Origin of the sequence: Pleomorphomonas sp. NRK KF1 (genome assembly GCF_023721755.1) — a bacterium.
GTDB lineage: Bacteria > Pseudomonadota > Alphaproteobacteria > Rhizobiales > Pleomorphomonadaceae > Pleomorphomonas.
In genome coordinates, this window is sequence record NZ_JAMDLH010000002.1 from 227,851 (window position 1) to 284,684 (window position 56,834).

The following is a 56,834-nucleotide window of genomic DNA, read 5'->3' on the forward strand; positions in this document are numbered from 1 at the left end:
GGGATCGGCCTTCGTGGCGCCCGACACGCCGCTGCGCGATGCGCTGACGCGCGCCGCCGTCGCCCGTGCCGTCGCAATTGCCGGCACAGGGGAGAACAGCATACCCATTGGCCGGATGCTCGACGCCCGCAGCTTCGTCAACGGTATCGTCGGCCTCTGCGCCACCGGCGGTTCGACCAATCTGACCATTCACCTGATCGCCATGGCGCGCGCTGCCGGCCTCGTCGTCGACTGGGATGATTTCGCGGCGCTGTCAGCGGCGACGCCGCTGCTGGTGCGCGCCTATCCCAATGGCAAGGCCGACGTCAACGGCTTCCGCGATGCCGGCGGCGTGCCCTTCCTGGTGCGCGAGCTCAGGCGCGATGGCCTCTTGCACGACGATGCCCAGACCATTCTCGGTACCGGTCTCGCGCCCTACGAGCGCACGCCCCAGCTCGATGTCACCGGAGAACTGGTCTTTGCCGAAACGGCCGCCGCCAGCGCCGACGAGTCCGTGGTGCGCTCGATCGATGCGCCGTTCCAGCCGACCGGCGGCATCAATCTCCTGACTGGCAACCTCGGACGGGCGGTGATCAAGTCGTCGGCCGTCGCCGTCGAGCACCAGACGGTCGAGGCGCCGGCACGCGTCTTCGCCTCGCAGGAGGCATTCTTGGCGGCCTTCAAGGCCGGGCTCGACGAGGACTTCGTCGCCATCGTCCGCTTCCAGGGACCGCAGGCCAATGGCATGCCGGAACTCCACAAGCTGACGCCGGCTCTCGGCCTGCTGCAGGACCGAGGGCGCAAGGTGGCACTGGTCACCGACGGCCGCATGTCCGGCGCCTCCGGCAAGGTGCCCGCCGCCATCCATGTGACGCCGGAGGCATCACGCGGCGGGCCGATCGGCCGGGTTCGCGATGGCGATCTGGTCAGGCTCGACGTGGAGAGCGGCCGCCTGGACGTACTTGTTTCCCAGGAGGACTGGGAGACCCGCCGGCAGGCTGTAGAAGACCTGGGCGTCGAAAGCAGTGACAGGCGCCTGTTCGGCGTGCTGCGGCGAGCCGTCGGCACGGCCGAAGAGGGAGCGACGGCTCTCGGCTGATTTTGTTCGGCCAACTCTGGCTGTCCGAACGACCCTTGTCACGGCGCGCACTAGTTGTAAGGTGGTTTTACTGATAAACACGAACAGAGATGAGGCCACCATGTCTTCCACGCCCCGGATTGCCCTTATCATCGGATCCACGCGCCCGACCCGCTTCGCCGACAAGCCGGCGCAATGGATGCTCAAGCAAGCCCAAGCCCGGGATGACATGGAGGTCGAGCTTGTCGACCTGCGTGACTACGCGCTGCCGTTCTTTGCCGAGAAGGCATCGAACCTGTGGATGCCGAGCGAGGATCCGGCCGCGATCCGCTGGCAGCAGACCATCGCCCGTTTCGATGGCTATATTTTCGTCGTCGCGGAGTACAATCGCTCGATTACGGGCGCTCTCAAGAACGCCCTCGATCAGGCTTATGTCGAGTGGAATCGAAAGCCGTTCGCCGCGATCGGGTATGGCGGCGTTGGAGCCGCACGCGCCATCGAGCACCTGCGTCTGATCGGCATCGAGCTGCAGATGGTTCCGACCCGCAGTGCCGTTCATATCGGCGGAGGCGACTTCATGGCCGTGTCACCGATGGGCGCGAACAAGCCGATCGAGGATATCGAGGCCAACCTTTTGCCGTCCGCAAAGGCGGCCCTTGACGATCTGGTCTGGTGGGCCAAGGCAACAAAGGCAGCGAAAGCCGGCTGACTGTCGACGGGAATGGTTCCGCTTTAGACGAACTTCGGAGGCCACCGGTCGCTCGCCCGCAGCCGGTGGTTTCGTACTCATATCTCGCCGATCAATAGCCGAGGTCGTGCGAGACGCTGGCGCCGGTGACCTTCAGCTGTTCGATGAACGACTTGAACTCGTCCATCGACACGTTCTCGACGACCGTTGAAATGGAAATGGCGGCCACCAGCTTGCGGTCGTGGCCCCAGACGGGGACGGCGGCGCAGCGGCAGCCTCGGACGTTTTCCTGCTCGTCGACGGCGAAGCCGTCCGATCTCACCTTGGCGAGTGCTGCTTCATACATATCGCGCTGGGTGATTGTGTTCTCGGTAGAACTTGCGAAATCATAGCCGTCAAGCGTCTTGCCGATGATGGAGGGCGACTGGAAGGCCAGCAGAACCTTGCCGATGGCCGTCGTGTGGATCGGCATGCGCCGCCCGATCCGAGAGTAAACGATGATCGAGCGCGTGCCTTCGACCTTGTCGACGTAGACTCCCGATTTTCCGTCGAGCACGCCGAGATGGATCGTCTGCCCGGTTCGCTCCGAGAGGCTTTCCAGGTAGGGGCGCGCAACGGCGATGAAGTCGCGCGATCGCTGCACCAGATAACCGCGTTCGAGCAGCTTCACACCGAGCCGGTACGGAGCGTTGGCTTCCGTCTGCTCGATATAGCCTTGGGACTGCAAGGTCTTCAGAAGCGAATGCAGGGTGCTTTTGTGCATTCCCGTCATCTGGCTGATCTCGGCCAGATTGAGCTCGACCTTCTGCTCGCTGAACAGATCGAGAATGTTAAGGGCGCGCTCCACGGCCTGAATCAACGGCATCTCACGGCAACTCCAGCGGCAGGACCAGACCCTGCGAGTCTCGATTTCAGTTCGATTAGTGCCCTGACAGCGGCAATCCAAGAGCGGAATGACGACATCGGCATCATCCGGACGGGCCTGCCGAGCGCTTCCGCCTCAGGGGGCGGCTGATTCCCCTTTTCCGACAACAATCTAGCCATTCGCGTCCCCGAAAACTCCTGATCATGCGGGTCTTTGCCTACACAGCATCCCGGATTTACCGGCCCATGAGCCGTCGCTAACGTACGACATTATAAAACATCGTTCTATAATGTAGAACGCCTAGACGTAAGGTTCAGGAGTTTCCAATGGCAGCAACGCGTTTCGAAGGCATCATTCCGCCGGTGTCGACCATCTTCACCGAGGCAGGCGCCTTCGACCCGAAGGGTCAGGCGCTGGTGATCGAGAAGCTGATCGCCGCCGGTGTGGATGGCCTGTTCATGTGCGGCACCGGCGGAGAGTTCTCCCAGATGTCGACCGCCGAACGGAAGACGGTCGCGGAGTTCGCCGTGAAGCAGGCCGCCGGCCGGGCCAAAGTGCTCGTTGGCGTCGGCTCCAACAACCAGCGCGAGGCTGTCGAGCTTGCCATCCACGCCGAATCCATCGGCGCCGATGGTATCGTCGCGGTCAATCCGTCCTACTGGAAGGTCACCGAGCCCCGCCTTCTCAACTACTTCACCGATATCGCCGGCGCCACCAAGCTGCCGGTTCTGCTCTACAACATCCCCTTCCTGACCGGCCAGGACCTGTCGCCGGCCTTCGTGAAGTCGGTGGTCGAGGCCGCACCCAATGTCGTCGGCATCAAGGAGACCATCGACTCCATCGGCCATATCCGCGAGATGATCAACGTCGTCGGCGCCGTCCAGCCCGGCTTCCAGGTTCTCGCCGGCTACGACGACCACCTGCTGACCACGCTGATGCTGGGTGGCGCGGGCGTCATCTCGGCCAGCGGCAACTTCGCGCCGGAGCTTTCCATCGGCATCTACAAGGCCTTCCGGGCTGGCGATTTCGCCAAGGCCGTCGAACTGCACAGCCGCCTGATCCGCCTTCCGTCGATGTACGCTCTCGACACGCCCTTCGTGAACGTGGTCAAGGAGGCGATGCGCCTCACCGGCCTCGACATCTCTACCTACTGCCTGCCGCCCGCCGGTCCGCTGGCCGCCGACAAGCTGGCCCGCCTCGCCGATCTGCTGAAGCAGGCCGGCCTCGTCAAATAACCAACCAACCGTCGGAGGAAGGCCCAATGTCCATCAAGGAAATCTACGACGAGAGCAACGAGGCCGTCTATGTCGCGGCGACCAATGCTCCCGGCCCCGCCGGAAAGTTGCCGCTGACCCCGGACATGCTGATCAACCGCCCGAGCGGCGACATCTTCGGCATGACCCTCAACGCCGGCATGGGCTGGGAGCCGGAAAAACTCAACGGCAAGGAAGTGCTGATCATCGGCATCACCGGCGGCATCCGCGGTGCCGATGGCAAGCCGGTCGCCCTCGGCCTGCACACCGGCCACTACGAGACGCCGCTTCAGTTCGAGGCGGCGGCGCGCGAGGTGGCCAAGGCAGGTGGAGTTCCCTACGCCGCCTATGTGAGCGACCCCTGTGACGGTCGCACGCAGGGCACCACGGGCATGTTCGATTCCCTGCCCTACCGCAACGACGCAGCCATCGTCTTCCGTCGGCTGATCCGCTCGACGCCGGTGCGCAAGGCGGTCATCGGCCTCGCGGCCTGTGACAAGGGCCTGCCGGCGCTGATGATGGCGCTGGCCGCCCAGCGCGACCTGCCGACCATCCTCGTTCCCGGCGGCGCCACGCTGATGCCGACCAAGGGCGAGGACGCGGGCAAGGTGCAGACCATCGGCGCCCGGTTCGCCAACGGCGAACTGACGCTGGACGAAGCCAGCGAGCTCGGCTGCCGCGCCTGCGCATCGGCCGGCGGCGGTTGCCAGTTCCTCGGCACGGCCGGCACTTCGCAGGTCATCTCCGAGGGGCTCGGCCTCGCCCTGCCGCACTCGGCGCTGTCGCCGTCCGGCCAGCCGGTCTGGCTGGAAATGGCCCGTCAGTCGGCACGGGCGGTGCTGCAGCTTGAGGAGCGCGGCATCACGACCAAGGACATCGTGACGTCCAAGGCGATCGAGAACGCCATGGTTGTGCATGCCGCTTTCGGTGGCTCGACCAATCTGCTGCTGCACCTGCCAGCCATCGCTCATGCCGCCGGGCTCGCCATGCCGACGGTCGACGACTGGACGGCAGTGAACCGACGCGTGCCGCGTTTGGTCAGCGTCATCCCCAACGGGCCGGTCTATCACCCCACCGTTCGCGCCTTCATGGCCGGCGGCGTGCCGGAAGTGATGCTGCATCTCCGGGAGCTCGGCCTGCTCAACCTCGACGTTCTCACCGTGACCGGCGAGACGCTCGGCGCCAACCTCGATTGGTGGGAAACCTCCGAACGCCGCCGCCGCTTCCGCGAGATGCTCGAGAAGCAGGATGGCGTCAGCCCCGACGACGTGATCATGCCGCCGGCCAAGGCAGCGGCGCGTGGCCTCACCTCCACGATCACCTTCCCGATCGGCAACATCGCGCCGGAAGGCTCCGTCATCAAGTCGACGGCCATCGATCCGTCGGTGATCGGCGAGGACGGCGTCTACCGGCACAAGGCCAAGGCCAAGGTGTTCGTGTCCGAGGTCGATGCCATTCACGCCATCAAGTCCGGCAAGATCGTCGCCGGCGATCTGATGGTGCTGATCGGCGCCGGGCCGTCCGGTACCGGCATGGAAGAGACCTATCAGGTCACCTCCGCGCTGAAGCATCTCTCCTACGGCAAGCACGTTGCGCTCATCACCGACGCCCGCTTCTCCGGCGTGTCCACCGGCGCCTGCGTCGGCCATGTCGGGCCGGAAGCGCTGGCCGGCGGCCCGATCGGCAAGCTGCGCGACGGCGACGTCGTGGAGATGGTGGTCGACTGCCGCAAGCTGACGGGCTCGCTGAACTTCCTCGGCAGCGAGGAAAAACCGGTCAGTGCCGACGAAGGCGCCGCCATTCTGGCCGCGCGTCAACCGCATCCGGATCTGGCGCCGCAGGCCGAACTGCCCGACGACACCCGCCTCTGGGCGGCGCTGCAGGCGGCGAGCGGCGGCACCTGGCAGGGCTGCGTCTACGACGCCGACCGGATCATCGAAGTGCTGGAAGCCGGTCGCGCGGCGCTGGCCGCCAAGAAGAACTAACGAAAACCGGAGAAGAGGCAGCAATGCCTCTTCTCCAAAAAACTGCTGGCACTCATAGCCGGCATGTGGAGGGCACGGCGGCCGAGGGGGCTGGTCGTCCATCCGAACAACGTAGCAGGCCACAGCTACCGGAACGGCGCCCAGCCGATCCGGCGGGGCGGTCTGTTGTCTTCGCCGGCAGGGCCGGTACCGCTAGTCAAACCAAGGGAAGAGAAATGCCTTTAGTCATCGTCGTGGCCGGCATCGTGCTGCTGCTGCTCCTGATCATGAAGCTGAAACTGAATACGTTCGTTTCGCTGATCATCGTCTCCTTCTGCGTCGCGCTCGCCCTTGGCCTGCCGCTCGACAAGGTGGTGAAGTCCATCGAAAGCGGCCTCGGCGGCACGCTCGGCCACATCGCCTTGATCTTCGGCCTCGGCGCCATGCTGGGTCGCCTGATCTCCGATGCCGGCGGCGCCCAGCGCATCGCCGTCACGCTGATCGAGAAGTTCGGCGAGAAGAACGTCCAGTGGGCGGTGGTCGTCGCCTCGTTCATCATCGGCATCGCGCTGTTCTTCGAAGTCGGTCTCGTGCTGCTGGTGCCGATCGTTCTGACCATGGCAAAGCAGATGAAGCTGTCGCCGCTGCACCTCGGCGTGCCGATGTGCGCCGCGCTCTTGGCCACCCATGCCTTCCTGCCGCCGCACCCCGGCCCGACGGTCATCGCCGGCGAGTATGGCGCCGACATCGGTCAGGTTCTGGTCTACGGCATTCTCATCGCCATCCCGGCGGTGATCATCGGCGGTCCGATCTACAACGCCATCGCCAAGCGGATCGTGCCGTCGGGCTTTGCCAAGAAGGCCGACCTCGACGCCATCGGTTCCTTCAAGACCTTCGACCTCGACAAGACGCCCGCCTTCGGCATCTCCGTGCTCACCGCCATGCTGCCGGTGATCATGATGTCGGTCGCGGCCATCATTGCCGTGATCCGCAGCGAAGCCGGCCTTGCCGACAGCTCCGCCTTCGCGATCATCCGTCTTGTGGGCGACGCCTCCGTGGCCATGGTCGTGTCGCTGCTGTTCGCCATTTGGACCATGGGCGTCAAGCGCAACATCCCGGTCAAGGACATCATGGCGTCCTGCACCTCGGCTGCGAGCCACATCGGCATGATGCTGCTGATCATCGGTGGCGGCGGCGCCTTCAAGCAGGTGTTGATCGACGGCGGCGTCGGCAAGTATGTCGCCGACCTGTTCGCCGACACCAACGCTTCGCCGCTGATCTTCGCCTGGGGTGTCGCAGCTCTCCTGCGCATCTCGCTCGGCTCGGCGACGGTTGCCGCCATCTCGACGGCCGGTCTGGTCATCCCGATGCTGGCGACGCACAACGTCAACCTTGCCCTGGTAACCCTTGCCACTGGCGCCGGCTCGGCCATCTGCAGCCACGTCAACGACGCCGGCTTCTGGATGTTCAAGGAGTATTTCGGGCTGTCGATGAAGGAGACCTTCGGCACGTGGACGGTCCTTTCGACGATCGTCTCGGTGCTCGGCCTGATCGGCGTTCTCCTCCTCGAAGGCTTCGTCGCCTGACGGCGAACGACGCCATCCGAACATAAGAGCGGCCGCGACAAGCCAGTGTCGCGGCCGCTTTTTTCAATGTCCTCGCTTAGCCGGTGACGTTCGCCTCGCCGGGATAGACCACCCCGATCTGCCGTCTGATGTCGTCGAGAGTTTCCATGATCGCCACGCTCTGTTCGAGCGGCAGGATGGGACTGCTTCGCTCACCGGCGGCGACCATCCGCTCCAGCTCCACGGCCTGGAAGTGCATGCCACGCCCCTTCATTTCGGCCGGCTTGAACTCCTCGATAAGCTTTTTCTGGCTGTCGAAGATCCGGAAGCTGGTCGGCGTGTACCAGACTTCGGCAATCTCGACATGGCCTTCCGTACCGTTGATCTCGGCGCGGTTGCTGCCGGGTGCGTCGCTGGCGGACACGGTCACGGCGCTGGCACCATTGGCATAGCGGAACAGGGTGGACACCTCGGCATCGGCGCCGGTTGCCTTCAGGCGACCCGACGCCAAAACCTCAGTCGGCTGCCCCAGAATGTCGAACGCGAAGGAGATGGGGTAGATGCCGAGATCCAGCAGCGCCCCGCCACCGAGTTCCAGCGCGTTGAGGCGATGGTTCGGATCGTCCGGAAGATCCTGCGTGTGCGTTGCTATGAGGGTCCGGATTTCGCCGATCATGCCGCTGGCCAAAGCCTGGCGCAGCCGGACCATATGCGGCAGGAAGCGCGTCCACATGGCTTCAAGAACAACCACGTCGTGCTTGCGGGACAGCTCCAGCAGGCGCCGGGCCTCGGCGCCGGTCAACGTGAAGGACTTCTCGACGAGAACATGCTTGCCTTCGGCAATGCAGAGTTCGGCCGCGCTGGCATGGAAGGGGTGCGGCGTCGCGATATAGACGACGTCGACCTCAGGGTCGGCGGCGAGCGCCTGATAGCTGCCGTGCGAGCGCGGAATGCCGTGCTTGTTGGCAAAAGCAACCGCCTTCTCGATGGACCGAGAGCCGACCGCCGTCACCTCCATGTCGTTGTCGAGCAGATCCTGCACAAAGAGATCGGCGATCCACCCCGTCGCCAGAATGCCCCAACGTAACTTGGCCATGAACCCTCTCTCCCTTCGCCCATCGGAATGCCTCCGTGGGGCAAGAGCCTCGCATTAATCTGACAAAAGGTCGAGGCTCGCGAGAGCGGAGTTATTCGCCGATGTCGATCTCGACCGAAACCGCCGAGCGGGGGGCAGCCCCCTGGAAGACGGCCTCGATATTGTTGCCGTCCGGGTCGAACAGAAAGGCCGCGTAGTAGCCGGGGTGATACGACCTTATCCCCGGACCACCATTGTCGCGGCCGCCGGCGGCGAGTCCCGCCTGGTAGAACCGCCTGATCACCTCCTGGTCACTGGCCTGGAATGCCAGATGCACATGAGACGCCTCGCTCTCGTCCTCTCCCAACGCATCAATCCAGAGTTCGTCGCAGGCAATATGCCAGTCGTCGTCCGCCAGAAGGGGAACGTTGAGCGCGCCCAGTACCGCCCGATAGAATCTGGCGGTGGCTGGAAAACTCCTGGCCCTAAGCTGAATGTGATCGATCAGGCGGCCTCGATGCAGGATCATGCTTGGTTCCTCGGTTGGCGCCGCCCTCCGTTCACGAGCGAGGCGCTCTCTCCTCAGCCACAAGACACTACCGCATCATCCTGACGGCATCCGTCACCAGTTGCGCATTGTCTCGCGCCACCTCACCCGTGGCGCGGCGACAACCGTCCTCCAGGCCGACCCGGGTGGACCAGCGGCGCTGCCGCGCCAGTTCGACGAAATGCCAGACCGTGGCGTCGAAGCCATGCAGAAGAATCGGACGAGCCAGGCCCGCTTCACCAAGAACCGCGGCGATCCCATCGACGACGGCCTCACCCGCCGAGATATCCTGCTCCTCGATTTCGATCAGGATGCGAAGAACGCGTCGGCAGTCCGGCAGAGTAACGAGCCGCTTCGCATCGTCCACGTTCGCCAACCCAGCCTCGACTCCGACGCCCATGCCGTGCAACAGGTCGATGACCGCCGGTGCATCTGCCTCCGAGAGGTTGACCGAAGCGTAATCCGGAAGAACGCGCCACCCGGCGATCAAGTCGCGCGTCCTGCGTCGATCCCCTTCGATCCAGGCACCGGTCGACACGCCGACAAACGTACCCGGACAGGCGCGCCGAACAAGCCGGACCGTCTCGCCTACGGCGGCAAGGCTCTCGCGACCGTCAGCGGCACGGGCATGTAGATGAATTTCCGCAGCGCCCGCCGCGACACAAGCGGCGCTGTCGCGCGCCATTGCCTCGACCGTCAGCGGCAAGGCGGGATGATAGTCGAAGGGGCGCGCGCCGTTGATGCAAGCCTGAACGATCATCGGGGGTCTCCACTCTCTCGATATGGCAGCCTCGCCATTTCAAGCAGAAAATGCGACCTCAAATCGTCAGAAATACTAGAAAGCCGCCGCTGCCCCGGCTCAAGCCGGTATCAAGCATGATGACGGCGCCCTTCGCCGGAATGATCGGCAGACCGGCTTCCTGAGCCATCCAAACAAAAAGGGGGCGGGAAGACGGTCCCGCCCCAGTCGGTCGATCAATCCATCAATTACTTGATGGCGCCCGACTTCTTGTGGATCTCGATGAACTCGGCAACGTTGTCCTTGGTCACCAGCGGGCAGTCGATGTCGGTGTCGATCTGCTCGATCTTGCCGGTCAGCAGGTCGTGAGCGACGCTGATGTTCTTGGCAGCGAGGTCATAGGCGTTCTGCAGCGCCGTGGACGTCATGCGGCCTTCCTGGATCAGCAGCATGGCCTCTGCAGTGCCGTCGACGCCGTAGGCGAGCATCTTGTCGAACTTCGGATCGTCCTTGACGACTTCCAGAGCACCGGCGGCCATGTTGTCGTTCATGGAAACGACGGCATCGATCTTGTCGTTGGCCTGGACCCAGTCCTCCATGAAGCGCATGGCTTCTTCTTTGTTCCAGTGCGCGATCTGCTCGCCGACGATCTTCACGTCCGAACGCTTGTCGAAGAACTCCTTCTGCCAGGCGTCGCGGCGCATGTCGGCGTGCATGTTGCCCGACGGGCCGTTCAGCACGACGACATTGGCGCCCTGCGGGATCTGCTCGAGCGCCAGACGGGCGTTCACGGCAGCCTGCTCATACGGATCGGCGTCGACCGACGACGAGCCGGGGATATCCTTGATGCGGGCATTCGTCGTGATGACCTTGACGCCATCCTTGACGGCCTGCTCGACATAGGGACGCTGGGCTTCGCCGTTGTTCGGCTGGACGATGATCAGGTCGTACTTGTTGGCGACGGCGTTCTCGATGAACGCGTTTTCCTTGGCGTCGTCAGCCTGCGCGTCCATGACGTCAACGGTCATGTCCGGGTACTTCTTGACTTCGTCCATGATGCCGTTGGCCAGCCAGGCGGCAAAGGAGTCCGCCTGGGCGCGGGCGATGAAGGCAATCTTGTAGTTCTCAGCCTGAGCAACCGTCGTCGCGGCCAGACACAGGGCGGCCACAGCCGTGACGGTGCGGATCGATTTCATGAACTTCATTTGGTATCTCCTCCAAGATATCTGCTTGATGGGGGCATCTATCGATCGACATGAGCCCCGCGTTTCCTCCAAAGCGAACGCACTAAGCTTTTGCCTCCTTTCGCTCATTCGGTAGCTTGGCTGCACCCAGGGTCTTCCGGGTACGATTGACCTTGGCCCACATGTCGTAGCCGACAGCCAGGGCAATGATGCCGCCCTTGATGACTTGCTGCAGGTACGAGTCGACGCCGGTCAAATTCATGATGTTGTTGAGGAAGCCGACGATGAATGCGCCGGCGAGGGTGCCACCGGCCGTTCCAAGACCGCCGGAGAAGCTGGTTCCGCCGATGATCGCAGCGGTCAACGCCTCGAACTCGTAGCCCTGGCCGGCGTTGGGAGCGCCAACGTTGGTGCGGGCCATCAAGAGAATGCCGGCGAGACCGACGAAGGCGCCATTGATCAGGTAGGCGCCGATCTTGATCCGGCCGACGTTGATGCCGGATGCCCGGGCCGCCTCTTCATTGCCGCCGACCGCATAGAGCGAGCGGCCGAAGCTGGTGTGGCCGAGGATATACCACGTCACGATGCCGACGATGATCATGAAGAAGACCGGCAGCGGGACGAAGCCGATCTTGCCCTGACCGAACCAGACATAGTCGCCGATCTGGTAGATGTTCTGGCCCTTGGTGAAGAGAAGCGCGATGCCGCGCGCCACCGTCATCATCGCCAGGGTGGCGATGAACGCCGGAATGTTGAAACGTCGGACGAGGATGCCGTTGACGAAGTTGCAGAGTACGCCGACGATCAGACCGACGGCGAAGGCAAGGGACAGCGAGCCCGTTTCCTTGAAGACATAGACCGACAGGACGCCGGCCAGCGCCAGCACCGAGCCGCAGGACAGGTCCAGAAGGCCACCGATGATGAGGATCGTTTCGCCGAAGGCCAGGATCGTCGTCACGGAGATCTGAGCCGAGATATTCGAGAGGTTTCGCGGCGAGAGGAAGTTCTCGTTCAGAAGATTGCAGACGATGATCATCACGATAAGGACCAAGTAAATGGAGTATCGCGACTTGATGGTCTGCCACTTCTCCCTCGTCATCAGGTTGTTCATTTTCCGCCCCTTTTGCATCTCGCCAGTCAGATAGCGATCAGACCGCTTTCCTGGTCATGTTCATCGCGTAGCGCATGATTGCTTCTTGAGAGAACTCGGCTCTGTCGAGCTCTCCCGTTATCCGCCCCTCGGCCATCACGTACATGCGGTCACACATGCCGATCAGTTCCGGGAGTTCGGAGGAAACCATGATGATCGACTTCCCCTCTTTGACGAGGTTGGTCATCAGCTTGTAGATCTCAAATTTCGCGCCCACGTCGATGCCGCGCGTAGGTTCGTCAAGAATGAGGATGTCCGGGTCCTGAAGCATCCACTTCGACAGGACGACCTTTTGCTGGTTGCCACCGCTCAGCGTGCTGACCTGTACATCGATGGACGCCATCTTCACGTTGATCTTCTTGCAGATCTCCTCGACCCGGCTTCTTTCCTTGCTGGCGTTCAAGCGCCCCTTCTGGAAGAACTGGTCCATCGAGGCGAGCGTCACGTTCTCCTTGACGTCGCGGATCGGAACGATGCCGTAGCGCCGCCGGTCCTCCGACAGCATCACCACGCCATTCCTGATGCTGTCCTGGACGTTGCGAACCCTGACGGGAGCACCGTGAACCTTGACCGTTCCGCCGAACCGATCGTCGAGCCCGAACAATGCCCGCATCACCTCGGTCCGCCCGGCTCCGACCAGACCGGCGAAGCCGACGATCTCGCCCTTCCTGACATTGAAGGAGACGTTGCTGAAACCTGCCGGTCCGCTGAACCCGTCGACTTCCAGCACAACGTCGCCGACCGGAACCTCCTCCTTGGGATAGCCCTGCCCGAGCGCGCGGCCGACCATCAGGGAGATGACCGAGTCGATATCGAACTGATCCTTTGGCCGCGTCTCGATGACCTTGCCGTCGCGCAGGATCGAGATCTCATCGGCGATGCGGAAGATTTCGTCCATCTTGTGCGAGATGTAGACGATGCCCTTCCCGCGCGCGCGAAGGTCGGCGATCTTCTCGAAGAGGATTTCGATTTCCTTGTTGGTGATGGACGACGTCGGCTCGTCCATGATGATGATATCGGCATCTCGCGAGATTGCCTTGAGGATTTCCAGCATCTGAAGGTTGGAGATCGACAGGTCCTTCAGCTTGGTTTCCGGATCGTAGGAGAGGTTTTCCTGCTTGAGCAGTTGAAGCGTCTTCTGCCGGATGGTCTTCCAATCGACCCGCCCGAAGCTCTTCTTCGGCCAGCGCCCCGCGAACAGGCTTTCCTCGATCGTCATCTCGGGCGTGTAGTTCAGCTCCTGAAAGATCATCGAAACGCCGAGCTCACCCGCCTTGATCGGCGAGGTGATCTCGACCTTCTGGCCCTTGATCAGGGTCTCGCCACCATCGGGCTGGTAGATGCCGTTGATGATCTTCATCAAGGTCGACTTGCCGGCGCCGTTCTCGCCGCACAGCACGTGAACCGACCCTTCCTTCACAGAAAAGCAGACATCCTCGAGCGCTTTCACGCCCGGAAACGACTTGCTTATGTTTCTGACCTCGAGAAGAGTTTTCTGCATCGATTAGGTCCTTGATCGGCCGGATGGCGGAATACGGGATCGGCTTGGCGTTCGTCAGTTGACGCCATGCACGTCGGCGAGCCTGGCCCGATAGAGCCCGAAAGCCTCGTCATAGGCGGCCTTGCGGCTCGCAACCGGCGCCGTCGTCTTGTCGGCATCGAGGCTGACGCAGCGGTCGGCGATGGCGGCGATATCCTCGCCCGCCCCGGCGGACCGACCATAGGCCCAGATCGCCTGGATTGCCGCTCCGAGACATCCCGCCTCATCGCCCGTGGGAACGACAATCTCGGCGCCTGTCATGTCTGCGACCATCTGCCGCCAGGGTTTGCTGCGCGCGCCGCCGCCAATCATGAACACGCGCTCGGCGGCCTTGTCGCCGCGAATGCGGTGAAGTCCGGCGAGCACGCCGAAGGTGACGCCCTCGACCATGGCCCGCATCAGGTTTTCCGGCGTCATGTTGACGGCGGACAGGCCGAGGATGGTGCCGCGCGCCGTGGGGAGGTCGGGAGTACGCTCGCCGTTGAGGAACGGCAGCATGGTGATGCCACCGGCGCCCGGCTCGGTCGCCTCCAGCGCTTCCGATACGAAGCCGACGTCGCGGCCGAGCAGGTGGGCACCGCCGGACGTGACGTTGGTGGCGTTCATGGTGCACACGAGAGGCAGCCAGCCGCCGCTCGACGAGCAGAAGGGGGCAACGGCGCCGCTCGGATCGAGAACCGGCGTGTCGGAATAGGAGAAGACCGTTGCCGACGTCCCGAGGCTGATGGTGACCACGCCCTCGCGCACGTTGCCGGTGCCGATGGCGCCCATCATGTTGTCGCCACCGCCGGCCGCCACCATGCATTCGGTGGTGAGGCCGAGCGCTTCGGCCGCGGCCTGAGTGAGCTTTCCAACTATGGCGTCGGGCGCAACGAGGTCCGGCAACGCAGCGGCGAGACGGCCGCTGCCGCGATCGATCAGTGACAACGCCTCGGGCGCCCAGGCACGCTTGCGAACATCGAAGAAGCCGGTGCCGGAGGCGTCGCCGTATTCGGCCACGAAGCAGCCGGTCAGCCAATGGTTCAGGTAATCGTGCGGCAGCAGGATATGGGCAATGCGGGCAAAGTTGTCGGGCTCGCGGTCGGCGAGGAAGGCCAGCTTGGAGATGGTATAGCCGGTGAGCGGGATGATGCCGACCTTGTCGAACCAGGTCGCCGGTCCACCGAGGGCGGCAACGATCCGCTCGTTGTCGGGCGCCGTCTCGGTATCGCACCAGAGCTTGGCCGGCCGGATGACCGCCCCCTTGTCGTCGAGCACGGCGAGACCGTGCTGCTGACCGGACACACCGAGACAGCGGATCGCATCGGCGGGCAAGGCCGCTTCCTTGAGCGCCATGCGCACGGCTGCGATCATCGCATCGACCCAAATCGACGGATGCTGTTCGCGGGCGCCGCTGTCGCGCTCGATCAGGCTGTGGGCAGCATGACCGCGCCCGCGCACCAGCCCGTTCTCGTCTATGACGAGCGCCTTGGTCCCCTGCGTACCGCAGTCCACTCCAATGAACATCGCTTTCCCTCCCTACCCCCGCGGGCAGCCGATCGACAGGCCACGCAACCAGCGGGCCTCCTCTGCCCGACATTCCGATCGCGGTCTTCCATCGTCCTCCACGACCGGCAGCGAACTGCCGGCGGGTTACCTATTCACAGCGTCTCAACTCGCCTGATCGTTCGACTGGACCCGAATGGCCGATCTTCCCTTCGCCCATCGGGAGCGCCTCACGGCGCGGCAGATTCGAACGATTAAGGTTCCGCCCCATCAGACGGGCGAGACCATCTTGTCGACCGAGGCGCGGGCCGCGCCGGGAGCACCTGGAACAGAGGCTGCATTCATCATGCATACCTTCTTCAGTCATTCCCGGGGGCACCCCGCGCCGGTCTTGCTCAGAAGGTGATCTGGACCTTGACGTCAGACGGGTTCTGCTGGGCGGCGCGTTCGAAGGCCTCGATCGACTTGTCGAAGGGATAGCTCGCCGAGATCAGCGGCTTCAGGTCGATCTTGCCCGAGCCGAGCAGCGCCAGCGTGCGATCCCAGACGTTGGCGTAGCGGAAGATGCCCGTCAGGCTGATCTCCTTGACCTCCAGCGCCACCACGTCGAGCGGAACCCGGTCCTGCGGCATGCCGACCAGAACCACCCGGCCGCCCTGCGTCACCACGTCCAGCATGTCGTCGAAGGCCTTCGGAGCGCCGCTCGCCTCGAAGAACAGGTCGGCGCCCTTGCCGGCCGTCCGCTTGGCGACCACGTCGGCCAGCTTCTCTTTGGTCAGGTCGACGGCGACGACGCCGGGCACCTTGGCGATGATGTCGAGCTTGGCTTTGGCGACGTCGCTGACGATCACCTCCGAGCAGCCCGACGCCAGCGCGGCGAAGGCCACCATCATGCCGATGGTGCCGGCACCGGCCACCACGGCGATGTCGCCCGGACGGATGGCGCCCTTGGCGGCGGCATAGACGCCGATCGCCAGCGGCTCGACCATGGCGCCTTCGGCGAAGGACACGCTGTCGGGCAGCTTGTAGGTCAGCGCCGCCGGATGGACGACTTCGGGCGTAAGACAGCCGTGGATTGGCGGCGTCGCCCAGAAGCGCACGGCCGGATCGAGGTTGTAGTGGCCTTCCAGCGTCTGGCGCGAACCGAAGTCGGGAATGCCGGGCTCCATGCAGACGCGATCGCCAACCTTGAGATGGGAGACCTTGGCGCCGACCGCCGTCACCACGCCCGAAGCTTCATGGCCGAGCACCATCGGCTCGTTGACGATGAAGTCGCCGATGCGCCCGTGCTTCAGATAGTGAACGTCGCTGCCGCAGATGCCCACCGCCTTGATGGCGACCCGAACCTCATCGGCCGCCGGTTCAAGAGATCCGGGAAGGTCGATGTCGCGAAGACGAACGTCTCCAATACCCTCGAGAACGACGGCTTTTACCTTCATGGCTTTTCCTCCCGAGCCGCTGACCTGCATTCTCAGACGGGCTTGCGCGGCTCTTGATGGAGGAGAGTATGAGCGCCGGAAGCTATTCCCGCTAAGCCAATTCAACAAATCTGTGTGCATTATTTTACATTTTGAAACCTAGACGAGTTCCAAACCGGCATGCCGACCGAGGATTTCCAGGTTCTCGGTAAAAAGGGCGCCTCGGCATCCAGACGTCGGCTGTCTCAATGAGGCGCCCGGCACGGAGAAGCGCGGCGATGCGAGGGAACCAATCTTGTCGCGGTCGGTTTCACGAACCACCGAGTCTGTTTTTCAAATCCACCCGCCGGGCCTCGTTTGATGGCGTCTCAAGTTGAAAGTCGATCCTTCCACGGCGGTCGCCGATGCAGACCGCATCACCACATGACCATCCCGCGTTTCGAGCTATCATGGGTTCGGCCGGAGCTCCCATCCCGGTCGGCCAATCTTCCCGCATATTGGCAATGGCAAGTCGTCCCGGAGAACACGTGAATGCGTAAGGTGCTGTCTGGCTCGGCTTTTCCCCTGGGCGTGACGGTCGATGACAAAGGCGCCAACTTCGCGCTGTTTTCCGACAACGCGAGCGGCGTCACGCTTTGCCTGTTCGATCGCTTCGGTATCACCGAAACGGAGCGTATCGCTCTGCGCGAGTGCACCAACGGCGTCTGGCACTGTTACCTGCCCGGCGTCGGACGCGGGCAAGTCTATGGCTGGCGCGTCCATGGCCCATGGGCACCCGAAGCCGGCCATCGCTTCAACCCCAACAAGCTGCTGCTCGATCCCTATGCGCGCCAGTTCGTCGGAGACATCCGATGGAACGACACGCTCTATGGCTACCAGATCGGAGCCGGCGAAGACGCCGATCTCATGATGGACGAACGCGACAGCGCCGCCTTCATGCCCAAGGCGCGCGTGGTGGCGGGCACACCGATGGTCACCACCCAGCATCCGCATGTATCCTGGGCGAAAACGGTCATCTACGAAGGTCACGTGCGCGGCCTGACCATGCTGCACCCGGTGGTTCCGAAGACGATCCGCGGCACGTTCACCGCGCTGGGGCAGCCGGAGTTCGTCGATTATCTGGTCGGGCTGGGCGTCACTTCGCTGGAGCTTCTGCCGATCCACGCCTTTCTGCAGGACAGGCATCTCGTCGAGAGTGGCCTTTCCAACTACTGGGGCTACAACACGCTCGGCTTTTTCGCCCCCGAGCCACGTTACCTTGGCGACACCGGTCTCGAATCCATAGGAGAGGCCGTCGATCTGCTCCATCAGGCCGGCATCGAGATCATCCTCGATGTGGTCTACAATCACACCTGCGAAGGCAACCATCTGGGGCCGATGCTGTCCTTCAAGGGCATCGACAACGCGTCCTATTACCGCCTCCTGCCGGACAACGGTCGCTACTACGACAACCTGACCGGCTGCGGAAACGCGCTCAACACCGATCATCCTCGCGTATTGCAGATGATTCTCGACAGTCTGCGCATGTGGGCCACGGTCTACGGCGTCGACGGCTTCCGCTTCGACCTTGCCACGACGCTGGGACGTCGCCCCAGCGGCTTCGATCCGGGCCACGCCTTTTTCAATGCCATCCTGCAGGATCCCCTGCTCGGAGGGCTGAAGCTGATTGCCGAGCCCTGGGACATCGGTCCAGGCGGCTATCAGCTCGGATCGTTTCCGCCCGGCTTTTCCGAATGGAATGGCGACTACCGCGACAAGGTGCGCGGCTTCTGGAGCGGCGAGGAAGGACTGCTGCCGAGCTTTGCCACCCGCGTCGCCGCCTCGCAGGACATTTTCGCCGAAGGGCGCCGTCGGCCATGGTCGAGCGTCAACTTCATCACCGCCCATGATGGTTTCACCCTCAATGACCTCGTCTCCTACAACCACAAGCACAACGAGGCCAATGGAGAGGACAACCGCGACGGCCACGACGATAACAAGAGCTGGAACTGCGGCGCCGAGGGCGAGACCGATGACGAGGCCATCAACGCCCTGCGCCACAGGCAGAAGCGAAACCTGCTCGCCACGCTGTTCCTCAGTCAGGGCGTGCCGATGGTGCTTGCCGGCGACGAGTGCTCCAACACGCAAGGTGGCAACAACAACGCCTACTGCCAGGATAACGAAATCGGCTGGGTCAACTGGTCGAACGACGACCCGGAGCTACCGAAGTTCGTGGCGCGGCTTGCCGACCTCAGAAAGAACCATTCTGCCCTCTCTCGGCCGGAGTTCCTGACCGGCGCCCGCAACGAGATGGGACAGCCGGACGTCGCCTGGTTCAACAATCACGGCGACCGGATGACCGAGGCCGACTGGGAAAATCCGCATTCCAAGTGCCTGACGCTGCGCCTTGCGCCGGTCCTGGAAAGCGAGACTCCGCTCCTGATCATGCTGAATGCCTCACATGTTCCGGTCGAGTTCCAGATCCCCCCGGGGCACCCAGGGGACTGGGAAGTGATCCTAGCCACGGACGGCGATCTCGAGGATGCCCGGCTCGGCGGCGATGCCACTTTCACCATGCCCGCCCGAACGCTCGTTCTCGCCGAGTGGCGGGAACAAAGCCCGACCGATTCCGTTCCAGAGGCAACCAAGCCGACGAACGGAACGGACGACGATTGACGGGTAGCACGCCCGCCCGTCGATGAACGTTGTGCCGACTGCCGTACGATGCGGCTCGTCTCGCTGCTTTTGGAGGAGACTCGCCATGCCACCTCGCACCATTCGCCGCGAACAGGAGATGAAATTCGGCACGCAAATGACGCCGGACGGCGTTCGGTTCCGTCTTTGGGCGCCGCTTGTCCCGTCGGTCGAGCTGGAGGTCGATGGCTGGTCGCTGCCCATGCAGAAGGATGTGCGCGGGTGGTACGAAGTTGAGGTGCCCGGCGTGAGCCATGGCAGCCGGTACATGTTCTGCCTGCCCGATGGCAAGAAGGTGCCGGACCCCGCATCGCGTTATCAGCCGGAGGACGTCGACGGCCCGAGCGAGGTCGTCGATCCGCTCGTCTTCGAATGGACAGATCTCGGCTGGCGCGGGCGCCCCTGGGAAGAGTGCGTCTTCTACGAGCTGCACATCGGCACCTTCACGCCTGAGGGCACGTTCCGGGCAGCGGCGGACAAGCTTGAGTATCTCGCCGAACTAGGAATCACCGCCTTGCAGATCATGCCTCTCGCCGATTTCGCTGGGCGATGGAACTGGGGATACGACGGCGTCTACATGTTTGCCCCGGACGCCTCCTACGGCCGCCCCGAAGACCTGAAGGCACTGATCAATCGCGCCCACCAACTCGGCATGATGGTCATGCTCGACGTCGTCTACAACCACTTCGGTCCGAAGGGAAACTACATTCCCCTTTACGCGCCCATTCTCAACGACAAGGAGACGCCGTGGGGGCCGGGCCTGAACGTCGACGGCGAAAATGCCACCGTGGTGCGGGACCTCGTGCTCGCCAACGCAAGATTCTGGATCAACGAGTATCGCTTCGACGGCCTGCGCTTCGACGCGCTGCATGCCATTGAGGACAGCGGTCCCAAGCACCTGATCCAGGATCTCGCCGAACAAACCCGGGCAGCGAGCGACGGTCGGCAGATCCATCTTGTCGCCGAGAACTCACATAATGAGGCGAGCTGGCTGAGACGGCGCGATGATGGAACGCCATGGCTCTACACCGCCCAGTGGAACGACGACCTGCATCATTGCCTGCATGCGCTCATCACCGGGGAGAGCCAGGCCTATTACCAGCCCTACGCGGAGCGTATCGATCTTCTCGCGCGCGCATTGGCCGAGGGATTTGCCTGGCAGGGCGAGTACCTGGCGCGCGAGAACCGACCCCATGGCGAGCCGAGCGCCTTTCTGCCGCCGACGTCCTTCGTATCCTTCATCCAGAACCACGACCACACCGGAAACCGCCCGGCGGGCGAGCGCATCGGTCAACTGGTCCCGCGCGAAGCGGCCCGAATGCTGGCTGCGCTCTATCTGCTATCGCCGCAGATTCCGATGCTGTTCATGGGCGAAGAGTGGGGCGCCAAGACTCCCTTCTGCTTCTTTTCCGACATCAGGGAGTTGGGCGACGCCATCCGCAGCAGTCGGGAGGAGGAGCTCAGGGAGTTCCGTCTGGCCGGCACAGGCGAGCACATCGACCCGATGAACGAGAGCGCCTTCCTGGGATGCAAGCTCGACTGGAACGAGCGGGCGCCACCGGAGAGTACCGAGATGCTGGAGCTCTACAAGGACCTGCTGCATGCGAGATCCACCGTCCTGATACCTCTCCTCGTCGGGGTCGAGGGCAACAGCGGTTCGGCGGAAGTAATAGGGCCTCGAGCCTTTCAGGTTTGCTGGACACTCTCCGGCGGCACCCGCCTCAACCTTGCCGCCAATCTCGGCGCCACGCCGCAGACAGGCAAGTGGCACGACGTCTTTCCTCTCTGGTGCGAAGGCACGTTCTCGGCGGACACTCTCGGTCCCTACACAGCGTTGTTCTGGTTGTCCTGACCGCCTTCCGGGCGCTCTGTTCGCCGACGAGGCCAACGTACTGGCGCTACAGCCCAAAGCAATCGCGGCCCCCTTTTGGGAGGCCGCGAGAGACATGGTGGGCACCTGGAGCACCCGCCGATCCGGTTGAATCAACCTGATCGAAAAGCGGCTGCTCCAACAGACAAAGCTAGTGCTGCCCCCCCTTGCGTCCGGCTTCTGCCGCCCGCTCGGGATCGTTCTTGAAGTTGCCGCCGGACTCCTGACCGCCCCTGCGGCCGGCTTCGGCGGCACGCTCCGGATCGTTCTTGAAGTTGCCGCCGGATTCCTGACCACCCTTCCGGCCAGCCTCAGCCGCCCGTTCGGGGTCATTCTTGAAGTTGCCGCCGGATTCCTGGCCGCCCTTGCGACCGGCTTCGGAGGCGCGCTCCGGATCGTTCTTGAAGTTGCCGCCGGACTCGCGGCCACCCTGCGCGGCGATTTCCCGCTGCTTGTCGTCATCCATGGAAGCAAATCCACGACGGGAGGTGTCGCCAGTGCTGCTCTGTTGGTTAGGCATTGCTTTTCTCCTTGAGGGATCGTGCTGCCTTGTTGGTAGCGACATATAAACCCTCACCCCAACCAATTGTTCCGTGCCAACGCCTGATTTTGACTCTCATTATTAAGCAATCTCAGGCAAGCGAGACGCACAATACCAGTTTGTGGGCAGATAAATATTAAACTAATACAAATCAGAAAATGTCAATATTATGTCTAATCGATCGATCCGCTTCGCTACCTGCAACACATGGTTGGCTTTTTCTATCACAGCGTATGTTGTTTCTCCTGTTCCAAGCTGATCTCAACATTTATCGCGCCCCTTGGGCCAAATGGAACCGCGTGGATATCGAGACCGTTCTGGCATGGTGGATCATGCACGCCCATGAGAGGCAGATCTGCTAACAGCGAAGGAGGCCGTGATGACGATCAGAGTGAAGGAAATAAAGCCGCTCGAAGATGGCCGCTGCAGTGTGGAGTTCTGCCTGGTCGACAATACGGTCGTTACGATCGCATTGCCGCCGGCGGAGAAAGACGCACCGAACGCGGACCCGACCGATCGCGCCGAAGCGGCCATCAAAGCCGTTTGCGCGGCCGTTTCCTCCGGACTGCGGGATGCCATCCCCACCACGAACGATGCCCGAGACAACCAGGATCGCGACACATTGGAGGAACAGCTTGAGGAAGGCCTCGAGGACAGCTTCCCGGCCAGCGACCCGGTATCGATCAGCGTGCCGTCCACGCTGCCCAAGACCGCAGGAAAGAGCTAGACATGGTCGCTCGGTGCCGGCGACGCTGCACCCCTGCCATCGGTATTAACGCCTGCGGCGTTGTAGATGGACAGGGGCTTTGCCAGCGGAAAAAGTCGAAGGGCGCCTCGAGTTGCCACGGGTTAGCCGTTTGTCCGCCAAACAAAGAAACATTCAGCTTGCCGCCTGAGCTATCTGGCGGGCTTGCCTGAGATCCGAAACGAACGCGTCGAAGGACGCCTGTTTGGCCGTCGCATCCGGAAGGCGCAGCAGGTAGGATGGATGGACGGTCAAAACCCCCCGCCTGTTGCCGAAGGCCATCGGCCCGCGCTCGCGCATCACAGCCACGGAGCGCCCGGCGAGGGCCAACCCCGCCGTGGCGCCGAGTGCGACGATGACCCTCGGACGCACCAGATCGATCTCTCGCCACAGCCACCAGCGTTGATGGACGATCTCTCCTGTTCTTGGTTTGCGGTGAATCCGTCGCTTGCCGCGCTCGGTGAAGTGAAACTGCTTCACGGCATTGGTCATGTAGGCCTCACCGCGATCGATTTCCGCCTCGGCGAGGGCGTGATCGAGCAGGCGTCCGGCCGGACCGACGAAGGGCCGGCCCTCTCGATCCTCGGCGTCCCCCGGCTGCTCGCCGACGAAGGCTATAGGCACCAGAATTGAGCCCTCACCCCCCACGACACCGCCAACTCCGGCCACAGACGGGAACTCCCGCCGCATGGCGTCGTTGAGCTCCTCAAGCGAGGCAAAGTCCCGGTCGGTCATGTCGGACCTCGAAACGGCCGGCCTCACCCAAACGTGTGCCGGCTTTGCGGCAACGCGCCGGGTCCCAGGCGGTTCCCGTCACATCAGCCGGCGACTGTCGGTCGGTCGCCATTCCAAACCCAGCTCCCGCATGACCGCGAGGGCGTCGTCGGGGGCGCGGAAGCCGTCGGTATTGTCGAAGAACAGGAAGACGTCGCGCGGACTGTTCGGTGCTTTGACATCGCTCGCGAAGTCACCGTCGTCCATTGGCTCGCCTTGCGCCCACGCTGAAATGCGCCGCGCCCAGCGCTGACGTTCGGTACTATCATAGCCGGACCGGTAGAGATCGCGCGAACCATGCAGGCGGCAGTAGACGAAGTCCGAGGTGACATCCATCAGGCGGGGCCATTCAACGGTATCGGCACAGACCAGGGCGATGTCCTGTTCGCGCAGAAGCTCGATGAAGGACGGATGGCGAAAGCTGTTGTGACGGACCTCAAGCGCATGGCGTAGGGGCTGTTTGGCTGGCCGCGTCAGGTCCGGATTGTCGATGTGATCGTCGTGGCGACCAGCCAGGTCGGCGGCCGCGTCGGTGTTTCTCGGCAACAGAGACAGAAAGGCGCGCATCCGTTCGAGGTCCAGAACAAAACTTGGCGGAAACTGCCAGAGTATGGGGCCGAGCTTTGCGCCGAGCCGCAACGGTCCGGAGGCAAAGAAGTTGGCAAGCGGTGCCTCGACATCCTTCAGGCGCCTGACGTGGGTGATGAAGCGCGGTCCCTTGACGGCGAAAACGAAGTCGTCCGGCGTCTCCGATGCCCATCGATCGAAAACGCGCGGCTTCTGCAGGCCGTAAAAGGTCCCGTTGATTTCCAGAGACGGAAAGCGCGAAGCGGCATAAGCGAGCTCTTCGCTTTGCCGCAGCCCTTCCGGGTAGAAGCGGCCACGCCACGGTGCGTAGGTCCAGCCAGATATGCCGATGCGAATGAAACCGACCTTGGAAGTCATGCTGCCTCCGGAAGTGTATCCGGAGGGAACGTCGCTTTCGCGTAGCGGGTTCCTCGCCCGCCGTGCATCACGGCTGGCCAAGGGAGTGGTTGCCCCCTTGGCTTTCAGCAGCCGGATCGTCAGCCGACGAGCGCGTGATCGTCGCGCCGGATCGCCACGATGGTCGAGCGCGGCAGCTTGCCTTCGCCATCGGGGAAAGGTGCGCCGGGATGCTGGATGCCGACGAACAGCGTCCGCTTGTCCGCCGACCAGGTCATGCCCGTGACTTCGCCGCCCTTCGGACCGGTCAGGAAGCGCTCGATGCGGCCGGTCGCCGGATCGCCGGCGAGCATCTGGTTGTTACCCTGGCCGAGGAAGTCGCCTTCGTTGCTGTCCTCACCGTCCGTCTGGATCCACAGAAGGCCGGTCGAGTCGAACATCATGCCATCAGGCGAGTTGAACATGTTGCCGGAGTTGATGTTGGACGAGCCGGCATAGGCGTCGTTGTGGACGTCCGGATTGCCGGCCATGACGAACAGGTCCCACTTGAACTTGCCGTCGGCATGATCGTCGTTTTCCGGATACCAGCGGACGATCTGGCCATACTCGTTCTTCTCGCGCGGGTTGACGGCGTTGAGCGCCATTTCGTCGCCGCCGGCATTGGCGCGCAGCTTGCCGTCCTTCATCTCGCCACGCCGGCTGTTGTTGGTCAGCGCGCAATAGGCCTCGATGGCGATCGGGTTCACGGCAACCCACTCGGGCCGGTCCATCGTCGTGGCGCCGACCTTGGAGGCCGCCTGACGGGTGAAGACGGAAATCTCGTCCGGCGTCATGCCGGTCGTCTCCGGCGTCAGCGCCAGCCACTCGCCATTGCCGTCGTCGGAGAACTTGGCGACATAGAGCGTGCCCTCGTCGAGCAGCCTGGAGGTGTCGCCGCCCGGCACATAGATGCCATTCGAAACATACTTGTAGAGAAACTCGCCCCGCTCGTCGTCGCCCATATAGACGACCACGCGACCGTCGCGTGCGACCGCGACGGCGGCATTCTCGTGCTTGATACGGCCGAGGGCAGAGCGCTTGATCGGCGTCGAGGAGGCGTCCGACGGATCGATCTCCACGATATAGCCGGCGCGGCGCGGCTCGTTGGGATTCTTGGAGACGTCGAAGCGAGAATCGAAAGCCTCGTAGCCATAGCGCGTTTCGGCGGCGATGCCGTAGCGCTTGTAGTCATCGGGCATGGCGAAGTTCGGATCGGTGGAGCCGAAGTAGCCGTTGAAGTTTTCCTCGCAGGTCAGGTAGGTGCCCCAGGGCGTCTTGCCGGCGCCGCAGTTGTTGAAGGTGCCGAGGCTGTCTGTGCCGTTGGGATCGGCTGCGGTCTTGATGAGATCCGAACCAGCAGCGGGGCCGGAAATCTTCATCGGCGTCAGATGGGTGATGCGGCGGTTGAACGGGCTGTCCAGCACGATCTCCCAGCCGTCCTTGCCTTCGGCAACTTCCATGACGGTGACGCCCTGCAGATTTTGCAGGATTTTCACATCGTCGGCGCTCTTCGGCATGCCCTTTTCGTTGTGCGGAAGGTTGGTCTCGTTGTTCACGTACTCATGGTTGACGGCGATGACCTGACGGCCGCCGATCACGAACAGTTCCATGCCGTCGGTGTTCTCGCCGAAGACCTTGTCTGAGTTCTCGAGGCTGACGCCGTTGACCGGATCGATATCCGGAACACCCGAGAACAGCGGTTGTCCCCACTTGGCGAGCGGCTTCCAGGCATAGCCCTCGGGAACGTGCACGGTGCTGTCGGTAAAGATCGGGATCGGCTTGAAGGCGAAGCGGCCGGACATGCCTTGGGCATGAGCGGCGGTGGAACTCATCAGGTTGCCGAGCGTTCCCATGGCTGCGGCGGCCGAGCCGAAAGCCAGGACGCCGCCGAGAAAGCCGCGACGCGAGACGGCCCGTTCGACCACGCGATCGAAATCGGTCACTGCCGGGGGCGGGTTCTGCAGCTCATCCCACTCGTCCCAGGACAGTTTGTTGGTGTCGATATTCGCCATGACGGTATCCCCTTCCACTTGGAATCGTTCCAAGCAAAGGGATTTACATCTGTAAAAATACATACAGATGACAGGCCGAGAATTTCGATCTTGGGATCAGCCGGAAAGCCCCAAATCGCTGAGGTCGGGGCCGCGCGGCACGATACGCTGCGGATTGAGCGCCTTCATCGAGTAGTAGCCATGCTTGATGTGGTCGATGCTGACCGTGTCCCGGATGCCCGGAAATTCGAGAACGCGCTTCAAGTAACCGCTGAGTCCCGGGTAGTCGGAAATGCGCCGCAGATTGCATTTGAAAAGACCGTGATAGGCGGCATCGAAGCGGATCAGCGTCACGAACAGGCGGACGTCCGTTTCGGTGAACCGGTCGCCATGAAGGAAAGGCCGACCGTCGGCGAGCCGGGCTTCCAGCTCATCGAGCATGTCGAACACGTCGTCGAAAGCCTCGTCATAGGCTACCTGTCTGGTGGCGAACCCTGCCCGATAGACGCCATTGTTGAGGCGTGGATAGATGCGGTCGTTGAGCGCATCGATCTCGGACGCAAGATCGGCCGGGTATAGATCGAGATCCGACGTGGCGAGATCGCCGAAGCCGGAGTTGAGCATCCTCAGGATGTCGGCCGACTCGTTGTTGACGATGGTGCCGCGCTTCTTGTCCCACAACACCGGCACGGTGGCGCGGCCGGTGAAGTGGGGATCGGCCTTGGTATAGACCTGATGCAGATAGGTGGCGCCATTGACCGAGTCTTCGGTCGAACCGGGATAGTCACCAAAGCGCCAGCCCTCCTCGGTGATCATCGGCTCGACAATCGATAGGGAGATGACACTTTCCAGCCCCTTCAGCTTGCGGCCGATCAGCGTTCGCGAGGCCCAGGGGCAGATCAGCGCGATGTAAAGGTGATAGCGGCCCGGCTCGGCACCAAAGCCTGCCTCGCCCGTCGGCCCGGCCACACCGTCGGGTGTCACCCAATTGCGAAAGCTGGAGGTCTGGCGGACGAAGCCACCCTTTTCGTCCGTCTTTTCAACCGGTTTCCACTCCGCGGTCCATTTACCGTCGACGAGCATGGAGGTCTCCTGTCTGGTTGGGGCCTTGGGCCTTGGCGCGACTCTCAATCCGATACGATAGTCATAACGGTTTGCAGCAGCCAGAGTTCCTCCGTAAAGCCTCAGCCCCGAGGCGGGCGACTTGACGCCCCGGTTCTCGAAAAACGTTTCGGCCGAAACAAGCGGTACTCCACAGCCCTCATCTGCCCCCTCAGCCTCTGTCATTGGCCTGTAATGATCGGCGTCTATCGAAAGAAGCCAAGACAGAAACAACTGAGGGGACGCTTGCACAGCTGTGCAAAGCGCAAGATGAATGAGCGACGACGCCTACCTCAACCTTCGCGGCATCGACGCCGGCTACGGCCAGACGCGGGTGCTCGAAGGTATCGACCTCTCGATCGGCAAGGGGGAGTTCGTCGCCCTGCTCGGCGCCTCGGGCTGCGGCAAGACGACGCTTCTCCGCGCCATCGCCGGCTTCGCCTTCCCGAGCGCCGGCAGCATCCATGTCGGGGATCACGACGTCACCCGCCTGCCGCCCGACAAGCGCGGCATGGCCATGGTGTTCCAGTCCTATGCTCTCTGGCCTCACATGACGGCCGCGCGCAACATCGGCTACGGCCTTCGCCTCAAGGGCTGGCGGCGCGAGGCGATCGCCGCCCGTGTCGCCGAGATGGAGGCCCTCCTCGGTCTCGAAGGGCTCGGCGCTCGCAAACCGTCGGAACTGTCCGGCGGCCAGCGCCAGCGTGTCGCGCTCGGCCGAGCTCTGGCGGTCGATCCGGACATCCTGCTGCTCGACGAGCCGCTGTCGAACCTCGACGCACGCATTCGCCTGACGGTGCGTCACGAAATCCGCGCCCTGCAGCAGCGGCTCGGCATCACCACCATTCACGTCACCCACGACCGCGAGGAGGCCATGGTGATGGCCGACCGCATCGTCATCCTCGACAAGGGGCGCATTGCCCAGCTCGGCACGCCTCAGGCGATCTACACCCGGCCGGCGTCGGCCTTCGTCGCCGCCTTCATGGGCGCCGAGAACGTCGTCCATCTCGATGCCACCTGCTCGGGTCATCGGGTCGACATCGCCGCCGGGCCGCTCAACAGGGCGGCCAGCCTGTCGCTGGACTGGCCGGCGCCCCCCAGCGGCAGGCTTGAGGCGCGGTTCCGCTCCGAGCGGCTGCACCTCCGGCGCCTCGACGAGGCGTCCCAGGAAGACGGCAATGCCGTGGAGCTGATCGGCCGCGTCGAGGCCGTCGTCTACCCCGGCGGCGAGTGGCGCCACACCGTCCGCATCGGCGACGGCTCGGTGCTCGTCGACGGCACCGAAGCCCTGCCTCCCGGTACCGACGTGGTCGTCCGGGTCCCGACCAACGGCCTCTTTCTGTTTGCCTCGCCGGTCGATGCGCCGACCGGCACCCCGCCATCCGCAACCGACGAGCCTTCGCCGGTTCGGGAACGACTGACCGCCTGACAACCAGAATCCAACGATCGAAATCGGAGTCGCGTCATGAACAAGCTGTTGCTCAACTCCACGGTGGCGCTCGCCATCCTCGCCTCGCCGGCCGCCGCCGCCGAGCTGACCGTGATCACCGCCGGCGACCAGAACATGGTCGACTACATCAACGATTACTTGGCCCCGCTGTTCGAGCAGCAGAATCCGGGCAACACTGTCCGCGCCGTCGGCACCGGTCCGGGCGACGCCGGCTCGCAGAAGATCCTTGAGCGTTTCGACGCCCAGGCCAAGGCCGACGCCGCCACCTGGGACACCGACGTCGCCATCGTCCACGAGAAGTTCGCCGGCCCGATGGTCCAGGCCGGTTATCTCGAGGCCTATCGCGACAAGATCGCCACCGGCAAGCTGGTGACGCGCGCCAACGCCGACAATGCCCTGGGCACGGACGTCAAGGGCTACGTCATGCCGATGTTCAACAGCCAGACGGCCGTCGCCTACAACCCGGCGCTGGTTCCGAACCCGCCCAAGAGCTATGCCGAGATCGCCGAGTGGGCGAAGGCCCATCCCGGCCAGTTCGGCTACAACGGCATCAAGGGCGGCGCCTCGGGCGTCAGCTTCGTGATGGGCTGGGTCTACGCCTTCTCGGGCAGCGATGCCCAGAAGCTGATGTACGGCCCGTTCGACAAGGCCGAGGAAGCCAAGTGGGACGACGCCTTCGCCGGCCTCAAGGAGTTCACCAAATCGGCCACGCTGACGCCGGGCAACGCCGGCACGCTGGACCTTCTGTCGCGCGGCGAGATCGCCCTCGGCCCGGTGTGGGTCGACATGTTCTACTCCTGGCAGGCCGACGGCCGCCTTCCGCCCGAGCTGAAGCTGGTGCTTCCCGCCCCTGGCATGCCCGGCCAGCCGATGCACTACGTCATCCCGGCCAAGGCCCCGAACAAAGACCTTGCCGAGAAGTTCGTCGAACTGGCCACCTCGCCGAAGGTGCAGGCCGAGGGCATCGTCAAGAAGTTCAACTGGTACCCGGGCATCGACGCCGACGAGGTCAAGGCCGAACTCGACGACGCCACCTGGAACAAGCTGTTCGTCGACATCACGCCGGCGGATCTGGCCGAGAAGGGCAAGCCCTTCCCGCTCGCTCCGTACAACACGGCCATTCTCGAGGCCTACGAGGCCAAGGTCGCCAACTGAGCGACCGATCCATGAGAGACCGCTCCGCCTCGCGGGGCGGTCTTCTTCACAAAACGCTTTCCGGATAAGCCGATGGCACGTTTTCTCGGTCCGTTGCTGGTCTCACCGGCGCTGATCATCATCCTCCTTCTCTTCATGCTGCCGCTCGCCGCCTCGGTGATCGGTGCCTTCGAAGTGGAGGGAGCCTATGGCCTCGGCAATTTTACCAAAGCCTATGACTTCTACACGCAGGACATCGTCTTCACGGCGGTGATCGTCGGCCTGTCGGCCCTGCTGACCGGTCTTCTCGCCATCGCCATCGGCGGCTATCTCACGCTTGGCGAGAACCCCACCGCCGTCGCCATCCTGCGCTGGCTCTATCGCTGGCCGATGTTCATTCCGTTCATCGTCGTCGGTCAGATCCTGCGCACCTTCCTTGCCAAGAGCGGCCTCTTGAACTCGACACTCATCGCGCTCGGCCTCATCGATCCGCTTTCCGCCACCAGCTATCTCGATTGGCGCGGGGTCGTCATCGCCTTCGTCTGGAAGCAGACGCCCTTCGTGGCGCTGATGGTGGCCGGCGCCATGGCCTCGCTCGATCGCGGCACCATCGAAGCGGCGCGCAACCTCGGCGCCTCCCGCCTGCGCATCCTTGTCGAAATCATCGTGCCGCAGGTGACGACCACGCTGCTGGTCGGTCTCGTCCTGTCCTTCGTCACGATGATGGGCGTGCTGTCGGTGCCGCTGATGATCAACGCCCAGGCGCCGACCATGATCACCGCCGACATCGCCTTCCGTCTCAGCACCTACCGCGACTATGGTGTCGCCAACGCGCTCGGCCTGATTTCGCTGGCCATCAGCGGCGTCGCGGCCTGGTTCTATCTCCGTGTCAACATGAGGCAGAGCCGATGAGCGCCGTACTTGCCGCCCCTCGCGATTATTCCTCTCTTCGCAACCTCCTTTGGTGGCTGCCGCGCGCGGTCATCCTAGGCGCGCTGGCTTTCGTCATCTTCGGACCGCTGTTCAACATGCTGGTCTGGACAGTGGCGGAACGGTGGTATTTCCCACATACGCTGCCCATCGACTACGGCTTCAGCTACTGGGGCCGGGTGTTCGCACCGCGTGGCAACGCGCTGCAGTCGCTCGTCGCCTCGATCAGCATCGCGCTGTTCACCGTCGCCGGTTCGTTGGCGCTCGCCATTCCCGCCGGCTATGCACTGGCCCGGTTGAAACTGCCGCTCAGAGGGCTGGTGCTCCTCGCCTTTCTGCTGCCACAGGCGTTTCCCAACCTGCCCGTCTACGTCAACATCGCCAGATTGTTCTACGAGATCGGCCTCAACGGCACCGTCCTCGGCGTCGTGCTGGTGCACGTGACGCATGGCCTCGTCTATGCCGTCTGGATTGCCTCGGCCGCCTTCTCCGCCGTCGACCGGGACCTGGAACTGGCCGCTCGCAACCTCGGCGCCTCCGGTCTCAAGGCCTTCGCCGACGTGACGCTACCGCTCGCCGCCCCCGGCCTGATGGCCAGCGCCATCTTCGTCTTCCTGGAGTCGCTCGACGAGTTCACCGGCAGCTACTTCGTTGGTGCGCCGGACGTGACGACCCTGCCGCTCTTGCTTTACTCGGCAGGAGCCGGCGGCAACTACCAGATCGCCTCGATCACTGCGCTGCTGCTGCTCGTTCCGTCGATCGCCTTCATGCTGGTGGTGGAAAAGTTTCTGCGCGCCGACGTGCTCGCCAAGGTCGGACAGTAGACTTTCACCATGACCGACACTCTCAACGGTAAACCCCATCCCGCCCCGCGCTTCGTGAGCGCACGCGACGTCGCCGAACTTGCCGGCGTGTCGCGATCGGCCGTCTCGCGCGCCTTCACGCCCGGTGCTTCCGTCGCGCCGGAAACGCGCGAGAAGATCATGGCCGCCGCCGGCCGCCTCGGCTATCAGGTCAACGACCTCGCCAGAGGGTTGCTCGCCAATCGCAGCCGCATCGTGGGGCTGGTCGCCACCAAGCCGGAGGTCGGCTTCCGCGCCCACCTGACCGCGGCGCTGGCCGCCGTGCTGATCCGTCGGGGTTCCGTTCCCGTGCTCATCAACGCCGGCGAGACGGACGAAGAGACGGAGGCCGCTCAGCGCACCCTGTTCGGTCACCGCGCCGAGGCCGTCATCGTGCTGTCGGGATCGCCACCCTCTTCCTTCATAGAGCTTGCCCGATCGAATGGTCTGCCGTTGGTCGCCATTGGCCGCGAGGCGCCGGAAATCGACCTCATCCAGACCGACAACGCCGCCGCCGCGCGTGTGCTTGCCGCAGCGTTCGTCGAGGCCGGACACAAGCGCTTGGCCTTTGCCGGGTCGGAGAGCGGCACGCCGGCCATCGTCGAACGCGAGCAGGCCTTCGTTGCCGAGGCAACCCGGCTGGGCGCCGACGTCGCCGTGGCGCGCGGGCCCGATACGGACTACGCGGGAGGCCTTCTGGCGGCGGAGCGCCTGTTCACGACTCGCGAAAGACCGAGCGCCGTGTTCGCCGTCAACGACCTCGTCGCCTTTGCGCTGATCGACCACCTGAAGGGCCGGCTCGGCCTGCGCATTCCCGAGAACGTAGCGGTGGTCGGCTTCGACGATCTGCCGGAGGCCGCCTGGCTCGGCTACCGCCTGACCACCTTCCGTCAAGATCCGCTGGATCTCGCCGAACAGGCGGTTGCGCTGCTGGAAAACCGCGCCGCCGAACCGTCCGCCGCGCCGGTGAGCCTGCGCATCGAAGCCCGGCTGATGATCCGCGACACTTTCCGGCCGGTGGCCGATGGAGCACCCGCATCTTGAACATCCCCCATGACGTCCGCGTTCGTCTCGACCTTGCCCGTGATCTCGTTGGCGAAGCCGGCAAGCTGGCGCTCGGGCACTTTGCCGACCGCGCGCATCTCGGCGTCGACGCAAAACTCAACGGGCAGGATGTCGTATCGGCCGCCGACCGGGCCGTCGAAGTCCTGATCCGCTCGTCCGTCGCCGATCGCTTTCCCGATGATGGCTTTCTGGGCGAAGAGTACGGTCTTCAGGAAAGCCGGTCAGGCTGGCGCTGGACCGTCGACCCGATCGACGGCACCAGTTGCTTCGTGCATGGCTTGCCAAGCTGGTGCATTTCCGTTGCGCTGTCGGATGCCCATGAACAGACGCGCTTCGGCCTGATTCTGGCGCCGGTCACGGGCGATCTCTACGAAGCCGTCGCGGGCGAAGGCTCTCGCCTTAACGGCCAGCCGATCCGCGTCGACGAGCGGACAACCCTTGGAACCGGCCTCGTCGGCCTTGGCGCCAGTCACCGGGTCGCCGCGACCAAGATCTCCGCCGTGCTTCAGGCGCTGCTCGAAAGTGGTGGCATGTTCGTTCGCTCGGGTTCCGGTGCATTGTCGATCGCCGAGGTCGCGGCGGGTCGCCTCTGTGCCTACTACGAGCCGCACATCAACGCCTGGGACTGTCTCGCCGCTCTGCTGATCGTCCGCGAGGCCGGCGGTTTTACCGCCGAGTTCCCCGGCGAAGGACGCTCCCTTCTCCAAGGTGGCCCGGTTCTGGCCGCCGCGCCTCAGATCGCCGAGCCGCTCAACAACCTGATCGCCCATGCCCGCCAACGCGCCTCCTGAGGAGATGAGCATGAAACTGATCCAGATCACCGATCCGCATCTGCGTGGCGATGGCAAACCGGTTTGCGGGCTCGACCCAGCGGCAAGCCTTGCGAAGGCGATTGCGGACATCAATCTTCACCACGCCGACGCCGATCTCGTCGTGGTCACCGGCGATCTCTCCGACGACGGCTCGCAAGCGTCCTACCGAACGCTCGCCGACCTTCTGGAGCCCCTGATTCCACCGTTTCGCCTGCTGCTCGGCAACCATGATGATCGCTCGGCCTTCCGCGCCGTGTTTCCGGATGCGCCGGCCGAGGACGGGTTCGTTCAGTCGATCATGGACGCACAGGCGGTGCGGCTCGTGTTCCTCGACACGCTCGACCAGGGTGCTGTCGCCGGCCGGCTCTGCGACCGCCGCCTTGCCTGGCTCGATCGACAACTGAGCGAAGCCGCCAATCCGGCCCTCGTCTTCATGCACCACCCGCCGCTCGACATTGGCATGCAGCCGCTCGACGGCGTGAAGCTTGCCGGCCCCAAGGCCTTCGCCGACATTCTTGCCCGCCATGGCAAGGTCCGCCACATCTTCGCCGGGCATGTGCATCGCCTTTGCGGCGGCACGTGGAACGGCGTCGCCTTCAGCACCGGGCGCGGCACGAACCATCAGAGCGCGCCACTGTTCGGCGCCAAGGACTTCGCCCTCGGCTTCGAGACGCCGACCTACAACGTGATCCTCATCGACGGGCAGAACATTGTCGTTCATGCCCTGGAGATAGCAGGGGCATGACAGCGGACCATGCTTGACGAGTTCCCGCGCCGAAAGATGGAGACGCGGCAGTGCGCCGGGGCAGGCTCACTTCCGCGCCGCCTTGATGATGTCGAGGAAGAGCTTCAGGTCGGCCGCGGACTCGGCAGGCGGCGTGCGGTTCTCGCCGCCTTCGGTGATGGCCTCGTGGAACGCGCGCAGCTCGACCTCGAAGGGGTCGCGATGGAAGGGGCCGATCCGGGTGACGCTGTTATCGTCATCGCTCGAGTGCTGGAGCTCCAGCGTCATCGGAAGATTGCGAATGTAGGGCGTCGGGTACTCGAAGGCAATCCTGTTCCAGCGGCTGTTGATCTCAAAACCGGCCTCGAAACGGACGACATCACCAATCATGCACTCGTAAATGGCTGTGAAGTTGCCATAGTCGAAGAGCGCGGTGATCTGGGCGCCACCCTGCTTGACTTCGGCGGCGATCACCCGGTCCGGACTGCCCAGAAGATCGCGCATCGCCGAGAGCGAATGCGACGACAGCCCGGTCATCACCGTATAGGCGGTTTTCGCTTCAGCTGACGCGTCCGGTCCGAGGACCGCGTCTAGCATGGACTTGCGCAGTTCGCGCCCTTCGATCAGCAGCGCCTCCGGAATGTCGTCGTGTGGCACGACGACGCTGTCGGTCTGCCGGAAATACCAGGGCCCTTCGCAAATCACGTCCCGGACGCGGACATAGGTGATATCGGACTTCGGCGGCAGGCGCTTCTTGGCCTCCAGAAAAGCCGGAGCGAAACGCCGCATGTAACCGACCATGGCCACGCGACCGGCATGGGCCGCTGCGACCTTGGCCAGCTCCGCAAGGTCATCGAGCGCAAGACAGCAGGGCTTCTCGATCAACACATGCTTGCCCGCCACAAGAGCCGCCCTGGCGTGGCGGCCATGATAGGCGTCGGGGCTCAAGACCAGAACGGCATCGATATCCGGAGAGGCAATCAACGCCTCGGCGCTGTCGAATGTCCGAGCAATGCTCCAACGGCCGGAGACAGCCGCAGCAACCGACGGCGACGGGTCGAAGGCTCCGGCAAGCCGATAGAGTTCGCCGAGCCTGTGCAGAATGGGCAGATGGATGAGCTGGGCAACTTCGCCAAGTCCGATGAGACCAAGCTTGAGCATGTCTGTCCCGTTCCCCGCCTCGCGGCCATAGTGTCTCGATACGAAGCGACAATAAATACACTAATCGGATTTATCAAGCAGACAAACCGCCATCACTCACCCAACCAGGCCGCTCAGCAGCGGAAACGCGATGCTGCGAGTAGCCGACAAGATGCGCAACATCCATGAAAATGTGGAAAATTTCTGCCAAATCTGGCCCGCCAACCTTTCACTCGGAGACAAGCTAGAATAAGGTGTCATTGCGGATTTAATTTCACGATGGAGCGGATCATGAAACTGGCTACGGCTCCCGACGCCTGGGGCGTCTGGTACGCGGACGATCCTCGGCAGACTCCTTGGACCCGCTATCTCGATGAGGTGCGGGACGCCGGCTTCACATCAACGGAAACCGGCCCTTGGGGGTATCTGCCGACCGATCCGGCCCAGATGAAAGATGAGCTGGGTCAGCGCGGTCTTGATGTCTGCGGCTCGGCTCTCGTTCATCTTCTCGCACCGCGCAACGCCATGGACACGCTCCGGCCGCGCCTCAAGGACACCTGCAGCCTCCTGAAGGCGGTCGGCGCCGAATGGGTGGTGGTCATGGACGACTCCGGCATTCCGCCTGCAGGCCAAAGCCGCGAGCTGTCGGCCGACGACTGGAAGTCGTTGATTGCCAACATCACGGAAGCTGCCGCCTATGTCCATGGTGAGCACGGCCTATCGCTGGTGTTCCACCCGCACGTCGGCTCAGGCGTCGAAACGGAAGCCGAGATCGTCCGCCTTCTCGAGGAGACCCCCGAGGAAACCGTCGGCCTGTGCTTCGATTTCGGCCACCATGCCTACACGGGGGCCGACGCGATCGCTTTCATGAAACGCTATGCCGACCGCATTCCCTACTATCATTTCAAGAACGTCGACCCTGAGATTCTCGAGCGGATTCGGCGGGAGAACATCGACTTCATAACCGGCTTCCAGTCGGGGGTAATGTGCGAGCTCGACAAGGGACTGATCGATTTCGTGGAGGTCCGGGATTTCCTTGCGTCGCGCGGGTTTGACGGCTATGCGGTCTACGAACAGGACATGTATCCCTGTCCGCCGGACAAGCCCTTCCCGATCGCCAAACGCAATCGCGAGGCCCTACGTCGCCTCGGTCTGTGACGGCGGTCGCGTCGGAGCCGACCACGACATGACGAAGGACTGGCCGTGACGATTCTGGATCGCCTGGATGGCGGATCGAACCGAGACGGAGACGAGCTGATCGCCGGCAGCCGCATTGAGGATGCCCGCATCCATAATCGCCGGCTGGTGTTCGAGACGATTTTTCAGCGCGGCCCAATCAGCCGCGTCGAGATATCGGGCATCGTTGGCTTGAAGCCGCAGACGATCTCCTCGATCACGCGCGAGCTTCTTGAACAAGAGCTCATCATTGAGGCCGGACGCTCGTCCGGTCTGCGCGGGCAGCCCCAGATCTATCTGGACCCCAACCCGGAAGCAGGCTGGTCGATCGGCGTCCATCTCGACCAGAACCACTGTTCGATTCTGGCCTTCGACCTCAAGCGCCAGGAGCGGGCCCGCCGCTCGCTCCGGCTCGACACGAGCAGCCCGGCGACAGCGGTTCGCATCGTCGCCGACGCCATTCTGGGCCTGCTCGAAGAGAACAGACGCCCGACCGCGAGCGTCTGGGGCATCGGCCTCGTCCTGCCGACATTCGGCTCCAAGGTTTATGACTTCGATTTCTCGATCCAGCACTGGGATGCCTGGCGGGACGTTTCCTTCGCGGAGGAGCTTCAGCGCCTGACCGGCATGCCCGTCCTCGTAGAGAACGATGCCACCGCCGCCGCCATAGGCGAGCGCATTCACCGCCCCGACAGCAGCGAAGCGACATTTGTCTACTATTACGTCGGCCATGGCTCCGGCGCCGGCGTCATCATCGACGGCTATCCGTTCAAAGGCGTCGGCGGCAACGCCGGCGAAATCGGTCTTCTGCCGGTTCCCGGCATTCCCTCCAACCCCGTCTGGTCGAATGGGGCAACGGAGACCGGCGAACAAGGCGCCAGCCCCCTGTCGATCGAAGGGCTCGCCGCTGCTTGCGGTATCGGCCAGGAAAACCTCGACAGCGAGATCGTCGACCAGATGCTGGCCGTGCGCGACCACCGGCTGATGGACTGGCTCGCCCAGGCCGCGCACGTGCTGCGCGACGTCAGCGCCATCATAGAGGTGATGTACGACCCCGGGTTCATTGCCGTCGGCGGCCCGCTGCCGCGGTCGATCGTCGAGCGCCTTGTCGACCGCGCCTATCCGCTGCGCCCGACACCGGCGGCGCGGCATGACAGATCGCTACCGCGCCTGCTGCCGGCCAAGCTGATCGAAGACGCGGCCGTGACGGGCGCCGCCATGCTGCCGATCTTCGTCAACATAAGTCACAACTTCCGTCACCTCTACTTCCGGCAACTGTTGTCGGAAGAGGGGCTTGGCGAGAGCTGAGTCCCGTCTTCGATCACACCGGATCGACGCGGTGGACGGCACGGTCCTCTCGGAAAACGATGTGGCGCGACACGATTGGATGATAACAAGCCCCTTCCGTAACCGGGACGTCCTTGAGGGTCTGCACCTTCCACAAGGTGCCATCGGGCATCTCAGCCTCGATTTTCAGAACAGGTCCGTAGTTGACGATGCGGCGAACTCGCACGCCCTCTCCGTTCAAGGACGGCGTCAGCGTGACGTCTTCGGGACGAACGGCGAAAAGCGCCTCTCCGTCGGGTACGGGCGCGTCGAGCTGAACATCGCCGACCCGGGCCGCTCCGCTCGTCACAACCGCCTTCAGCATGTTCATGTCGCCGATGAAGCCCGCAACGAAGGGCGTCTGAGGATAGGTGTAGATTTCAGCCGGCGTTCCGACCTGCTCGATACGCCCCATGCTCATGACGACGATCCGGTCGGCAATCGAAAGAGCTTCATCCTGACCGTGGGTCACGAACACGGTGGTGATGCCGAGCTTTTTCTGGATCTGCCGGACCTCCTCGCGCAGGCGGTCGCGCAAATGCTGATCGAGGCTGGCGAACGGCTCGTCCATCAAGAGGATCTTCGGCTCCAGCACCAGACAGCGGGCTATGGCCACCCGCTGCCGCTGACCACCGGAAAGCTGGGCCGGGTGGCGCTTGCCGTAGTCGGCAAGGCCGACCAATCTCAGGGCCGCGTCGACCTTGGCGGCGATCTCCGCCTTCTTCAGGCCGCGCAGCTTGAGGCCGAAGCCGATGTTGCCCTCGACGGTCATATGACTCCACAGCGCATGGCTTTGAAACACCATTGCGGTGGGCCGCTTTTCAGGCGGCGTCCGAGCGACGTCCGCACCGTCGATCAGCACCTTTCCACCGGTCGGCATTTCAAAGCCGCCGATAATCCTGAGCAGCGTGGACTTTCCCGAGCCCGACGGGCCGAGCAGGCAAATCAGTTCGCCGTCGGAGATGCGAAGGGACAGCGGTTCCAGCGCCACCACAGCGCCGAACTTCTTTCCGAGGTTCTCAAGCTCAAGCGTTGACATCGATACCTACCGTTTGAACCGGCCCTGGACGGGTTGTCAGCCGCCGAGCCCTCTGGCGAACGCATCCCCGCCGATGATGCGCCGCGCCATCAGGATGGCGACCAGCGACGGCACCCACAGCATGACCGACAGCACGGCGCCATACTGGACGACAAGCTGGTTGTTGATCATCTGCATCATCAGAAGCGGCATGGTGCGGATGCGCGGCGCCCCCACCAGCCATGCCCCCTCCGTCTCGTAGAAGGTCCAGACGAAGGTCATCAAAAGGGCCGCCGCTATGGTCGGGAAGGCCTGCGGCAATGTCACATAGCGGAAAACCTGCCAGGCGGAAGCGCCAACGTCACGGGCGGCCTCCTCCATTTCGCGGCTCACCGCCCTGAACGCGGCGGTCGGCAGCCAGATCATCAAAAGCAGCGTGTTGAGTAGCTGGATGACGACGACGCCCGTGAAGGTGCCGATGAGATCGAACGACAGGAAAAGCACGGCGATCGAGACGATGAGGGCAAAGCGCGGAAAGGCGTTCGCCATCAGGAAAGACATCATGAAGGCTGACTTCCCCGGGAAATCGAGACGGGAGAAGGCGTAGGCGGCCGGGAGACATATCACCGCCGACAGTGCCGTCACCGTCAGCGACAACTCCATCGAGGTGACGAAGGCGGCCCAGACGTCCGGCCGCGCGAGCACCAGCGACCAGAAACGGAAACCCCATTTGGTCGGCAGCACGGCCGGGTAAAACCACTGCTCGGCAAAGGCCCACAGAAAGACCGTAAGCACCGGCAACACGATGAAGAAAATCAGGAACAGCAGAATGCCGTAGCCGAAGACTTCGAAGCGCCGAGATGACAGGGCAATCATGTCCGATCCTCACGCTGGCGGCGGGCGATCGACCGGACATAGGCCACACCGGCCAGCGAACAGATCAGGAAGGTAATGGTCGCCTGGGTCGAAGCCTGCAGCGGATCGCGAACGCTTGAAAAGGTGCGCAGCATGAACGGTCCCATCATTTCCGGATTGGTCGGACCAAGCATGAAGGGCATCAGCACCTGCCCGAAAATGCCAAGGAAGTTCAATGCGGAGACGATCAGCAGCGAGTGCGTGATCTCCGGCGTGATGATGCTGACAAGGATGCGCAGCCGACCGGCGCCGACATCGCGCGCCGCCTCGATCGACGCATCGGAGACATTGGACAGCCCCGAGATCAGGATCAGCAGCGTCAAAGGCATGCCGTCCCAGATGAGGCCGACCACCGGCCCCCAGGGCGTCAGGTGCGGCGAGGCATAATGATGAAATCCGACGAGGGAGAGCAGGCTCTGCAGCCAGCCGTTAGGCCCCATGTAGCGGATGAGTGCATAGCAAATGATGATGCCCGGAACGAACATCGGAAACAGCGCCAAGGCCTGGATCACAGCCGCCAGCCGCCCCTTTGTGAAGCGCATGTAAAGGGCGATGGGCAGATTCACCGCTATGAGCAGAACCAGCGTCACCACCGTGGTCCACAGCGTACGGGCGAGATTGGCGAGGCTGTAACTATCGGTGAAGAAGAAGATGTAGCTCTGGAGGCTGAACGTGTAGCCGCCGCCAGGCGCGGGACGAACCAACGTTCCGATGATGGAGAGCGCGGCCGGATAGAACAGAAAGATCGCAATGGCGGTGACGGGGATGGCGATGAACGCCAATCCCCTCCAACCGCTGCGCAACGACATAGCGGTCGCGCTCATCGATCGGCCTCAGCGTTTGAGGTCGGAGGCGACGTTGCGGTACCAAGCCTCGAACAGGACCGGTTCCCAAGTACTGGGGAAAATAGGAATCGACTTGGGGGTCACCTTGGCGAACTTCTCCTGCAGGTCCTTGGACAAGAACTCCCACTTGATGCCGGGGAAACCGCCGAGGTCGGTGACGACACGATTCTGGATGTCCGGCGAGATCAGGAAGTCGGCAAGCTTCAGCGCCGCCTCCTTGTTGCCTGCAACGGACGGCACGATGACGCCCGAAAAACCGCCGGTGAAGGCGAGGTCCTGAAGCTGGGCGACGGCCGTCGTGTCCGGAACCACACCCTGGCTCATGGCCTGCAACGCCATGTCAGACCAGGCAACCGTCATGGCCACGGCACCACTGGCCAGAAGCTGGATCGATGCGGTGTTGCCGGAGGTGTATTCGCCGCCGTTGAACAGCGCCGGCTGAATGTCCTTCAAGAGTGGCCAAAGCTTCTCGAACATCGGCTTGGCATAGTCGTCGGTATAGTTGTCGGGCAGGAACAGCTCCGGTTTCTGGCCGGTCACTTCCTGCAGCGCGCGCTCGACGAAACAGGCGCCGCTGTCGCCGAGGTCCGGACGCGCATAGGCGAACTGCCCCGGATTGGCTTTGATCCACTCCACAAGACCGGCGAAAGTCGAAGGAGCTTCCTTGACCACCGCGGAGTTGTACATCAGCACGACCTGCGAGCCGCGGTAGGGCAACAGCGCCGGCGACTGGACGACCACCGGGTTGACCTTGTCGTAATTGCTGAGGCCCGCCTTGGCGAAGTCGATCCAGAGACCGGCTTCCAGCGAGCCGGCCGGATAGAAAGGCGCAGCCGCCTCAAGCATGTCGACCTGCGGATCCTTCTTGGCCTGGAAGGCCGCATAGGCGCGATCAGCAAGCGTATTGATCCCGGAACCACCGCCCCCAGGAACGAGGTTCATCGTCACGCCGGGATTGGCGGCCTCGAAACCGGGCTTCACCACCTGCGTCCAGAAGTCGATGACGTTGGTGTCGCTGTTGAAGAAAATGTCGAGAACGCCCGGTGCCGCGAAGGCGATACGCGGACCAGCCAGGAGCATACCAGCGCCCGCTGCGGAACACTTGAGAAAGTCGCGTCTCAGCATATGAACCTCCACTTCAGGCGCACGCCAACGGCGCCCGCCATTGCCGACGGGTCTTCGGAAAGACCAGTTCCCACTCCTCAAGCCGGCATTCTTTGAGCTTCTTTTGAGCCATGCTCGGCTATCTTAAATTCTTACCACGGACTATATCGAAGCTGTCAAGTATCCATTCCGAACCTGAGTCACTTTTGAACTCGGTCTTTCGTAGGCATTTCACCGGAGCCAAGAGGGGCCAGGTTATCGCTGCGAGGGGCGCTTCATCGCGCCGCATCGCCGCACGCCGTTGAGCGTCATCCGATGCAAAGAAAGGAATTTTCCGTTTATTTATATGGGCCTTTCCACCTCCCGAGAGGGAAGGAGAGGCACTTGGCAGGCACAGCAAGCGACATCAGCCACCGTTCCTATCGGCCGCGCCCAATTTGATCATCACTAATGATTAAATTGCCGACAAGATCTTCCGGCCCTTGCCGATGCGTTTTTGAGCCCAAGCCCTCCGGCGTTGCCTCCACGACGTCGACGCTCCCCGCCTTCGAGAATACCGACACCGATCAGACTTTCTCGACGAAAGGGGATTCGTTCACGCGGTCCGATGGCCGATCAAGCACCATGACCCATGGCGATCGTTCCGATCGCCGTCTGCAGCAAACATGTTTGGCGCCGAGGAGACAAGAAGCCTTGCACGCGACGAGTTCCCGCAAGCGCAAAGTCAGTCAGACGTTCTTCAGCCTGGCCGCCGGCTACTCCTCTGGCGACCAGTCCGGGCCGGTGCTGCGCATCCAGGGATAGGCGAAACTCGCGAACTTCTCCGCGACCTCGGGAGCGCCCGGCCGCTGGCGCGCCACGGCGGCGATCAGCGCCTCGATCAGAGACAGGATCGCCGTGTCGGACGGCGGGTGCATGGAGTGATAGGCCGTCACGAACAGCGTCTGGTCGGCCAGCGGGACGAGCGGCGAATCCAGAAAATCGGTGATGGCCAGAACGGGGATGCCGGCCCGCCTCGCGTAGCGCGTCATGATGATGGTGTCGCGCATGTAGAGCGAGAAGGCGATCGGGATCAGCAGGTCGTTGGGGCCGTATTTGAACAGCTGCCGCGCCACGCCGACCATGCCGCCACCATTCTCGGGGCTGCGCGTCGGGATGCCCGTCATTTCCAGTCCGCAGGCAAGCATTCCCGAGAGTTGGGCGGCGTTCTCGAATCCCAGCACAAACACCTTCTCAGCCCGCGCGATCATGTCGACGGCCCGCTCGGTCGTAGCCGGATCCAGGGAGCGCAGCGTCGCTTCGATGTTGGCGATATCCTCCCTGAGCGACGCCTCAAGCACTTCGAAGGCGCTGCCCGCTTCGGCCCGATGCCTCTTCATCGCATCAACCGGCTCGAACAGCTTCTCAAAGCCCCGGATGAGCTCGGCACGGAACTCGGCGTAACCGGAAAAGCCGATCAGGCGGGCGAAGCGGTTGGCGGTGGCGACCGACACGTCGGCGCCCACGACGGCCTCGTGGATGCTCATGCGGGCGACCTTGAGCGGCTCGGCCTTTACGAGGTCGGCGAACCGCCGAACGGCGCCCGTCATCTCTCCGTATTTCTCAGCGATGCGCTGGGCCACGACCGTGGTGTCCGGCAAACGCCCCTGAGGATTTGACTGAAATTGTGGCATGGCTGCCTTTTCATCGCGCTTGGAATTCTAGTAACATATGCTAGCCTTGGATGTAACAATAAGTACAGCCGAACATCGACCGCCAGCCCGTCAGATAGGAAAGGACGCCTCCCCGATGCCTGTCGATCCCGTTTTCTCCCCGATGTTGAGCCGCCGTCAACTCCTGCGCGCATCCGCGGCTGCCGGCCTTGCAACAATGCTGCCGGCTTCCCTGGCCTTCGCCGCCACACCACTCAAGCTCGCCATGGGTTGGGTACCCAATGTCGAGCACGCCGGCGTATGGATCGCCCTGGAGAACGGGTATTACGCCGCCGAGGGGATCGACTTCAGCTACAGCCCTGGCGGTCCGAATGCCCCCGACCCGCTCGTTGTGCTGGAATCGGGCAAGGCACAGTTCGCCGCCAGCGACTGGCTACCGTTCATCGACGCCTACGAGAAAAACAACGATCTGGTCATCCTGGCCTCGGCCTTCCCGACCAGTCCGGCGGCCCTGCTGTCGCTCGCCAAGAAGCCCGTGCGGGAGCCAAAGGACCTCGTGGGCGCCCGCATTCTCGGCCAGAGCCCCGCCAACAAGACCATCATCGAGATCATCCTGCGCAACGCCGGCCTGCCGCTCGAATACACCATGGTTCCCACCGGCTTCTCTCCGGAGCCGCTGCTGGCCGGCGATGGCGACGCCTACTTCTGCTTTGCCACCAACCAGCCGATCACGCTGGAGAACATGGGCATGGTCGAAGGCAAGGACTTCTTCGTTACCTTGCAGGATACGCTCGGCTACAAGGCGCCCGGCGGCGTGCTGGTCGCCCACAAGTCCTTCGTCAAGGAAAACCGCGCCGCCATCGTCGGCTACTTCAAGGCCTACATCAAGGGCTGGAAGGAAAACGCCAGGGATCCCAAGGTGGCTGCCGAACTGACGGTCAACAAGTTCGGCGCCGATCTAGGGCTCGATATGGACCAGCAGATCCGCCAGAACGAGCTGCAGATTCCCCTGACCACGGCCGCCGGCTCGGACAAGCTGTTCTGGTTCGACCCGGCCCTGGTGGATGGTCCGATGGCGGAGGTTGCCCGCCTGTCCGGGCACAAGGACGTGCCCCCGGCCAAGGATCTGATCGATCTCGGTCCGCTCGAAGAGGCGCTCGCCGCCAGCTGAGAACGTCCCATCAACGACACCCCGCCGGCCCCGCCCTAGTGGAGCGAATTTGACATTTGAGTCCCGCCTGACATAGAGCGCTCGCTCAAATGTCAAATTCAAAAGCTCCACTAGCCCAATAACTTGCTAGTGGTTCTCTTGACCGAGACATTTGCTCTGAGGCCAGTATCACGCGGATGCAAATGTCTCGGTCGAACCACTAGGGGCCGACGAGGGCGTTCGCAGTTCGCAGGCATTCATGTCCGACAAGCCCGCCATCCGCATCGATCGCGTCAGCAAGACCTTCCGCCTCGGCGACGGAAAGGAACTGTCGGCACTGGTCGATATTGACCTGACGATCGCCCCCGGCGAGTTCGTCGCCCTGCTCGGACCGTCAGGTTGCGGCAAGAGCACGATCCTCCGTCTCGTGGCCGCACTGGAAGGGGCGACGGCCGGCCGCGTCACCATCGAAGGCAAGGCACCGGCCGACCTCTGCCAAAGTCATCGACTTGGCGTAGCGTTCCAGGATCACGCCCTGCTGCCCTGGCTCGACATCGAGGCCAACGTCGCCCTTCCCTTCCATTTGGCCGGGCGATCGGTCGACAGAGCGCGGGTCAAGGACCTGATTGCCCTCGTCGGTCTGGCCGGTTTCGAGAAGGCCCGCCCCAAGCAATTGTCGGGCGGCATGCGCCAGCGCGCCTCCATCGCCCGCGCCCTGGTGCTGGAGCCTGAAGTGCTTCTGCTCGACGAGCCGTTCGGCGCTCTCGATGCCGTGACGCGCCGCCAGATGAATGTCGAGCTGCAACGCATCTGGAGCCTCCACCGCATAACGACGCTGCTGGTCACCCATTCCGTCGATGAAGCCCTGTTTCTCGCTGACCGCGTGGTGGTGATGAGCGGCCGACCGGGCCGGATTATTCTCGACTTGCCGGCTCCCTTCGCCCGCCCGCGTGCGCCGGCCGTGATGCGCGAGCCGGCATTCCACGATCTGGTCGACAGGCTGACGGAAGCACTCGAACCTGAGGGCGCGCCCGCATGATCTCCGCACGTAGCCAGTCCTTCGTGCTGGGTTTGATCGGCATAACGCTGTTTCTGATCGCCTGGGAGGTGATCGGCATCTATCGCCTCGCCGGCCTCACCTGGCCGCCCTTGTCGACCGTGCTGGCCTTCCTGACGACCCCGGCCAAGTTGCCTCTGTTCGGTCGGGCCGCAGCGGCCAGCTTCACGTCCGTCGCCCTCGGCTATCTTTGCGGCGCCTTCGGCGGCCTCGCCCTGGCGATCATCAGTCACCTGATCGCGCCGGTCCGCCCCGGTCTCGACCGGCTGGTCGCCGTCATCCATGCCATTCCGTCGATCGCGCTGGCACCACTGTTGATCGTGCTGGCCAGCGCCGATGCGACACCGCCTATCATTTCGGGCCTTGGTGTCGGCTACATCTTCTACGTCGCCGCCACATCGGGGCTGGCAACCGCAAGCGCCTCGCACCGCGACCTGTTCGCCGTGCTGGGCGCGAGCCGGCTTTCGGTCACGCTGAGGCTCGATTTGCCGTCGGCTCTGCCGGCCATTGCATCCGCCATGAAGCTGTCGGTGCCGATCGCCTTCATCGGCGCCATCATCGGCGAGTGGTTCGGCGCCTCGCGCGGTCTCGGCCTGCTGATCGTTTCGGCCATGCAGAACTTCCAGATTCCGCTGCTCTGGAGCGCGGTGCTGATCACCGCCGTCGCTTCGCTCGCGATGTTCGCCCTGTTCAGCCTCACGGAACGCCTGGTGCAGGAGCGCATGCGATGACCGCCGCCATCGCCCCTCTCGCTCACCTCGTGCGCCGCTACTGGGCCGTGACGCTGATCGTCGTAGCCTGGCAGATCTGGGTTTCGGCGGCTGGCCTCTCCTCGATCGTGCTCCCTGGCCCACTGGCCGTCGCGGCGGACTTCGCAGGCGATCCGCTGAGCTACGCCAGACCTGCCGCCCTTACGTTTGCCGTTGCCATCGTCGGCCTGCTGCTCGGCTTTGCGTTGGGGGCGGGACTGGCGATACTCAGTTGGTCGTCGCGTATCCTGAACGGCCTGCTGACCCCGCTCGGTCTGATTTTCACCTCGATCCCGGTGGTGACGCTGATCCCGATCATCGCCCGCCTTCTCGGCTATGACGTCCGAACGGTCATCGCCATCGTCTCGCTGATCTGCTTTTTCCCCGCCTTCGTCTACGTTGGCGCCGGCCTCAGGGCCTTGCCTCCGGGCAGCGATGACCTATTCCGGGTGTTCGGCGGTTCGCGCCGGCAGCGGTTCACGCGCCTGGTGCTGCCGTCGGCGGTGCCAAACCTGATGCTGGCCTTTCGCCTGACCGCGCCGGAGGCCGTGCTCGCAGCCGTCGTTGCCGAGTTTCTCATGGGCACCGATGGCCTCGGCTACATGTTCCGCAAGGCCGCCGGCGAGTTCGATACCGAGCGGGCGCTCGCCACATCCCTGATCGCCACCATCACCTCGGTGGCCTGTTTCGGCTTGGCTCTCGCCGCCGAGCGTCGCGTTCTCCGCCGCTGGACCTGATCCGGCGCGACCCAAGATCATCCGGACACCGCTTTGACACAACGGGCGCTGGATCGAACCGCGGGCGGTTTGACCGCCCGCATCAAGACAGTGAAAGGATAACAAGATGGTCAAGGTTCAGCAGCCCCCCGATCCGTGGCAGCGCACCACCACCGAGCACGGCTTCTTTGCCGACGAGGTCATCTCCGCCCTGCAGAAATGCACGCGGCGTGGCATGACCGACAACGTCCTGCTCCTCGGCTGGGAAATGTTCATCACCAGTCCGGAAATGGAGGAGATGATGTGGTCGCGCCTCTGCGTGATGGCGGTGGAGGACATCGGCCTCGGCAATCCCAATGCGCCCGTCCTGATCGAGACGCTCTACCAGCAGCACAAGCGCTATCCGCGCCCGGCCGGCGATCGCTTCCTGTTCGCCGCCCACGCCATCCGCGTCCTGACCAAGAGCGAGAAGGACCGCACCTCCGACGACATGGTCAACTGGGCGAAGCGTTCCATCGAGCTCGGCGACAACCTGCCGGAAATCCCAGACGTCGCGCTCGACATGCACACCCGGCGCGGCCAGGAGATGGGCCGCGACTACCTGTTCTTCATGTCCGAGGCCTCGCGCGTCATTCCCGAGATCAAGGACAAGGAGCAGAAATACAGGGACTGGATCATGAAGGCGCTCTCCGACGGGAGGCTGACATGAGCCGGCCGCGCGCCTATCTTGCCGGGCCGGAGGTGTTCCTCGCCGACGGCGCGGCCATCATCGCCGCCAAGAACGATCTAGCTCTATCCTACGGCTTCCTGCCCAACGGCATCGCCGAGGACGAGCTCGACCCAGCCGGACTGTCACTTTTCGAGTTTGGCCACCGCATCAGTCTTGCCAACGAGAAGGCCATGCGGGCGTCGGACCTGATCGTAGCCAACCTGACGCCATTCAGGGGCATCTCGGCAGACATAGGTACCGCCTTCGAGCTCGGCTTTATGTGCGCCCTCGGCCGGGCGGCGTATGGTTACACCAACACCGTACGCCCCTATTTCGAGCGCCTCAGGGACGACTACTACCAGGGGGCCATCGCTAAAGCGGCGGATGGCGCAACGCGTGGCCCCGATGGCATGATGGTCGAGGATCACGGGATGGCGGACAATCTGATGATCGACGGCGGCATCGAGACGCTCGGCGGCATCCTCGTCCGGCGACAGGTCGAACAGGACCGCGTCTGGTCCGACCTTTCCGCCTTCGAGGATTGCCTCAGGGCGGCGGCGGTCCGCTTCGGGTTGGCCAGTCCCGCCTGAGAGGTTCGCTCGAAGCTTGTCGAGCGTCGAGCGAGGTTCTTCTGCGACGAAGATGTGGCGGCGATACAAGCGCCGCCATATCCATCGCGTCGCAAAGCCATCCATTGAAAGCGGCGGTAGCGGACCGGCAGCTTTCGCCCGCTCCTTGTATTGCCCGGAACGAATACCTATCCTCTTTTTTCGTGATCGTTCTTCACGGCCATGACACCCGGCATGATCGGGACCCAAGGAAGTGCGATGCAAGAAAGACGGATTCAGCAGGCAAGCTTCGTCGTACTGCTGGTGCTGTCGTCGATCGCCTTCATTTGGCTGATATTCCCCTTCTACAGCGCGATCTTGTGGGCGGTGGTCCTCGCAATCCTGTTTCATCCCTTCCACAGGGCCGTTTCTCTTCGGCTGCACGCACACCGCAACATCGCAGCCGGGATCAGCGTGCTCGTCTGCGTCTTCGTTGTGCTCGTTCCCGCCGCCTTCGTCTTCACGGCGGTGGCGCGCGAGATATCGAGCCTCTACGAATGGCTGTCATCGAACAACATAGACCTGGCCTCGCTGGAGGAGCGCATTCGCGCGGCTTCGCCCTCCTTCATCATCGAGGCCTTCGACCACATCAGGCTTGGCTCGGTGGACGAGTTGCAGGAGCGCTTCAACTCGATCCTGGGACAGGTCACCCAATGGGCGGCACCGCAGGCCCTGGGCATCGGTCAGGGAGCCGCCCAGATCATCATCGTCGGCGGCGTGATGCTGTATCTGCTCTTCTTCCTTTTTCGTGACGGCGCCAGACTGTCGGTCGCCATTCGAAAGGCGAGCCCGCTGACAGATCAGCAGACAGACCGGTTTCTGAGGAAGTTCTCGGACGTGATCACGGCGACCGTCAAAGGCAACGTGGTGATCGCCCTCATTCAGGGGACGATCGGCGGGATCGTCTTCTGGCTTCTGGGCATCAACGGCGCACTCCTCTGGGGTGTGGTGATGGCGCTTTTCTCCCTGCTGCCGGTGGTTGGCGCGGCTGCTGTCTGGGTTCCCGCCTCAGGCTATCTGCTGCTGTCGGGAGAGTTTGCCAAGGGGCTGGCGCTCATCGCAGCGGGCGTGCTGGTCATCGGGCTGGTCGACAACCTCTTGCGGCCTCCCCTGGTCGGAAAGGGGGCGCGAATGCCGGACTACGTGGTCCTTATCTCGACGCTCGGAGGCATTACGCTTCTCGGCGTCAATGGATTCATCGTCGGCCCGTTGATTGCGGCGCTTTTCATCACGGTCTGGTCCATGGCCTCGGACAGGTCGTCCTGGCCGTAACGGCCGTATTGCCGACAACGCCTCAAAGGCGAAACCTGGCCGTCATTGGGCCGACAGTCGGCGCATCTGGCGGATCTGCCCGACGAACCCCATGACGCCGATGGTACGGGCAATGTCGGAAAGCATGGCCACATCGGCAAGCAGGCCGCGCCAGAGGCCGCGCTTGGTGGCCTTGGCAGGACTTGCGACCTCCGGCCACTGGACGATGGCGATCGGCCGTCCGGTCGCAACCAGAAGCTCGTTGAGGAAAACCTCGAAACCGAAGCGGCAGAGACGATCCAGTGCCTCCAGCCGACCGGCGATAAGTTCCATCGGCACGACGCGCTCGCCGGAAATGTAGTCGATGCCGATGCGCCGCCAAACCCAAGGCGAGTTTCCGCGCAACGACACTGATGCGTAAGCTGTCCCTGTCGCGACAGGGGCGATCAGCGAGCTGATGACGGCCGGCGTCAATCCGAGAAGGTCGGCATCGATCAGCACGACATGGCTGGTGCGTACTGTTTCGAGTCCGAGGCGAAGCGCCCGAGTCTTGCCGCCATTGCATGGCGTGCGCAGCACCTCGGCGCCATATCGCAAGGCGATATCGCCGGTGCCGTCGGTCGAGCCGTCATCGACGACCACGACCCGCTCGAAGCTCGGGTGGCCGACCACCGCGGCGAGGACGCCGGGCAGGCGCTCCGCTTCGTTGAATGCCGGCACAAGGCAGGTGAAGGTCGGGGCAGTCATCGGTGAACTCGTCTGCGACGAAGATAGATGACGCTGAACAGGCCCAGGCCCAGCGCCAGCACAATCAAGGCCGCCTCGCCCGACAGCCACTTGCCGATGGTTTCATAGGCGCTGCCGAACAGGTAGCCTAGGACCACGAAGAACAGACTTTTCGGAATGCTCGCCAGGGTATTGGCGACAAGGAAATCCACGAAGGGCATGCGGGCGGCGCCGGCGGCAGTCAGGGCAGCAAAGCCGGCGGCGTGGGTCAGCTTGGCTGCGACGAGAATACGAGTGCCGTTGCGCCGGAAGCCCCGCATCAAACAGAACAGCCGCCGTCGCGACAGGCCCAACCGGTCACGCCATGTTGGGCTGAGACCGCCGAGCGCCAGCCGACCAAGCAGATACATCAGGCTGTCGCCGACAATATCGGCGACGATGACACACGGAACGATCTGCCACAGGCTGAGGATCGACAGGCTTGCCAGATAGCCGGCGATAACCGTGACGATAGGCCCCTCAAGAACTGCAAGCGGCGTCAACACCCACAAGCCATAACTCGATATCATCGAGATGAGCTCGGCATGCTCAATCATGGTCGGCCAAGACCGGCGTCATGGGCTCGTCGGAGCCGTGCGGCGAAATGGCGTTGCCACGCCACTCGATGTCGCGCTTCAGAAAGGTCGCCAACCACAGGGCCGGCAGGAGCACATCCCTGAGCGGCAATGCCAGAATGTCGCGCCAGGCCGACGGCCAGCCGGCGCGGCGCATCAGGACGATTTCGGCGCCATACCAGATCGTGGCAACGGCCGGCAGCAGCACGATGGACATGTCGAGCCGGGCAGCGGCGATTGCCGCCAGCGCGAATGGCACCATCGGCCCGTTGAACGGTTCGGCGGCGAACAGAAGCGGGAAGCCGTCGCGGCGGACGCGGCTCCAGCGGAGTTGGCGGTTCCACACGTCGCGAAACGATCGCCGGCCGATCGGCTGGGCGAACGGCAGCGGCGTCAATCGCACCTTGAGACCGGCGGCGCGCACCAGCCTGGTCGCGTTGACGTCCTCCGCGAGATATCGCCCGAGCGCCTCGATACCACCGGCTTCGTTCAGCATCTTGCGATTCCAGAACAGCGTCTTCCCCTGGGCGAAACCGTTGCCGAGGCTGTCGGAGGCGAGCTGCAAGCGCGCCTGATTGCCGTTGAGAAAGGCGCATTCCAGCGAACCCGCCAACCCTTCGGGCCGTTCGCCGATCGGTGGGGAGGAAACAAGGCCGGTTTCTTCGTCCCAGGAAGCGACAACGGTGGCGAGATAATCGGCTGGGAGACGCAGGTTGCTGTCGGCCATGCAGACCCAATCGGTGTCAGCCGCCTGCCATCCAGACCAGAGGTTATTGAGTTTTGGATTGTGGGTGACCCGCCGCTCACCCGTGAAAAGGCGAGCCGGCCGGTTCGGATGCTTCGCGATCAGTTCCCGGAGCAGCGGCACCGACGGATCATCGTCCGACGGAGCACAGAAGATAACCTCGTAGTCGGGATAGTCCTGCTCGAACGAACTCGCTAGCGTTTCCCTGTCGAACGCCTCGCGGCCACAGACCGGGCGTAGCAGGGTCACCCGGGGCGTGCTGATCGTACCTTCCTGCGGCGTCTGCCGGCGCAAGCGAAAGAGATAAAGACTGACAGTGAGGAGATGAGCGGCAAGCAAGGCTGCGGCAAGAACGATCACGGCTTCTGTCATGCGTGGACCACCTGGGCTTCAGTGAGGAGGCCGGCGCCGGAAATCGACAGGGCCCGGCCGTCGACCAGATGCAGGCGGCCATTGTAGTCTTCGGTCAGACAAGTCATGCTTGTAACCCAGTCGCCACAGTTGGCATAGAGCAGACCGTGGCGGTCGTGAATGCCGGCCATGTGGTAATGGCCGCAAATGACGCCATCGGCGTCGCGCTGACGCGCCAGTTCGACCAAGCGGTGTTCGTGTCCCCGCCCGAAGTGCAGCGCGGTGTTGACCGCCGCGAACGCTTTGTCGATCTTCCCGCCCCAGACCCGTGCGCGACAGTCTTCTGTCGGCACCACGGCGGCGCAGACCAGGCGGGCAAGACTCTCCAGATAGGTCCCGATGCGCGTCAGAAGATGGCTGCGAATGAAAGCCCTGTCCTGGTGGTGACCATGAACCACCAGATATCGCCGTCCGTCGGCCGCGACATGAACGACCTCATCGCACGCTTCAACCGGCAGGCGTCGACCATTCGGGACGAGGGACGGCTCAGGATCATGATTTCCGATGAGGTAAATGAGCTTGGCTCCTTCCGCATGCCGCCGGCGAAGGTGCTCGATCACTGCATCGCAGGCCGTGGCGCGTCCCAGGGAGAACGGTACGCCGGCATCGAGGATGTCGCCAACGAGCATGTAGGTGTCGGCCCTGTTTTGCTCAAGGAAGCGCAGAACCAGATCTGCACGCGCTCCAATCGCACCAAGATGCAAATCGGAGAGGAACAGGGTGCGGTGGCGGCGGATCGGAGCCTTCTTGGGGGCGGGATCGGACAAGGCGCTCTCCTTCAGTTCCTGCATCTTCTCCATGAACAGAAGATCGGCTGATTACCCGCCAAAGAAACTTTGCAGGATGATGACGGTTCCACCGGAATCGGCGACCGATGACCCGGACTCCCGCTAAACACACAGAAATATTCAGCCGGACGAGAGGAATACAATTCCGCCGCCGTAAATCCGCAATATTAGGCTCATCCACCAGTTTGTGGCGGAGAGTATGATTGCTGCAATACGGTGACATTGCGGCGCCGAACTGCAACGGACATCCTCTTGCGATGAAATGGATGTGATCGACCGGCGGAACGACGCCTTGCCCTTCAGGCGAACATGATCTTTCCTGCGCGTCCGGACAGGACGGGAGCACCAGCTTGAACATCCGCGACATCAGGACGCAGCGCTTGCTCGACCTCATCGAGGGGCGTGACGAGCCGTTGGTCCTGATCGAGGCAATGGCCGGCATGGGAAAGTCTTGCCTGCTGGGCGACCTTGCCGCGGCGAAACAGGCTCTCCTCGTCCGAGACAGCCGTCCGCCCGAGACATCCGATCGGCTTTGTCTCTGGGATGTCCCCTCCAGTGGTCATGTCGAACCCCTGCCCGACCTTGCCGGCAGCGACAGGTTGGTGATTGCCAAGCGTCCGGCCATGCGACTACCTGGCCTTGATCGGTGTGTCGCTTTCGGTGCCGTCCACCGATTGTCCGAGGCGGCACTGCTCTACCAGACCGAAGAGCTCGTCGCCGCCTTCGGCGAGGAAAAGGGGACCGAGGTCGTGGCAACGACCGGGGGCTGGCCGCTGCTGATCGACGCGACCGGTATCCGCTCCGTTGAGCCGGCCGTCCTCACGCGCTTCATGGCCGACGAAATCCTGTCCGAGCTGCCGGCCGAGACGCTCGCCCGCCTTGCCATGATGCTCGCAGGACGCAGGGTGGCCGATGTCGAACCACCGCTTCCACTCGCCCGCCTCGATGCCTCCGGCGCATGGATGATCGGAGGGACCGCACTCGCCCTCCCGCTCGCCGACGCACTCGTGTCCGAACAGCGCCGCCGCATCGCCGATCCGGATCTGCGAACGGCATTGGTCGAGGCGAGCCGGAAGCTGGGGTCGGTCACAGAAACCATCCTCGACATGCAAAAGGCCGGCGAGTTCGAGGCCGCCGAGCGCCTGCTGGAGACCGAGCACAGCTGGTACTATCTCTATTTTCACGGCGCCGAAGCCTTTGACGCCGTTCTGGCTGGCTTTCACGATGAGGCGAGCCGCCAAAGCGATACCGTTGCGCTCTGTCGGGCCCTGCAGGCGCTGAAACACGGCGAAGTTTCGCTCGCCCGCCGCTTGCTGGCCGACCGCTTCGGCAGCGAGACGCTCGATCCGGCCCGCGTCCTCGGCGACCGCAAACGCTACTCAGTGGAGTTCCGCAGCTTTCGCCTCGTCATGCTGATCTACGAGGACATCCCCCTCACCGACGAACTCCTGCACGTCGCCTTTGCCATTCTGGCCGACCTGCCGATCGAGGCGCACTTGCTGAGAGGCAGCATCTACAACGCAATCCTCGAGTTCTACCTCCGCTCGCGCCGGTTTGCCGAAGCGGACGATGTGGCCGAGAGGGCGCTGCGCCACTACCGGATTGCCGGGGCCAGCCTGCTCGCCTTCTACATTTCGCTGCACCTCGCCATCATGCGCCTGATGGCGGGGGACGCCAACGCCGCCGGCGAATGGGCGGACGAGGCCGAGCGCGACATCGCCAGTCTCGGCTTCGACAGTCCGCACGATGGGCTCCTTCTCAAGCTTCTCAAGGGATGCGTCGGCTACGAAGCGGGCAACGACGAGGCGCTGATCCTGTTTCTCAATCGGGATCTCGAACAGTTTTCGCACGGTGAGATCTGGCCGACCCTCGTCGAGTTCGCACTTCAGTACGGCAGCCAGGCCCTGTCGCGGCGCTACTCGACCATCGCCGCCCGCTCCTTCCTCGATCGCTGGCGGGTTTACCAAGTCCAGAACCGCCAGTTCCAGATGATGATCGACAGCCGGGAAGTGATGGTGATGCAGAACGGCAATCGGTGGCGCGAAGCCGCCGATCGGCTCGCCCAGCTGCCGACGCCGGTCACGCAGGCCGTCGCCTCGAACGCCCGGCTGCTTGCCCGCCTCGGCGATCGTGACGAGATTGCCGTCGCGCTCTGCTGGCTTCGGCATATGGTCTTCGAGACGCCGACGCGAACCGACCTTGTCGAATGCCTCGCCGCCATCGAAGCCAACCTGGCGCTCACGGCGCGCCAGCGCATCGGCGTGCAGATCTGGAGCGCCTATGTCTTCAAGCGGCAACGCGACCTGACGCGGGCGCGCGCCCAACTGCAGACGACCTTCGAAACGGCGGCGCGCAACGGCTGTGTCGGCTCGTTGTCTGAAGAGCTGGTGTTTCTCTCCGACCTGCTCGCCAACCGCCGCATCGCCGATTTCCTATCGACTGTGAGCGAGGCGCGCCAGGTGCTGCGCCGTCTGCGCGATTTCGGCCTCGGCAATTCGGGCCTAGGGTCGCGCAACGGCCTGTCGCGCCAGGAGACCAAGGTGCTGATCATGGTCACCGAGGGGGCTTCCAACAAGTTCGTCGCCAAGATGCTTCATATCTCCGAGCCGACGGTGAAGTTCCACCTCGGCAACGTCTATCGCAAGCTCGGCTGTCGCCGCCGCAAGGAAGCGATCGCCGCCGCCCGGGCGCTTGGACTCGTCGGATAAAGGGATCGACACCAAGACCTATACCTTTTTGCGCAAAACCTATCCGTCTGGTCACTTGAGAACCGTTCTCGGCTTTCGCAACATCGTCACAAGTCAAGAGGCGAGAAACGTCCGAAACGACCGCGACCAAGGATGGGGCCCTACTGCCCGGTCCGACAACCAGCGGCGGCTCAAAACCAGCAAGAGGGGTCCCAACCAATGAACCGCAAGTCCCGCATTCTTTCGACAGTCTTTGTTGCCGCCGCAGCCTCGGGGCTGGCCGGCGGCGCAACCCAGGCCAAAACCGTCGTCACCATGAATACCGTGCAGATCTTCGGCTCGATCGATCCGGCCAAGATCTCCGACTACACGGACTACATGGCGGCGGTGAACCTTTACGACGGGCTCGTCAACGTTGACCCGGCCGGCAATCTCGTTCCGGAACTCGCCGAAAGCTGGACGGTGTCCCCCGATACCAAGGAAGTCACCTTCAAGCTGCGCGCCGACGCCAAGTTCTCCGATGGCACACCCGTCACCGCCGCCGATGTCGTCTACTCCGTCGAGCGTCTGCTGCGGATCAACCAGGGGCCAGCAAACCTGTTCGCCGACGTGCTAAAGCCCGGCGCGGTGACCGCCATCGACGATCACACGGTGAAGTTCACGCTGTCGAAGACCTTCGCGCCCTTCCTGGCGACGGTACCGGCGATCATGGTGCTGAATTCCAAGGTCGTCGAAGCCAATCTCGGAAGCGACGACGGCCAGACCTATCTTGCCACGAACGTCGCCGGTGCCGGCGCCTATACGCTGACGAGCTGGGACCGCGGCTCGCAGATGACAATCGACCGCGACCCCGACTACTATAAGGGGTTCGGAGCCGGCCCGATCGACGAGGTGCGCTGGATCATCACCAACGACGAAGCCACCGTGCGCTCGCTGGCGGCGTCGGGCGAGCTGACCATGTCCTCGCAGTACCAGTCGCCCGAGACCTACAAGGCTCTCGAAGCCATGGGGCGCTTCAAGATCGTCGCCGAGGACACGCCGACCGCTTTCTATCTCAAGCTCAACTCGAAGGTGGCGCCGACCGACGACCTGCACATCCGCAAGGCCATCGCGCTTGCCACGGACTACGCCACCATCCGGGACGTCATCGTGCCGGGCGGCGAGCTCAACGGCCCGCTTCCCAAGAACTTCGCCGATTTCTACGCCAGCGACCTGCCGGCTCCCCAGTACGACCTTGAAGCCGCCAAGGCGGAGGTCGCCAAGTCCAAGTACGCCGGGCAGAAGATACCGATCACCCTCGGC

50 protein-coding genes (2 of these 50 only partly in view) are annotated in these 56,834 nt (G+C 63.4%); 26 read left to right on the forward strand and 24 right to left on the reverse strand.

What is annotated here, in order from left to right:
* A protein-coding gene (gene edd, locus M4J39_RS06455) for a phosphogluconate dehydratase (protein ID WP_251727003.1) crosses the window boundary here: on the forward strand, positions 1 to 1,078 show its 3' portion. The gene continues 743 nt to the left of window position 1, outside the view; only the last 1,078 of its 1,821 coding nucleotides appear in the window; the start codon falls outside the window, past its left edge; its stop codon occupies positions 1,076 to 1,078.
* A gap of 100 nt (positions 1,079 to 1,178) precedes the next feature.
* Entirely contained in the window at positions 1,179 to 1,766 is a 588-nt protein-coding gene (locus M4J39_RS06460; RefSeq protein WP_251727004.1) for an NADPH-dependent FMN reductase, read from the forward strand.
* Between the two features lie 91 nt (positions 1,767 to 1,857).
* Here the strand turns inward: M4J39_RS06460 and M4J39_RS06465 are convergent, their stop codons facing one another.
* Positions 1,858 to 2,610, reverse strand: a complete 753-nt coding sequence (locus M4J39_RS06465; protein WP_251727005.1) for an IclR family transcriptional regulator — start codon at positions 2,608 to 2,610, stop codon at positions 1,858 to 1,860.
* Positions 2,611 to 2,936: 326 nt separating this feature from the next.
* Between M4J39_RS06465 and M4J39_RS06470 the strand changes: the two genes are divergently transcribed.
* The 3 genes from M4J39_RS06470 to M4J39_RS06480 all read left to right on the forward strand — a co-directional run bounded on the left by M4J39_RS06470 (position 2,937) and on the right by M4J39_RS06480 (position 7,413).
* Positions 2,937 to 3,845 carry a dihydrodipicolinate synthase family protein gene (locus M4J39_RS06470; RefSeq protein WP_251727006.1) on the forward strand — a complete coding sequence of 303 codons (909 nt, stop codon included), beginning with the start codon at positions 2,937 to 2,939 and terminating at the stop codon, positions 3,843 to 3,845.
* A 26-nt stretch (positions 3,846 to 3,871) separates the two neighbouring features.
* The gene (locus tag M4J39_RS06475) at positions 3,872 to 5,848 is read left to right on the forward strand and encodes a YjhG/YagF family D-xylonate dehydratase (RefSeq protein WP_251727007.1); all 1,977 of its coding nucleotides are present in this window, start codon (positions 3,872 to 3,874) and stop codon (positions 5,846 to 5,848) included.
* A gap of 215 nt (positions 5,849 to 6,063) precedes the next feature.
* Complete coding sequence (locus M4J39_RS06480) at positions 6,064 to 7,413, forward strand: gluconate:H+ symporter (protein WP_251727008.1); 1,350 nt, start codon at positions 6,064 to 6,066, stop codon at positions 7,411 to 7,413.
* A gap of 76 nt (positions 7,414 to 7,489) precedes the next feature.
* On the opposite strand, the gene M4J39_RS06485 is transcribed toward M4J39_RS06480, so the two are convergent.
* The 8 genes from M4J39_RS06485 to M4J39_RS06520 form a co-directional block, all read right to left on the reverse strand.
* The gene (locus M4J39_RS06485; RefSeq protein ID WP_251727009.1) at positions 7,490 to 8,488 is read right to left on the reverse strand and encodes a Gfo/Idh/MocA family protein; all 999 of its coding nucleotides are present in this window, start codon (positions 8,486 to 8,488) and stop codon (positions 7,490 to 7,492) included.
* Between the two features lie 91 nt (positions 8,489 to 8,579).
* Positions 8,580 to 8,996 (reverse strand): VOC family protein, encoded by a 417-nt coding sequence (locus tag M4J39_RS06490; protein WP_251727010.1) that lies wholly within the window; start codon positions 8,994 to 8,996, stop codon positions 8,580 to 8,582.
* A gap of 67 nt (positions 8,997 to 9,063) precedes the next feature.
* Entirely contained in the window at positions 9,064 to 9,774 is a 711-nt protein-coding gene (locus M4J39_RS06495; protein WP_251727011.1) for a 3-keto-5-aminohexanoate cleavage protein, read from the reverse strand.
* A 227-nt stretch (positions 9,775 to 10,001) separates the two neighbouring features.
* The gene (locus M4J39_RS06500) at positions 10,002 to 10,958 is read right to left on the reverse strand and encodes a sugar ABC transporter substrate-binding protein (protein ID WP_251727012.1); all 957 of its coding nucleotides are present in this window, start codon (positions 10,956 to 10,958) and stop codon (positions 10,002 to 10,004) included.
* A gap of 82 nt (positions 10,959 to 11,040) precedes the next feature.
* Complete coding sequence (locus tag M4J39_RS06505) at positions 11,041 to 12,048, reverse strand: ABC transporter permease (RefSeq protein WP_251727013.1); 1,008 nt, start codon at positions 12,046 to 12,048, stop codon at positions 11,041 to 11,043.
* A 37-nt stretch (positions 12,049 to 12,085) separates the two neighbouring features.
* Positions 12,086 to 13,588: a sugar ABC transporter ATP-binding protein gene (locus M4J39_RS06510; protein WP_251727014.1), complete on the reverse strand. Its 1,503-nt coding sequence runs from the start codon at positions 13,586 to 13,588 to the stop codon at positions 12,086 to 12,088.
* A gap of 54 nt (positions 13,589 to 13,642) precedes the next feature.
* A complete protein-coding gene (gene xylB / locus M4J39_RS06515; RefSeq protein WP_251727015.1) occupies positions 13,643 to 15,133 on the reverse strand; it encodes a xylulokinase in 1,491 nt (496 codons plus the stop codon).
* 374 nt (positions 15,134 to 15,507) lie between these two features.
* A complete protein-coding gene (locus M4J39_RS06520; protein ID WP_251727016.1) occupies positions 15,508 to 16,551 on the reverse strand; it encodes an NAD(P)-dependent alcohol dehydrogenase in 1,044 nt (347 codons plus the stop codon).
* 510 nt (positions 16,552 to 17,061) lie between these two features.
* Here M4J39_RS06520 and glgX point away from each other — a divergent pair.
* A complete protein-coding gene (gene glgX, locus M4J39_RS06525) occupies positions 17,062 to 19,185 on the forward strand; it encodes a glycogen debranching protein GlgX (RefSeq protein ID WP_251727017.1) in 2,124 nt (707 codons plus the stop codon).
* An 85-nt stretch (positions 19,186 to 19,270) separates the two neighbouring features.
* On the forward strand, positions 19,271 to 21,055 hold the full coding sequence (gene treZ / locus M4J39_RS06530; protein ID WP_251727018.1) for a malto-oligosyltrehalose trehalohydrolase: 1,785 nt from the start codon (positions 19,271 to 19,273) through the stop codon (positions 21,053 to 21,055).
* Positions 21,056 to 21,224: 169 nt separating this feature from the next.
* On the opposite strand, the gene M4J39_RS23035 is transcribed toward treZ, so the two are convergent.
* Entirely contained in the window at positions 21,225 to 21,638 is a 414-nt protein-coding gene (locus tag M4J39_RS23035; RefSeq protein WP_371875409.1) for a general stress protein, read from the reverse strand.
* Positions 21,639 to 21,993: 355 nt separating this feature from the next.
* Here M4J39_RS23035 and M4J39_RS06545 point away from each other — a divergent pair, with 355 nt between their 5' ends.
* On the forward strand, positions 21,994 to 22,341 hold the full coding sequence (locus M4J39_RS06545; RefSeq protein WP_251727019.1) for a hypothetical protein: 348 nt from the start codon (positions 21,994 to 21,996) through the stop codon (positions 22,339 to 22,341).
* A gap of 153 nt (positions 22,342 to 22,494) precedes the next feature.
* Here M4J39_RS06545 and M4J39_RS06550 read toward each other — a convergent pair whose 3' ends face one another.
* From M4J39_RS06550 to M4J39_RS06565, 4 genes are all read right to left on the reverse strand, one after another.
* A complete protein-coding gene (locus M4J39_RS06550; protein ID WP_251727020.1) occupies positions 22,495 to 23,094 on the reverse strand; it encodes a UdgX family uracil-DNA binding protein in 600 nt (199 codons plus the stop codon).
* Positions 23,095 to 23,172: 78 nt separating this feature from the next.
* A complete protein-coding gene (locus tag M4J39_RS06555; RefSeq protein WP_251727021.1) occupies positions 23,173 to 24,078 on the reverse strand; it encodes a DUF72 domain-containing protein in 906 nt (301 codons plus the stop codon).
* Positions 24,079 to 24,197: 119 nt separating this feature from the next.
* Positions 24,198 to 26,108 (reverse strand): PhoX family phosphatase, encoded by a 1,911-nt coding sequence (locus M4J39_RS06560; protein WP_251727022.1) that lies wholly within the window; start codon positions 26,106 to 26,108, stop codon positions 24,198 to 24,200.
* A gap of 96 nt (positions 26,109 to 26,204) precedes the next feature.
* Positions 26,205 to 27,170, reverse strand: a complete 966-nt coding sequence (locus tag M4J39_RS06565) for a glutathione S-transferase family protein (RefSeq protein ID WP_251727023.1) — start codon at positions 27,168 to 27,170, stop codon at positions 26,205 to 26,207.
* 292 nt (positions 27,171 to 27,462) lie between these two features.
* Here M4J39_RS06565 and M4J39_RS06570 point away from each other — a divergent pair, with 292 nt between their 5' ends.
* The 7 genes from M4J39_RS06570 to M4J39_RS06600 all read left to right on the forward strand — a co-directional run bounded on the left by M4J39_RS06570 (position 27,463) and on the right by M4J39_RS06600 (position 34,166).
* The gene (locus M4J39_RS06570; RefSeq protein ID WP_251727024.1) at positions 27,463 to 28,617 is read left to right on the forward strand and encodes an ABC transporter ATP-binding protein; all 1,155 of its coding nucleotides are present in this window, start codon (positions 27,463 to 27,465) and stop codon (positions 28,615 to 28,617) included.
* Positions 28,618 to 28,653: 36 nt separating this feature from the next.
* The gene (locus M4J39_RS06575; RefSeq protein ID WP_251727025.1) at positions 28,654 to 29,793 is read left to right on the forward strand and encodes an extracellular solute-binding protein; all 1,140 of its coding nucleotides are present in this window, start codon (positions 28,654 to 28,656) and stop codon (positions 29,791 to 29,793) included.
* Between the two features lie 72 nt (positions 29,794 to 29,865).
* Positions 29,866 to 30,684, forward strand: coding sequence for an ABC transporter permease (locus M4J39_RS06580; protein ID WP_251727026.1), 819 nt, complete (start codon positions 29,866 to 29,868; stop codon positions 30,682 to 30,684).
* Positions 30,681 to 31,526, forward strand: a complete 846-nt coding sequence (locus M4J39_RS06585; RefSeq protein WP_251727027.1) for an ABC transporter permease — start codon at positions 30,681 to 30,683, stop codon at positions 31,524 to 31,526. The genes M4J39_RS06580 and M4J39_RS06585 overlap by 4 nt, the downstream gene beginning before the upstream one ends.
* 9 nt (positions 31,527 to 31,535) lie before the next feature.
* Positions 31,536 to 32,588 carry a LacI family DNA-binding transcriptional regulator gene (locus M4J39_RS06590; protein WP_251727028.1) on the forward strand — a complete coding sequence of 351 codons (1,053 nt, stop codon included), beginning with the start codon at positions 31,536 to 31,538 and terminating at the stop codon, positions 32,586 to 32,588.
* Positions 32,585 to 33,400 carry an inositol monophosphatase gene (locus M4J39_RS06595; protein ID WP_251727029.1) on the forward strand — a complete coding sequence of 272 codons (816 nt, stop codon included), beginning with the start codon at positions 32,585 to 32,587 and terminating at the stop codon, positions 33,398 to 33,400. Before M4J39_RS06590 ends, M4J39_RS06595 begins: the two co-directional genes overlap by 4 nt.
* 10 nt (positions 33,401 to 33,410) lie before the next feature.
* Complete coding sequence (locus M4J39_RS06600; RefSeq protein ID WP_251727030.1) at positions 33,411 to 34,166, forward strand: phosphodiesterase; 756 nt, start codon at positions 33,411 to 33,413, stop codon at positions 34,164 to 34,166.
* A gap of 66 nt (positions 34,167 to 34,232) precedes the next feature.
* Here the strand turns inward: M4J39_RS06600 and M4J39_RS06605 are convergent, their stop codons facing one another.
* The gene (locus M4J39_RS06605) at positions 34,233 to 35,306 is read right to left on the reverse strand and encodes a Gfo/Idh/MocA family protein (RefSeq protein WP_251727031.1); all 1,074 of its coding nucleotides are present in this window, start codon (positions 35,304 to 35,306) and stop codon (positions 34,233 to 34,235) included.
* A gap of 270 nt (positions 35,307 to 35,576) precedes the next feature.
* Between M4J39_RS06605 and M4J39_RS06610 the strand changes: the two genes are divergently transcribed.
* On the forward strand, positions 35,577 to 36,443 hold the full coding sequence (locus tag M4J39_RS06610) for a sugar phosphate isomerase/epimerase (protein WP_251727032.1): 867 nt from the start codon (positions 35,577 to 35,579) through the stop codon (positions 36,441 to 36,443).
* Between the two features lie 45 nt (positions 36,444 to 36,488).
* Entirely contained in the window at positions 36,489 to 37,769 is a 1,281-nt protein-coding gene (locus M4J39_RS06615; RefSeq protein WP_251727033.1) for an ROK family protein, read from the forward strand.
* Between the two features lie 13 nt (positions 37,770 to 37,782).
* Here the strand turns inward: M4J39_RS06615 and M4J39_RS06620 are convergent, their stop codons facing one another.
* The 5 genes from M4J39_RS06620 to M4J39_RS06640 form a co-directional block, all read right to left on the reverse strand.
* A complete protein-coding gene (locus M4J39_RS06620; protein WP_251727034.1) occupies positions 37,783 to 38,826 on the reverse strand; it encodes an ABC transporter ATP-binding protein in 1,044 nt (347 codons plus the stop codon).
* A gap of 36 nt (positions 38,827 to 38,862) precedes the next feature.
* Positions 38,863 to 39,681: an ABC transporter permease gene (locus M4J39_RS06625; protein WP_251727035.1), complete on the reverse strand. Its 819-nt coding sequence runs from the start codon at positions 39,679 to 39,681 to the stop codon at positions 38,863 to 38,865.
* Complete coding sequence (locus M4J39_RS06630) at positions 39,678 to 40,544, reverse strand: ABC transporter permease (RefSeq protein WP_251727036.1); 867 nt, start codon at positions 40,542 to 40,544, stop codon at positions 39,678 to 39,680. The genes M4J39_RS06625 and M4J39_RS06630 overlap by 4 nt, the downstream gene beginning before the upstream one ends.
* Before the next feature lie 9 nt (positions 40,545 to 40,553).
* Positions 40,554 to 41,690: an extracellular solute-binding protein gene (locus tag M4J39_RS06635; RefSeq protein ID WP_251727037.1), complete on the reverse strand. Its 1,137-nt coding sequence runs from the start codon at positions 41,688 to 41,690 to the stop codon at positions 40,554 to 40,556.
* Between the two features lie 734 nt (positions 41,691 to 42,424).
* Positions 42,425 to 43,291: a MurR/RpiR family transcriptional regulator gene (locus M4J39_RS06640; protein WP_251727038.1), complete on the reverse strand. Its 867-nt coding sequence runs from the start codon at positions 43,289 to 43,291 to the stop codon at positions 42,425 to 42,427.
* A 247-nt stretch (positions 43,292 to 43,538) separates the two neighbouring features.
* Between M4J39_RS06640 and M4J39_RS06645 the strand changes: the two genes are divergently transcribed.
* The 7 genes from M4J39_RS06645 to M4J39_RS06675 all read left to right on the forward strand — a co-directional run bounded on the left by M4J39_RS06645 (position 43,539) and on the right by M4J39_RS06675 (position 49,582).
* Positions 43,539 to 44,492: an ABC transporter substrate-binding protein gene (locus M4J39_RS06645; RefSeq protein ID WP_251727039.1), complete on the forward strand. Its 954-nt coding sequence runs from the start codon at positions 43,539 to 43,541 to the stop codon at positions 44,490 to 44,492.
* A gap of 238 nt (positions 44,493 to 44,730) precedes the next feature.
* On the forward strand, positions 44,731 to 45,510 hold the full coding sequence (locus M4J39_RS06650) for an ABC transporter ATP-binding protein (protein WP_251727040.1): 780 nt from the start codon (positions 44,731 to 44,733) through the stop codon (positions 45,508 to 45,510).
* The gene (locus tag M4J39_RS06655; RefSeq protein WP_251727041.1) at positions 45,507 to 46,259 is read left to right on the forward strand and encodes an ABC transporter permease; all 753 of its coding nucleotides are present in this window, start codon (positions 45,507 to 45,509) and stop codon (positions 46,257 to 46,259) included. Before M4J39_RS06650 ends, M4J39_RS06655 begins: the two co-directional genes overlap by 4 nt.
* A complete protein-coding gene (locus tag M4J39_RS06660; RefSeq protein WP_251727042.1) occupies positions 46,256 to 47,014 on the forward strand; it encodes an ABC transporter permease in 759 nt (252 codons plus the stop codon). Before M4J39_RS06655 ends, M4J39_RS06660 begins: the two co-directional genes overlap by 4 nt.
* 106 nt (positions 47,015 to 47,120) lie before the next feature.
* On the forward strand, positions 47,121 to 47,702 hold the full coding sequence (locus M4J39_RS06665; RefSeq protein ID WP_251727043.1) for an AAA family ATPase: 582 nt from the start codon (positions 47,121 to 47,123) through the stop codon (positions 47,700 to 47,702).
* Complete coding sequence (locus tag M4J39_RS06670) at positions 47,699 to 48,292, forward strand: nucleoside 2-deoxyribosyltransferase (protein WP_251727044.1); 594 nt, start codon at positions 47,699 to 47,701, stop codon at positions 48,290 to 48,292. The genes M4J39_RS06665 and M4J39_RS06670 overlap by 4 nt, the downstream gene beginning before the upstream one ends.
* Before the next feature lie 237 nt (positions 48,293 to 48,529).
* The gene (locus tag M4J39_RS06675) at positions 48,530 to 49,582 is read left to right on the forward strand and encodes an AI-2E family transporter (protein ID WP_251727045.1); all 1,053 of its coding nucleotides are present in this window, start codon (positions 48,530 to 48,532) and stop codon (positions 49,580 to 49,582) included.
* A 42-nt stretch (positions 49,583 to 49,624) separates the two neighbouring features.
* Here M4J39_RS06675 and M4J39_RS06680 read toward each other — a convergent pair whose 3' ends face one another.
* The 4 genes from M4J39_RS06680 to M4J39_RS06695 are packed head-to-tail and all read right to left on the reverse strand — an operon-like array spanning position 49,625 to position 52,848.
* A complete protein-coding gene (locus tag M4J39_RS06680) occupies positions 49,625 to 50,308 on the reverse strand; it encodes a glycosyltransferase family 2 protein (protein WP_251727046.1) in 684 nt (227 codons plus the stop codon).
* A complete protein-coding gene (locus M4J39_RS06685; protein WP_251727047.1) occupies positions 50,305 to 50,883 on the reverse strand; it encodes a DedA family protein in 579 nt (192 codons plus the stop codon). Before M4J39_RS06685 ends, M4J39_RS06680 begins: the two co-directional genes overlap by 4 nt.
* The gene (locus M4J39_RS06690; protein WP_251727048.1) at positions 50,876 to 52,018 is read right to left on the reverse strand and encodes a ceramide glucosyltransferase; all 1,143 of its coding nucleotides are present in this window, start codon (positions 52,016 to 52,018) and stop codon (positions 50,876 to 50,878) included. The genes M4J39_RS06685 and M4J39_RS06690 overlap by 8 nt, the downstream gene beginning before the upstream one ends.
* Positions 52,015 to 52,848: a UDP-2,3-diacylglucosamine diphosphatase gene (locus tag M4J39_RS06695; RefSeq protein ID WP_251727049.1), complete on the reverse strand. Its 834-nt coding sequence runs from the start codon at positions 52,846 to 52,848 to the stop codon at positions 52,015 to 52,017. The genes M4J39_RS06690 and M4J39_RS06695 overlap by 4 nt, the downstream gene beginning before the upstream one ends.
* Positions 52,849 to 53,195: 347 nt before the next feature.
* Between M4J39_RS06695 and M4J39_RS06700 the strand changes: the two genes are divergently transcribed.
* Both M4J39_RS06700 and M4J39_RS06705 read left to right on the forward strand, forming a co-directional pair.
* Positions 53,196 to 55,553: a helix-turn-helix transcriptional regulator gene (locus M4J39_RS06700; protein ID WP_251727050.1), complete on the forward strand. Its 2,358-nt coding sequence runs from the start codon at positions 53,196 to 53,198 to the stop codon at positions 55,551 to 55,553.
* A 198-nt stretch (positions 55,554 to 55,751) separates the two neighbouring features.
* Positions 55,752 to 56,834, forward strand: the 5' portion of a protein-coding gene (locus M4J39_RS06705; protein ID WP_251727051.1) for an ABC transporter substrate-binding protein. 483 nt of this gene lie beyond the right edge of the window; the window shows 1,083 of its 1,566 coding nt (coding positions 1–1,083); its start codon is at positions 55,752 to 55,754; its stop codon lies beyond the right edge, outside the window.

What these genes read in the sequence shown, in the direction of transcription:
- M4J39_RS06460 (WP_251727004.1), top strand. Translation starts at nt 1,179, where the DNA reads ATGTCTTCCACGCCCCGGATTGCCCTTATCATCGGATCCACGCGCCCG.
- M4J39_RS06465 (WP_251727005.1), bottom strand. Translation starts at nt 2,610, where the DNA reads ATGCCGTTGATTCAGGCCGTGGAGCGCGCCCTTAACATTCTCGATCTG.
- M4J39_RS06470 (WP_251727006.1), top strand. Translation starts at nt 2,937, where the DNA reads ATGGCAGCAACGCGTTTCGAAGGCATCATTCCGCCGGTGTCGACCATC.
- M4J39_RS06475 (WP_251727007.1), top strand. Translation starts at nt 3,872, where the DNA reads ATGTCCATCAAGGAAATCTACGACGAGAGCAACGAGGCCGTCTATGTC.
- M4J39_RS06480 (WP_251727008.1), top strand. Translation starts at nt 6,064, where the DNA reads ATGCCTTTAGTCATCGTCGTGGCCGGCATCGTGCTGCTGCTGCTCCTG.
- M4J39_RS06485 (WP_251727009.1), bottom strand. Translation starts at nt 8,488, where the DNA reads ATGGCCAAGTTACGTTGGGGCATTCTGGCGACGGGGTGGATCGCCGAT.
- M4J39_RS06490 (WP_251727010.1), bottom strand. Translation starts at nt 8,996, where the DNA reads ATGATCCTGCATCGAGGCCGCCTGATCGATCACATTCAGCTTAGGGCC.
- M4J39_RS06495 (WP_251727011.1), bottom strand. Translation starts at nt 9,774, where the DNA reads ATGATCGTTCAGGCTTGCATCAACGGCGCGCGCCCCTTCGACTATCAT.
- M4J39_RS06500 (WP_251727012.1), bottom strand. Translation starts at nt 10,958, where the DNA reads ATGAAGTTCATGAAATCGATCCGCACCGTCACGGCTGTGGCCGCCCTG.
- M4J39_RS06505 (WP_251727013.1), bottom strand. Translation starts at nt 12,048, where the DNA reads ATGAACAACCTGATGACGAGGGAGAAGTGGCAGACCATCAAGTCGCGA.
- M4J39_RS06510 (WP_251727014.1), bottom strand. Translation starts at nt 13,588, where the DNA reads ATGCAGAAAACTCTTCTCGAGGTCAGAAACATAAGCAAGTCGTTTCCG.
- xylB (WP_251727015.1), bottom strand. Translation starts at nt 15,133, where the DNA reads ATGTTCATTGGAGTGGACTGCGGTACGCAGGGGACCAAGGCGCTCGTC.
- M4J39_RS06520 (WP_251727016.1), bottom strand. Translation starts at nt 16,551, where the DNA reads ATGAAGGTAAAAGCCGTCGTTCTCGAGGGTATTGGAGACGTTCGTCTT.
- glgX (WP_251727017.1), top strand. Translation starts at nt 17,062, where the DNA reads ATGCGTAAGGTGCTGTCTGGCTCGGCTTTTCCCCTGGGCGTGACGGTC.
- treZ (WP_251727018.1), top strand. Translation starts at nt 19,271, where the DNA reads ATGCCACCTCGCACCATTCGCCGCGAACAGGAGATGAAATTCGGCACG.
- M4J39_RS23035 (WP_371875409.1), bottom strand. Translation starts at nt 21,638, where the DNA reads ATGTCGCTACCAACAAGGCAGCACGATCCCTCAAGGAGAAAAGCAATG.
- M4J39_RS06545 (WP_251727019.1), top strand. Translation starts at nt 21,994, where the DNA reads ATGACGATCAGAGTGAAGGAAATAAAGCCGCTCGAAGATGGCCGCTGC.
- M4J39_RS06550 (WP_251727020.1), bottom strand. Translation starts at nt 23,094, where the DNA reads ATGACCGACCGGGACTTTGCCTCGCTTGAGGAGCTCAACGACGCCATG.
- M4J39_RS06555 (WP_251727021.1), bottom strand. Translation starts at nt 24,078, where the DNA reads ATGACTTCCAAGGTCGGTTTCATTCGCATCGGCATATCTGGCTGGACC.
- M4J39_RS06560 (WP_251727022.1), bottom strand. Translation starts at nt 26,108, where the DNA reads ATGGCGAATATCGACACCAACAAACTGTCCTGGGACGAGTGGGATGAG.
- M4J39_RS06565 (WP_251727023.1), bottom strand. Translation starts at nt 27,170, where the DNA reads ATGCTCGTCGACGGTAAATGGACCGCGGAGTGGAAACCGGTTGAAAAG.
- M4J39_RS06570 (WP_251727024.1), top strand. Translation starts at nt 27,463, where the DNA reads ATGAGCGACGACGCCTACCTCAACCTTCGCGGCATCGACGCCGGCTAC.
- M4J39_RS06575 (WP_251727025.1), top strand. Translation starts at nt 28,654, where the DNA reads ATGAACAAGCTGTTGCTCAACTCCACGGTGGCGCTCGCCATCCTCGCC.
- M4J39_RS06580 (WP_251727026.1), top strand. Translation starts at nt 29,866, where the DNA reads ATGGCACGTTTTCTCGGTCCGTTGCTGGTCTCACCGGCGCTGATCATC.
- M4J39_RS06585 (WP_251727027.1), top strand. Translation starts at nt 30,681, where the DNA reads ATGAGCGCCGTACTTGCCGCCCCTCGCGATTATTCCTCTCTTCGCAAC.
- M4J39_RS06590 (WP_251727028.1), top strand. Translation starts at nt 31,536, where the DNA reads ATGACCGACACTCTCAACGGTAAACCCCATCCCGCCCCGCGCTTCGTG.
- M4J39_RS06600 (WP_251727030.1), top strand. Translation starts at nt 33,411, where the DNA reads ATGAAACTGATCCAGATCACCGATCCGCATCTGCGTGGCGATGGCAAA.
- M4J39_RS06605 (WP_251727031.1), bottom strand. Translation starts at nt 35,306, where the DNA reads ATGCTCAAGCTTGGTCTCATCGGACTTGGCGAAGTTGCCCAGCTCATC.
- M4J39_RS06610 (WP_251727032.1), top strand. Translation starts at nt 35,577, where the DNA reads ATGAAACTGGCTACGGCTCCCGACGCCTGGGGCGTCTGGTACGCGGAC.
- M4J39_RS06620 (WP_251727034.1), bottom strand. Translation starts at nt 38,826, where the DNA reads ATGTCAACGCTTGAGCTTGAGAACCTCGGAAAGAAGTTCGGCGCTGTG.
- M4J39_RS06625 (WP_251727035.1), bottom strand. Translation starts at nt 39,681, where the DNA reads ATGATTGCCCTGTCATCTCGGCGCTTCGAAGTCTTCGGCTACGGCATT.
- M4J39_RS06630 (WP_251727036.1), bottom strand. Translation starts at nt 40,544, where the DNA reads ATGAGCGCGACCGCTATGTCGTTGCGCAGCGGTTGGAGGGGATTGGCG.
- M4J39_RS06635 (WP_251727037.1), bottom strand. Translation starts at nt 41,690, where the DNA reads ATGCTGAGACGCGACTTTCTCAAGTGTTCCGCAGCGGGCGCTGGTATG.
- M4J39_RS06645 (WP_251727039.1), top strand. Translation starts at nt 43,539, where the DNA reads ATGCTGCCGGCTTCCCTGGCCTTCGCCGCCACACCACTCAAGCTCGCC.
- M4J39_RS06650 (WP_251727040.1), top strand. Translation starts at nt 44,731, where the DNA reads ATGTCCGACAAGCCCGCCATCCGCATCGATCGCGTCAGCAAGACCTTC.
- M4J39_RS06655 (WP_251727041.1), top strand. Translation starts at nt 45,507, where the DNA reads ATGATCTCCGCACGTAGCCAGTCCTTCGTGCTGGGTTTGATCGGCATA.
- M4J39_RS06660 (WP_251727042.1), top strand. Translation starts at nt 46,256, where the DNA reads ATGACCGCCGCCATCGCCCCTCTCGCTCACCTCGTGCGCCGCTACTGG.
- M4J39_RS06665 (WP_251727043.1), top strand. Translation starts at nt 47,121, where the DNA reads ATGGTCAAGGTTCAGCAGCCCCCCGATCCGTGGCAGCGCACCACCACC.
- M4J39_RS06670 (WP_251727044.1), top strand. Translation starts at nt 47,699, where the DNA reads ATGAGCCGGCCGCGCGCCTATCTTGCCGGGCCGGAGGTGTTCCTCGCC.
- M4J39_RS06675 (WP_251727045.1), top strand. Translation starts at nt 48,530, where the DNA reads ATGCAAGAAAGACGGATTCAGCAGGCAAGCTTCGTCGTACTGCTGGTG.
- M4J39_RS06680 (WP_251727046.1), bottom strand. Translation starts at nt 50,308, where the DNA reads ATGACTGCCCCGACCTTCACCTGCCTTGTGCCGGCATTCAACGAAGCG.
- M4J39_RS06685 (WP_251727047.1), bottom strand. Translation starts at nt 50,883, where the DNA reads ATGATTGAGCATGCCGAGCTCATCTCGATGATATCGAGTTATGGCTTG.
- M4J39_RS06690 (WP_251727048.1), bottom strand. Translation starts at nt 52,018, where the DNA reads ATGACAGAAGCCGTGATCGTTCTTGCCGCAGCCTTGCTTGCCGCTCAT.
- M4J39_RS06695 (WP_251727049.1), bottom strand. Translation starts at nt 52,848, where the DNA reads ATGCAGGAACTGAAGGAGAGCGCCTTGTCCGATCCCGCCCCCAAGAAG.